The organism is Arthrobacter sp. LjRoot14 (genome assembly GCF_964253905.1).
Classification (GTDB): Bacteria; Actinomycetota; Actinomycetes; order Actinomycetales; family Micrococcaceae; genus Arthrobacter.
The window spans coordinates 2,730,019-2,787,689 of sequence record NZ_CAXURL020000001.1 but is presented as its reverse complement, the minus strand read 5'-3'; the positions used below and the strand labels follow the sequence as shown (position 1 = coordinate 2,787,689).

The following is a 57,671-nucleotide window of genomic DNA, read 5'->3' as shown; positions in this document are numbered from 1 at the left end:
CGACGGCGAACTCAAGTTCCACGCTGAAGTTGACGTCCGTCCCGAGATCGAACTGCCGGACTACTCCGGCATCAAGGTCGAGGTCGCCGCTGCCGAGTCTTCCGAGGCAGACGTTGACAAGGCGCTCGACGAACTCCGCGGCCGCTTCGGCACGCTGAAGTCCGTGGACCGTCCGGCCGCCGACGGCGACTTCCTGACGATCGACATCACCGCCTCGATCGACGGCGCCGAAGTTGATTCGGCTTCCGGCCTGTCCTACCAGGTTGGTGCCGGCACCATGCTCGAAGGCCTGGACGAGGCTGTCACCGGCCTCAGCGCCGACGAGGACGCCATCTTCGACACCACGCTCGTTGGCGGCGACCACGCCGGCGAAGCTGCCCAGGTCAAGGTAGTGGTCAAGTCCGTCAAGGAGCGCGAGCTTCCCGAGGCCGACGACGACTTCGCCCAGCTGGCATCCGAGTTCGACACGCTGGCTGAACTGCGCGAGGACCTCGCCAAGCAGGCTGCCGAATCCAAGGTTGTTGAGCAGGGTGTCGAGGCACGCGACAAGGTCCTGGACAAGCTCGTTGAGCTCGTTGAGGTTCCCGTTCCCGCGTCGGTCGTTGAAGAGCAGCTGGAGCAGCACTTCAAGGCTGAGAACTCCCACGGCGACGGCGAGCACGACACCGAAGAGCACCGCGCCGAGGTCAAGGCCAACACTGAGCGTGCCTTCCAGAACGAGATCATCCTCGACGCCATCGCGGACAAGGAAGAAGTCGGCGTCAGCCAGAACGAGCTGATCGACTACATCGTCACCACTGCCAGCCAGTACGGCATGGACCCGAACCAGTTCGCCCAGATCATCGATCAGTCCGGCCAGGTTCCCATGATGGTTTCCGAGGTTCGCCGCCGCAAGGCGCTGGCTGTCGTGCTGGGCCAGGCCGAGGTTACTGACTCCGAAGGCAACAAGGTTGACCTGAGCGACTTCGTCCGCCCCGGCGGCGAAGAGGAGCCGGCCGCTGAGGCTGAAGCAGCCCCCGCCGTCGACAGCGACGCCGTTGAAGGCGAAGCTGCCACCGAAGAAGCTGCGCCGAGCGACGATCCGGCAGCAGTGAAGTTCTAGCACGCGTTGCACGGAAGCCCCCGGATCCCTGATCCGGGGGCTTCCGCCGTTTAACCCCGGAAATGCGGCTGTGTCGTGCTCTGCGGTGCCGTTGCGGGCAATCGTGCGCCGTCAGCGAACAGCGCGATCCGTGAGAACAAAACGGCCGCCAAACCGGTTAGTGTCCAAGTAGTGATTTTCAGTGACGTCGTCCCGTGACGTCACCGTCGCCAGCGAGAGGTAAGTACATATGTCACAGCAAGCAGGGGCCCCCCGGATGGCTACTGTCGATCCGGCAGCCCAGGACAACTACATCTACAACCGCCTGCTGAAAGAGCGAATCATCTGGCTCGGCTCCGAGGTCCGCGATGAAAACGCCAACGCGATCTGCTCGCAGTTGCTGCTGCTGTCCGCGGAGAACCCCGAGAAGGACATCTACCTTTACATCAACTCGCCGGGCGGCTCCGTAACGGCAGGCATGGCCATCTACGACACGATGCAGTTCATCCCGAACGACGTCGTCACCGTCGCCACCGGCCTCGCTGCGTCCATGGGCCAGTTCCTGCTGTCCTCGGGCACCAAGGGGAAGCGTTACGCCACCCCCAACGCCCGTATCCTGATGCACCAGCCGTCCGGCGGCATCGGCGGCACCGCCTCGGACATCAAGATCCAGGCTGAGCTCATCCTGCACATGAAGAAGGTCATGGCGGAACTCACCGCGGACCAGACCGGCCAGACCGTGGAAACCATCCTCAAGGACAACGACCGCGACAAGTGGTTCACGGCCCCCGAAGCCCTTGAGTACGGCTTCTTCGACAAGATCGCCGCGCACGCGGGATCTGTGGCCGGCGGCGGCGGAACCCAAAACGCCAGCGGCGCGGAAAAGTAACCGGGGTAGACAGAAATGATTCCAGGAGAAATGAACATGAACTACAATTTCGGATCGTCTGCCGGGAACCTGCCCACCAGCCGCTACGTGCTGCCGCAGTTCGAGGAGCGCACCCCTTACGGCTTCAAGCGCCAGGACCCGTACACCAAGCTTTTTGAGGACCGGATCATCTTCCTTGGCGTGCAGGTGGACGACGCCTCCGCCGACGACGTCATGGCGCAGCTGCTGGTGCTTGAGTCCACGGACCCGGACCGCGACATCACGCTGTACATCAACTCCCCGGGCGGTTCCTTCACCGCCATGACTGCGATCTACGACACCATGCAGTACATCCGTCCCGAGATCCAGACGGTGTGCCTGGGCCAGGCAGCAAGCGCCGCGGCCGTCCTGCTGGCGGCCGGTACGCCGGGCAAGCGCCTGGCACTGCCCAACGCCCGCGTGCTGATCCACCAGCCGGCACTGTCCGGCGGCCAGGGCGGCCAGGCCTCGGACCTCGAGATCCAGGCTGCGGAAGTCATGCGGATGCGCTCCTGGCTTGAAGACACGCTGGCCAAGCACTCGGGCCGGACGTCCGAGCAGGTCAACAACGACATCGAGCGGGACAAGATCCTGACGGCCGCAGAGGCACAGTCCTACGGGCTCATCGACCAGGTGCTTGATTCCCGCAAGATCAAGCCGCAGGCGATCACCAGGTAGTCAGCAGGACACGCGGAGCCGGTGCGGTTCATGAAAAATGGACCGCACCGGCTTTCGTTTTCAACGCGTAAGGTTCCACCTCTCAGGCCGAATGTGACCTAGAGTGGAAGATGTCACGGCCGGACCTTCCGGACCCACCGTGATTCCAGCAACCGGTGCAGTGCTGCGGTAGCAGCAGGATACTAAGGGGTTCACATATGGCTCGGATTGGCGAGAGCACGGATCTGCTGAAGTGCTCTTTCTGCGGAAAGAGCCAGAAGCAGGTGCGAAAGCTCATTGCCGGGCCCGGCGTATACATCTGCGACGAGTGCATTGAGCTCTGCAACGAGATCATTGAAGAGGAGCTCGCGGAAGTAGCGGACCTTGGCAGCTTCGAACTGCCCAAGCCGCGCGAGATCTTCGATTTCCTGCAGGAATACGTCATCGGCCAGGAACCGGCCAAGCGTTCCCTCGCCGTCGCGGTGTACAACCACTACAAGCGGATCCAGGCCGGCCACGCCCCGAAGAGCGGCAGCCTGGCTGAAGGCGTCCATCACGACGACGTCGAGATCGCCAAATCGAACATCCTCCTGATCGGCCCCACCGGTTGCGGCAAGACCTACCTGGCCCAGACCCTGGCCCGGCGCCTCAACGTACCGTTCGCCGTCGCGGACGCCACGGCACTGACCGAGGCCGGTTACGTGGGCGAGGACGTGGAGAACATCCTCCTGAAGCTCATCCAGGCCGCTGACTACGATGTCAAGAAGGCCGAACAAGGCATCATCTACATCGACGAGATCGACAAGATCTCCCGAAAGAGCGAAAACCCGTCCATCACCCGGGATGTCTCCGGCGAGGGCGTGCAGCAGGCCCTCCTGAAGATCCTGGAAGGCACGGTGGCCTCGGTGCCCCCGCAGGGCGGCCGGAAACACCCGCACCAGGAATTCATCCAGATCGACACCACCAACGTGCTGTTCATTGTTGCGGGAGCCTTCGCCGGACTCGAGGACATCATCGGCTCCCGTTCCGGCCGCAAGGGCATCGGCTTCGGTGCTCCGCTGAACGAAGTCAAGAACAATTCCGACTCCTACGGCGAGGTCATGCCGGAGGACCTGCTCAAGTTCGGGCTGATCCCGGAATTCATCGGCCGTCTTCCCGTCATCACCACGGTCTCCAACCTGGACCGGCCGGCCCTGATCCAAATTCTGTCCACGCCCAAGAATGCACTGGTGAAGCAGTACCAGAAGATGTTCCAGCTGGATGGCGTGGAGTTGCTCTTTGACGACGACGCGCTGGACATGATCGCCGACCAGGCCCTGGAACGGGGCACCGGTGCCCGCGGACTTCGCGCCATCATGGAGGAAGTGCTCCTCCCCGTGATGTTTGATCTTCCCAGCAGGGACGACATCGCCAGCGTTGTGATCACCGCGGATGTCGTGGCAAAAAAGGCCCCGCCCACCATGATCGCCCACGACGTGGTGGCGAAGCGGCGGAATAAATCCGCTTAGTTCGTCGCTCTAGGTAGACGTGCGCCTGAAGTGCGCCGCCCCCTGATGACTTTACGAGGAGATTTCCGTGCCTGAAACCGCCGTGAGCAAAGCCGACTTCTGGTTCGACCCCCTGTGCCCCTTCGCCTGGATCACGTCCCACTGGGTGGGCGAGGTGGAGGAAGTCCGCGATATCCAAACCGAATGGCACGTGATGAGCCTTGCCGTCCTCAATGAGGGCCGCGAGCTGGACCCGGGATACCAAGAGGCAATGGACAAGGCATGGGGTCCGGTCCGCGTCATCATCGCCGCCCGTGAGCAGCACGGTGACCAGGTCATCAAGCCCCTCTACGACGCAATGGGCAGCCTCATCCACGACGGGGGCGAAAAGGATTTCGGCATCGTGATCAGCAAAGCGCTGGCGGAGTGCGGCCTCCCGGCAGGCCTCGCGGCCGAAGCATCCTCAGACGCCTTCGACCCGCAGCTCCGCGCCAGCCACGAAGAGGGCATCTCCCTCGTGGGACAGGATGTGGGAACGCCCGTAGTGGCCTTCAACGGCACGGCATTCTTTGGCCCGGTGCTGACCCGCATTCCCCGCGGCGAGGAAGCGGGCCGCCTGTGGGACGCCGCGGTGACCCTGGCTTCGTACCCGCATTTCTTCGAGATCAAGCGCAGCCGCACAGAGCGCCCCGAATTCAACTGACGGTCCCCCTGGCGGCCTCCCTGCGGGCCGTGGGAATTACTGCCTTGTAGTTCTTTCGGCACCCTTGCTAATCCCCCTGGGTGGGACAACAATAGTTCTTACCCACTTCGAAAGAAGGGGGACACGGAAACCAAAGATTCAGTGACACGCATCCGACGCAGCCTTCGGCAAAGTCAGAAGCTGGCTACCAGTGACGAGGTAGGAAGACCTGAAATTCCGAGGATTCCGCCAGATTGTCACAGACGTCACGAGACAATCGAAAAAGTCGAAGCCCCACCAACGGCAAAACGCTGATGGGGCTTCCCCTTTGCCCAAAAACAGGGTGAACTGCCCGAAAACAGGGTGAACCGACTTAAAGCAACGGACTCCGCCAAAGACAGAAGCCCCACCAGCGTTGAACGCTGATGGGGCTTCACGTGTGTCCGGTAGCCGTTGAACGGCTAAGCGCCCGGCGCGTCTTCCGGCTGGGCCAGCACAACGTCGCTGACGGTGAGTTCTCCCTCGCCTGCCACAAGGGTCAGTTCGCGCGCATTGGAGGCTGCCTTCAGGTCTGCAAGGCCGGCCTTCAGCTGCGTGGTGAGCGACTCAGTGGCGGTGATCGTCGCGGAGAGCACCTCAGTGCGCTGCTTGACCTTCGCCTCTGACTTGGCCTTGCGGATACCGCTCAGCGCAATTCCCACAGTCGCGAGCATGGTCGTGTCGCCGTCGGACACCTCCAGGGCGGACGGCCACTCGGCACGGTGCACCGAGCCGCTGCGCCACCAGCCCCAGACCTCTTCGGTGGCGAAGGGCAGGAACGGTGCGAACAGCCGCAGCAGGGTATCGAGGGTGGTGGCCAGGGCTGCCAGCACTGACGCCTGCTCGGCCTCGCCTGCGGCGCCGTAGGCCCGGTCTTTGATGAGTTCCACGTAGTCGTCCGTGAACTGCCAGAAAAAGCTCTCGGTGATCTGCAGGGCACGGGCGTAGTCGTAGTTCCCGAAGGCCTTGGTGGCCTGTGCCACGACGTCCGAGAGCTGCGCCAGCACGGCGCGGTCCAGCGGGTTCGTGAGCACCGACAGGTCCGTGGAGACCACCGAGTTTTCCGTGGCACCGAGGTTCAGGACGAACTTCGAGGCGTTGAGGAGCTTGATGGCCAGGCGGCGGCCGATCTTCATCTGGGCGATCTCGTAGGCGGTGTCCGCCCCGAGCTTGGCCGAGGCCGCCCAGTAGCGTACGGCGTCCGATCCGTACTCGTTGAGGACGTCGGTCGGGACGATCACGTTGCCCTTGGACTTGGACATCTTCTTGCGGTCCGGGTCGAGGATCCAGCCCGAGATGGCCGCGTGCTTCCACGGTGCGGTGTTCTGCAGGGCATCGGCGCGCACGGCAGTGGAGAACAGCCACGTCCGGATGATGTCGTGGGCCTGCGGGCGCACGTCAAACGGGTAGACCTTGGCGAAGAGGTCCTCATCCGTGCTCCAGCCGCCTACGATCTGCGGCGTCAGCGAGGACGTGGCCCAGGTGTCGAGGACGTCGGCGTCGCCGGTGAAGCCGCCGGGCTGATCGCGCTGGGCTTCTTCGTACCCGGGGGCGGCGTCAGCGGCAGGGTCGACCGGGAGCTGTTCGTCGGTCGGCAGGACCGGGGCGTCATAGTCGGGGTTTCCGTCGGCGTCGAGCGGGTACCAGACCGGCACGGGCACGCCAAAGAAGCGCTGGCGGGACACGAGCCAGTCGCCGTTCAGTCCGGAGATCCAGTTCTCGTAGCGCGAACGCATGAAGGCGGGGTGGAACTCAATCTCATTGCCGCGGCCGATCAGGCGTTCGCGGCGGTCCTCGTCACGTCCGCCGTTGCGGATGTACCACTGGCGCGACGTCACCACTTCGAGGGGCTTGTCGCCCTTTTCAAAGAAGTTGACCGGGTGCATGATTTTCTTCGGCTCGCCGTCGAGGAGCCCGGCAGCGGTGAGTTGCTCGACGACTGCTTCCTTGGCGCTGAAGACCGTCTTGCCGGCGATAGCCGCGAAGGCTGCCTGGCCTTCCCCGGTGGTGATCCAGTCCGGGGTCTCACCGACGATGCGGCCGTCGCGGCCCACAATCGCACGGGTGGGAAGCTGGAGTTCGCGCCACCATGTCACGTCGGTGAGGTCGCCGAAGGTGCAGACCATGGCGATGCCCGAGCCCTTGTCCGCCTTGGCAAGGTGGTGGGCCTTAACTTCCACCTCGACACCGAACAGGGGAGAGGTGACCTTCTTGCCGAACAGCGGCTGGTACCGCTCGTCGTCGGGGTTTGCCACCAGGGCGGCGCAGGCTGCCAGCAGTTCCGGACGGGTGGTCTCAATGTAGAGCTTCTCGCCGTTTTCGGTGAAGAACGGGTAGCGGTAGTAGGCGCCTGCGACCTCGCGGTCCTCAAGTTCAGCCTGGGCCACGGCCGTGCGGAAGGTGACGTCCCACAACGTGGGGGCCTCGGCCATGTAGGCGTCGCCGGCGGCGAGGTTCGCAAGGAACGCACGCTGGGAGATGGCCCGTGACTTGTCATCGATGGTCCGGTAGGTCAGGTCCCAGTCAACGGACAGGCCAAGGGTCTGGAACAGGTTCTCGAAGACCTTCTCGTCCTCGACCGCGAGTTCCTCGCACAGCTCGATGAAGTTCCGGCGCGAGATGACATCGAAGTCGCGCTGGTTCTTGGCGGGCTCAGCCGGCGGGCGGTAGCCGGCGTCGTAGTGGATGGCCGGATCGCAGCGCACACCGTAGTAGTTCTGGACGCGGCGCTCGGTGGGCAGGCCGTTGTCGTCCCAGCCCATCGGATAAAAGACATTCTTGCCGGTCATGCGCTGGTAGCGCGCCAGGACGTCGGTCTGGGTGTAGGAGAACATGTGCCCCACGTGCAGGGATCCCGACGCGGTCGGCGGGGGAGTGTCGATCGAGTAGACCTGCTCCCTGGTGGTCTCCCGGTTGAACTTATAGGTCCCTTCGTCAAGCCAGCGCTGCGTCAGGGCAGCTTCCAACCCCTCCAGGGCGGGCTTATCCGGAACGTTGATAGGGGCGGTGGTGGGCGTGTCTGTACCCTGATTGTCTTCAGCCATGGAGCAATTGTTTCATGATCCCCGGCCCCGCCTTGCAGCAGTATCCCGTTAACCCGTGCGCTGCTCGGCTTCCTCCGGCGCTAGGGTGGTGCCATGACTGAGGAAATGCGCACGAAAGCAGCAGTAGTTACAGGAGCAAGCACAGGCATCGGCGAGGCCACTGTCCGCGCGTTGCGGGCCGAAGGGTGGACTGTTTTTGCCGTCGCGCGCCGGGCTGACCGGCTCGCCGCACTCGCCGAAGCCACCGGGGCCACAGCGATTCCGGCGAACATCGTCGACGACGCTGACGTGGAACGCCTCCTCGCCGAGGTGACGCAGGCCGGCGGGATTGACACCCTCATCAACATCGCCGGCGGTGCGCGGGGCGCGGACCGGATCGCGGATGCCAAAACCGAGGACTGGGAATGGATGTTTGACGTGAACGTCCTGGGCACCATGAAACTGACCCGTGCCTTCCTTCCGATGCTCCGGGCCTGCGGGTCAGGAACAGTCCTGAACCTGACTTCGACGGCGGGACTCTCCGCCTACGAGGGCGGCGCCGGCTACAACGCTGCCAAGTTCGCCCAGCACGCCATGACCGGAGCACTGCGGCTGGAAGAAGTGGAAAACAACCTCCGTGTCATCGAAGTGGCTCCCGGCCTGGTGCAGACAGAGGAGTTCGCCCTCAACAGGCTGGGCGACGAGGAGGCTGCCGGGAAGGTGTACCAGGGCGTCGAGAAGCCGCTCACGGCCGGGGATGTGGCCGATGTGGTCCGCTACGCTGTCACGGCGCCGCACCACGTCAACCTTGACCAGATCGTGATCCGGCCCGTGGCGCAGGCTGCCAACTACAAGCTCATCCGCAAGCAGGGCTGAGCCGGGGACTATCCGCCCGCCGGCAGGCTCAGCGTCGCCAGCACACCGGCGTGATCGGTTCCGGGTACGCGGTGGACCGCGTAGCCGGAAGCGGCGATGCCGGGGCTGGTCACCAGGTGGTCGATGGCAATGCCGGGCAGCCGGTGACCCTCCATCGGCCAGGTGGGCACCAGCCGCATGCCGGCGGCTGTTCCCACATCGACCATCTTCCGGCCGTCCGGCCCGGCGTCAAGCAGCGCGCGGAACTCGGCGTGATCGTACGTGGCGTTGAAATCACCGATCAGCAGCCGGTTGCCCGGCCGCGCGGACAGGCGGGCGAGGGCAGCCAGGTCGCTGCGCCACTGGTCCACACGCACGTCCACCGGCGGAAGCGCGTGGACGTTCGTCACCTCCAGGACCGCTGGCGCACCCGCGCCTTCCACCGTGAGCCTGACGATCGGCATATGGAACGGGGTGTCAGGCAGGACGCCAACCGCTTCCAGGCGGTGGGCCGAGTAGATGGCGCTGCCGGCGCCGTCGTCCGTTGGAGAGCTGATCCTGTTGGGCAGCAGGCCGGACAGCCCGGCAGCGGCCAGCCCGTCCTCAAGCGCCTGCGAATGCTCCTGCACCGTCAGCAGCCCCACGCCGTTCTCCCGGACCAGCCGCACAATGCCGGCCGCCTCCGCCTGGCCAAACTCCGAATTGATGCTCATCGCCGTCAGCTTCGCCGCGGGCGCTCCGGCCTCCGTGATGCTCCGGCCGTGGTCCAGCGGGAACAGCCAGAAGAGCTGGACGGCCGCCAGGGCTGCCGTCATCCAGACGAGGAAACGGCGCCGCCCCGGGATTGCGAGGAGCACTGCGGCGCCGGCCGGGACCACCAGCCATGGAGTGAAGGACTGGAGCTGGACGGCCAGGGTGGGCCATTCCGCCGGGACGGCGCGGACCACAGAGAGGACCGCAACCGGCAGGGTCAACAGCACGGCGGGCACCGCCCACACGGCGGACCAGCGGCTACGTGGCCGGACTCCGGCAGCGGCCGGGGCAGTGAAAGTCATACGCCTGAGTCTAGGCACGCCCCCGGTTACGGAAGAACACTGCAACTCCGGGTAGAATCGAGTATCAGCTTCGACCCGGCCATCACCGGTGAGCTTCCGGAAGAACCTTCGGACCCCTGCCAGCGCAGGAACCCGGAGCAGTAGAACCGGACGGGTAAGCCCGTCACAGCAGCAATGAGCGGCCGACGCCGGTGCTCTCCCTCAACGGGGGTCCGGCGACGGTAAGTGAGGTGGTACCGCGGTGCCGGTGCTGTTGCAGAACAGCGTACGGGCCGTCCTCGCATCCTGAATGATCCACTTGTTCACTAGCTCAACCCAGGATGTCGAGATGACCTATTACCCCAAGGCCTCAGCCGCACCGTCAGGCACCAGCAGCGTTTCCGCCTCTGTGAAGTTCCCGGAGATCGAAGAGCGCATCCTCAAGTACTGGGACCAGGACGGCACCTTCCAGGCGAGCATCGACCAGCGCGAAGCGGGCAAAGACGGGTCCAACGAATTCGTCTTCTACGACGGCCCGCCCTTCGCCAACGGCCTGCCGCACTACGGCCACCTGCTGACCGGCTATGCAAAGGACCTGGTGGGCCGTTACCAGACCCAGCGGGGCCGCCGCGTCGAGCGCCGCTTCGGCTGGGACACCCACGGGCTCCCCGCCGAACTGGAAGCAATGAAGCAGCTGGGCATGACGGACAAGACCCAGATCGAGGCCATGGGCATTGACAAGTTCAACGACGCCTGCCGCGCTTCCGTGATGAAGTACGCGGACGAGTGGAAGAGCTACGTCACCCGCCAGGCCCGGTGGGTGGACTTCGACAACGACTACAAGACGCTCAATGTCGAGTACATGGAGTCAGTGCTCTGGGCCTTCAAGCAGCTGCACGAAAAGGGCCTGACCTACAACGGCTACCGCGTCCTGCCGTACTGCTGGAAGGACGAGACCCCGCTGTCCAACCATGAACTGCGCATGGATGACGACGTCTACAAGAACCGCCAGGACCAGACCGTCACGGTCACCTTCCCCATCACGGCGGGGGAGTCGGAACTGTCCCGGCAGCTTGCCGGAGTCCAGGCGCTCGCCTGGACCACCACGCCGTGGACACTGCCCACCAACCTGGCGCTCGCCGTCGGGCCGTCCATCACCTATGCGGTGCTTCCGGCCGGACCCAACGGCATCAAAGCGGCGTCCCCGGATGCCCCGGTCGGAGGCAGCTTCCTGCTCGCCGCAGACCTGCTGGGCGCTTACGCGAAGGACCTTGGCTATGGCGACGGCACCGCCGGCGTTGAGGAGGCGGAAGCCGCGGTCACCGCCACGTACACGGGCGCCGAACTCGCCGGCCTGGCATACCAGCCGCTCTGGAACGACTTCAGCGATACCGAAAAGTACGGCACCGAGAACGCCTGGCGCTTCCTGGTGGCGGACTACGTCACCACCACCGACGGCACCGGCATCGTCCACCAGGCACCCGCCTACGGTGAGGACGACCAGAAGGTCTGTGAAGAGGCCGGCATTCCCGTGGTGCTGTCCGTGGACGAGGGCGCCAAGTTCCTGCCGCTCTTCTCACACGGCGACCTGCACGACATCGTTGGCCTGCAGGTGTTCGAGGCCAACAAGCCCATCACCCAGGTGCTGCGTGCCCAGGGCCGCCTGGTCCGCCAGGCCAGCTACGAGCACAGCTACCCGCACTGCTGGCGCTGCCGCAACCCGCTGATCTACCGGGCTGTGTCTTCCTGGTACGTCGAGGTCACCAAGTTCAAGGACCGCATGTCCGAACTGAACCAGGAGATCAACTGGATCCCCGGCAACGTCAAGGACGGCCAGTTCGGCAAGTGGCTGGCCAACGCCCGCGACTGGTCCATCAGCCGCAACCGCTACTGGGGCAGCCCCATCCCGGTGTGGCAGTCCAGCGACCCCGAATACCCGCGCACCGACGTCTACGGCTCGCTCGCCGAGATCGAAGCAGACTTCGGCCGGCTGCCGCTGAACAAGGACGGGCAGGTTGACCTGCACCGGCCGTTCATCGACGAACTGACACGCCCGAACCCGGATGATCCCCGCACGCCGGAAGAAGGCCAGTCCGTCATGCGCCGCGTCGAGGACGTCCTGGATGTCTGGTTCGACTCCGGCTCCATGCCCTACGGCCAGGTCCACTACCCGTTCCAGAACGAGGAATGGTTCGACACCCACAACCCGGCTGATTTCATCGTCGAGTACATCGGCCAGACCCGCGGCTGGTTCTACATGCTGCACATCCTGTCCACCGCGCTGTTCGACCGGCCTGCCTTCCGCAACGTCATCAGCCACGGCATCGTGCTGGGCTCGGACGGGCAGAAGATGTCCAAGAGCCTGCGCAACTACCCGGACGTCTCCGAGGTCCTGGACCGCGACGGCTCCGACGCCATGCGCTGGTTCCTGATGTCCAGCCCCATCCTGCGCGGCGGCAACCTGGTGGTCACCGAGCAGGGTATCCGCGACGGCGTCCGCCAGGTCATCCTGCCGCTGTGGAACGTGTACAGCTTCTTCACGCTGTACACGAACGCGGCAGCCGGCGGTGCCGGCTATGACGCCAAGCTGCGCTATGACGGCTACGCCGACACCCTGGACCAGTACCTGATGGCCAACACCGGGGACCTGGTCCGGAACATGACCGCGCAGCTGGACAGCTACGACATCTCCGGCGCCTGCGACGAACTGCGCAGCTACCTGGACATGCTCACCAACTGGTACGTCCGCCGCAGCCGCCAGCGCTTCTTCGACGAGAGCGTTGACGCCTTCGATGCGCTATACACCGCGCTGGAAACCGTCTCCCGCGTGGCGGCATCCCTGTTGCCGCTGGTTTCCGAAGAGATCTGGCGCGGCCTCACCGGCGGGCGCTCCGTGCACCTGGCCGACTGGCCGGACGCCGGGCTGTTCCCTGCCAACGCTTCCCTGGTGGAAGCAATGGATCGCGTCCAGCAGATCTGCTCCACCGGATCTTCGCTGCGCAAGGCCGCCAACCTGCGCGTGCGGCTGCCGCTGCAGGAGCTCACCGTCGTGGCACCCGGCGCGGACGCGTTGGAAGGCTTCGCCGCCGTCGTCGCCGATGAACTGAACCTGCGTTCCGTCCGCCTGCTCGACGCCGACAGCGCCTCCCCGGAGGAGTTCGGCATCGAACAGAAGCTCGTGGTCAACGCCCGGGCAGCGGGCCCGCGCCTGGGGAAGAACGTCCAGCAGGCCATCAAGGGCTCCAAATCCGGCGACTGGTCTGTTTCGGAAGCTGGCGTGGTGACGGCCGGCGGGCTTGAGCTGGAGCCGCAGGAGTACACACTGGAGACGGTTGTGGCGGAAGCCGCGGAAGGAGAAGGATCCCGCGCGGCGGCGGTCCTGCCCGGCGGCGGTTTCGTGGTCCTCAACACCGAGGTCACCCCGGAACTGGAAGCCGAGGGTGCCGCCCGCGACATGGTCCGCGCCATCCAGCAGGCCCGCAAGGACGCCGGACTCAACGTAAGCGACCGGATCCACACCACTGTTACCGCGAAGCAGGACGTCGTCGATGCTTTGCTGGCGAACGCGGAGCTCGTCAAGACCGAAACACTGACGGTAAAGCTGGACACCGTCCCGGCCGATGTCAATGAACCGCAGGTCAGTGTTGTCAAGACCGCGGCAGAAAAAGTAGAGGCCTAAGCAATGACTGACGAATTTTCCGTAGAGAGCGTCTACGCCGAGCTGCTGGGCCGGGCGCCGGAAAACAAAATGGAGCCGCGCCTTGCGCCGCTCTTCCGGGCCATGGACGTGCTGGGGGAGCCCAACAAGGCGTTCCCGATCATCCACATCACCGGCACCAACGGCAAAACGTCCACGGCCCGCATGATCGAAGCGGGGCTCCGCGCCCACGGGCTAAGCACCGGACGGTACACCAGCCCCCACCTGTCGAAAGTGACCGAGCGGATCAGCATCGACGGCGCCCCCGTGCCGGATGAGACCTTCGTCCGGATCTGGGACGAAATCCGCCCTTACCTCCAGATTGTGGACAGCGAGCTTGAGGCAGAGGGCCAGCCCCGGCTGACCTACTTTGAGTGCCTGACCATCCTGGCCTTCGCCATCTTCGCGGACCAGCCGGTCAATGTGGCCGTCATGGAGGTGGGACTGGGCGGTATCACCGACGCCACGAACGTCGGTGACGGCCAGGTGTCGGTGGTGACTCCCATTTCACTGGACCACACGGACCTCCTTGGCGACACCACGGAAGACATCGCTTACGAGAAGGCCGGCATCATCAAGCCGGGAGGCTTCCTGGTCAGCGCCGCGCAGCCCGTGGGCGCCGCCCAGGTGCTCCTCGAGAAGGCCCGCGAAGTCCAGGTTCCTTACCGTTTCGAAGGCGTGGAATTCGGCGTCGAATCCCGGACGGTTGCCGTAGGCGGCCAGATGGTGACCGTCCAGGGCCTGGCCGGACGGTACGAGGAACTGCTGGTGCCTTTGCACGGAGCGCACCAGGCGGAGAATGCCGCCGTCGCGATTGCCGCGCTCGAGGCGTTCTTTGGCGGCGAGAAGCCGCTCGACTCCGAGGTCCTCCAGGAGGCCTTCGCCTCGGTCACGTCACCGGGCCGGCTCGAAGTGCTCCGGACTGCCCCGACCATCATCGTGGATGCCGCCCACAACCCGGAGGGCATCCGGGTTTCAGCCGAGGCCATCCACGAAGCCTTCAGCTTCACCCGACTGGTGGTAGTGGTGGGCGTCCTGAAGGAGAAGGACGCCGAGGAGATCCTTCGGCAGCTCAAGGAGTCCCTGGGCGACCTCGCCGCCGAATACTGCTTCACCCAGTCCAACTCGCCCCGTGCAGTGCCTGCCGAGGACCTGGCGGAAATTGCGCTCGATCTCGGCTTCGGTGAGGACAACATCCATGTTGCCGAAAAACTCGACGATGCCCTGGAGTGGGCAGTGGAGCACGCCGAAGCCAACGAGGACCTCGCCGGCGGCGTCCTGGTGACCGGTTCCATCACCCTCGTGGCGGAAGCACGGATCCTGCTCGGAAAGGCGGATGCCTGACCATGGCCCGACTCACAAAGGCGCAGCGGGAGTGGCGGCCCGGCATGCCCAAGAAGAGGCGCTCCACCAAAGTCATGTTCGCCTCCACGGTCCTGGTTCTCGAGGGGTTCGTCGCATTTTTCGCGACGCTGGCGGTCTTTGGACTCCGCCGCGACGAGTTCCCGCCGGCAGTAATCCTCTCGGTGGGCATCGTCCTGAGCCTGGTGCTGGTGTTCACTTGCGCGGTGCTGTCCAGGCCGTGGGGTGTGGCACTGGGGTGGATCCTGCAGCTCGTCCTGATCTTCACCGGATTCATTGAACCCATGATGTTCGTGGTGGGAATCCTCTTTGCCGTGGCTTGGTGGTACGGCATCAGGACCGGCATCCGGATTGACCGCGAGTCCGCCCAGCGCGAACGCGAACAGGCCGAATGGGACGCCGCCCACCCTGACGGCGAAACCAACTAGACTTATTCCGAACCCCACACCAACCACATTGGAGCAGCTGTGAGCATTGAGCGCACCCTCGTCCTGATCAAGCCCGACGGCGTGACCCGCAACCTGACCGGCGCCATCCTCGGCCGGATCGAAGCCAAAGGCTACACCCTCACCGAGCTCAAGAAGGTCGACGCCAGCCGCGAATTGCTGGAGCAGCACTACGAGGAGCACGTAGGCAAGCCGTTCTACGAGCCGCTCGTCGAGTTCATGCTCAGCGGGCCGGTTGTCGCTGCAATCTTCGAGGGCCACCGCGTGATCGAGGGCTTCCGCTCGCTCGCCGGTACAACGGATCCGACGACGGCGGCGCCCGGCACCATCCGCGGCGACTTCGGCCGCGACTGGGGCCTGAAGGTCCAGCAGAACCTGGTCCACGGTTCAGACTCCGTCGAGTCCGCCGAACGCGAGATCAAGATCTGGTTCCAGGACTAACAGCCACCAGCGCGAACGTACAGTTGAGGCCCCCGTTTCCGAAGAAACGGGGGCCTCAACTGTACGTTCGCGCTTTCTTTGGCTTTAGTAGCCGGACGTCCCGATGAACACCTGGATGAAGGCAAAGAAGATGGTGGCGATGACGGCCACGTACAGCAGGGCGACGGCTATCCAGCCGGAGTCTCCGGCGATCTTCGCGGCGCCGGCCGGAACCTTGATCACTCCGTGCGTGATGTTCCGGACCGTAACCCACACAAAGAGCGGAATCATCGCTGCCCACACCACCATGCAGAACGGGCACAGGATGTGGATCGAGTACAGCGCCTGCGACCACAGCCACACCACGAAGGCAAAACCGAGCGTGACACCCGCCTGGAGGCCAAGCCAGTACCAGCGGGCAAACTTGGCGCCGGCAAGCACAGCCATGCCGGTGGTGATCACCACGGCGAAAGCCACGATGCCGATGAACATGTTGGGGAAGCCGAAGAGGGAACTCTGCCAGGTCTGCATGACGGCGCCGCAGGAGACCCACGGATTGACGTCGCAGGCCGTGACGTGGTTCGGATCCTTAAGGACTGCCAGCTTTTCCAGGACCAGGGCGCCGGAGGCGAGCCAGCCGATAACGCCTGTAATGACCAGAAGCCAGCCAAACGGTTTGTCCCGGGTCATGGGAGGCAGGCCTTCCTGGGCCGCTGCACGCTCGCGGAGGTCGCCGTCCACCACGTTGTTCTGCATGGAATTGGAGATGCTGGGCATGGGATGTTGCGTCCTTTTTCTCGAGGGCTCCTCGCCCTGATTGTAACGCCGGAGACTGGGCGGGCCGCACAGACTCCTCGCGGCCCTGCCCTGATTATCCGGCTGCCTGCCCCGCTTCCCCCTCGTTTGAGTGAGCGTATGAGAGAATGAAGCTGGCTGGAATACGATCCACATTCGGATTCCGGTCCGGTGGCTTGTTTGTAAGACCGCCAATGATGAGCAGGGCACGCTCCGGATCCACGATAGATCCCGGCCTCCCCGCAATGCCATTGGACGGCACCTGGTTGTGGCTTTGAGGAACAACGGGTTTCAGAACAACGTCGCCGGCCCTCCAGGGCTGCCGCACCCCACTGCCGGTGCGAACCTGAGGGTATCCAATTGACTTCTGTCAACGCCTGCGGGTTTTGACAATATGTGCCCCAATGGGTGCCGGATGTGGCGGTGCGTCAGGGGCAGGAGCGTCGCCACATATGGATAATGACCAGGTTCTAGCCGTTAATGAAGAAGCCGCTGCCGGCGAAGAGGCTGCAGCGCCCCAACCGCCCAAGAGGGCAGTCCGCACCAGGCGCAAGGCCGCCCCGAAAGTAGAAGCCGCAGAAGCCGGCGAAGCGGAAGCAGCTCCCGCGGAGGCTCCCGCAGCTGATGCCGCTGCGGAGGAAAAGCCCCCGGCGCGCCGCAGCCGTTCGCGCAAGAAGGTGGAGCCCGCCGAGCCGCTTCCGGTTTTTGCCGATGATTCCGCCGCCCCCGTTGAGGCAGCGCAGGCTGACACTGCACCCGCAGGGGAGGCAGCAGAGCCAGCAGAAGTCGTCGAAAAGCCCGTCCGTCGCCGCGCCTCGCGCGCCAAAGCCCCCGCAAAAGCTGCCGAAGCCCCCCAGGCCGCCGAGCCTGCCGAGGCCCAGGGTGCCGACGTCCGGGACGCCGCGGCCGTTGCCGAGCCGGCAGCCGAAGAAGAAGTGGCCGCCGCGGGCCAGGCAACTGAAGTCCTGGAATCCGCCGCTCCCGTGACTGCCACTGAGCAGCCGGCGGCAGCCGAAGCAGCCAGTCCTGTTGGCGCGCTCTTCCTCGAGCCCGGTTCGGTGACGTCCATGATTTTCCAGGCACCGGACCTGAGCACCGTGGTCCGCCCGGCAGCCGCTCCTGCCGTGGCCAAGGAAGACGTCGAGGAAGACACGGAAGAGGACTCCGAAGATGTAGACGCCGGCGGCTCCCGCCGCCGCCGCAGCCGCGGACGCCGTGGCCGCAGCCGCGTGACCGACCGGGACACTGCCGGTGAGACGGAATCCGCCGAAGGCGCCGCGGGCGACGAGGATTCTGATGAGGAGTCCACCCGGACCACCGACGACGGCGTTACCTCCCGCCGTCGTCGCCGCCGCCGCCGCGGTGACCAGGACCTCGAACTGACGGGCGGGGGAGACGATGACCCGCCCAACACGGTGACCCGGGTCCGTGCACCCCGGGCCATCAGCGAGGCGCCGGTCAACAACCGCGTCACGTCCGTCAAGGGCTCCACCCGGCTTGAGGCGAAGAAGCAGCGCCGCCGCGAATCCCGCGACACCGGCCGCCGCCGCACCGTCATCACCGAGGCTGAGTTCCTGGCCCGCCGGGAGTCGGTGGACCGCCAGATGATCGTCCGCCAGCGCGACGACAGAATCCAGATCGGCGTCCTGGAGGACGGCGTCCTGGCTGAGCACTTCGTCTCCAAGACCCAGCAGGACTCCCTGATCGGCAACGTCTACCTGGGCAAGGTCCAGAACGTGCTGCCCTCCATGGAAGCCGCTTTCGTGGACATCGGACGCGGACGCAACGCCGTCCTCTACGCCGGTGAAGTCAACTGGGACGCCGTCAACCTCGAGGGTAAGCAGCGCCGGATCGAGAACGCGCTGAAGTCCGGCGACTCCGTGCTGGTCCAGGTCACCAAGGACCCGGTCGGCCACAAGGGTGCCCGCCTGACCAGCCAGATCTCGCTGCCCGGCCGCTACCTCGTATACGTTCCCGGCGGTTCCATGACCGGCATCTCCCGGAAGCTGCCCGACGTCGAACGCAACCGCCTGAAGCGGATCCTCAAGGACCGCCTGCCGGAAGACGCCGGCGTGATCGTGCGCACCGCGGCCGAGGGCGCGTCCGAGGAAGAGCTGACGCACGACATCAACCGCCTGCGTGCCCAGTGGGAAGGCATCGAAAGCCAGGCCACGTCCACCAAGATCCTTGCCCCGGAGCTCCTCTACGGCGAACCGGACCTCACGATCAAGGTGGTCCGCGACGTCTTCAACGAGGACTTCTCCAAGCTGATCGTTTCGGGCGAGGAAGCCTGGGACACCATTGAGGCGTACGTAACGTACGTGGCTCCGGACCTGGTGGGCCGGCTCGAAAAGTGGACCAAGGACACGGACATCTTCTCGGCCTGGCGGATCGACGAGCAGATCCACAAGGCCCTGGACCGCAAGGTCTTCCTGCCCTCCGGCGGCTCCCTCGTGATCGACCGCACCGAAGCCATGACCGTGGTGGACGTCAACACCGGCAAGTTCACCGGCAGCGGCGGCAACCTGGAGGAAACCGTCACCAAGAACAACCTGGAAGCGGCGGAGGAAGTGGTGCGCCAGCTGCGGCTGCGCGACATCGGCGGCATCATCGTCATCGACTTCATCGACATGGTGCTCGAATCCAACCGCGACCTCGTGCTGCGCCGCATGGTGGAGTGCCTCGGACGCGACCGGACCAAGCACCAGGTCGCGGAGGTGACCTCGCTGGGCCTCGTGCAGATGACCCGCAAGCGCATGGGCACCGGACTGCTGGAAGTCTTCGGCGAACAGTGCGAGGCCTGCGCCGGCCGCGGCATCGTCACGCACGACGAACCTGTGGAACACCGTCGGGCCAACACCGTCGCCGCCGAGCACCACGTGCCGCGGACGGAAACCCAGCAGCCTCCCCGGACGGAGCGCAAGAGCCGCCGCCGCGGCAAGGGCGGCCAACCTGTTTCCGAGGCTGCTGCGCCGTCGCCGGCTCCGGTGCATCACGAACCCACCGACGCCGAACGCCATGCCAAGGCTGAAGCGACCCGCGTTGCCCTGGCCAACATCGCTGCGGCAGCACATGCCGCCCATCTGCACGACGCCGAGACCGGCCATGCAACACCCGCCGCCGCAGCACAGGCAAGTGCCGCACAGGCAGTGGGCCAGGCACTCGCCGCCCAGGCTCCTTCCGGGCAAACCGGAGCGCCGGCCGGGGGAGGGGCGGCCCAGCCGTCCGCCGCCCAGCCCGCCACGGCGCGGCCGGCCAAGGTGTCGGAAACTGAAGCAGCAGCCGCAGGACGGCCCGCGGCCGTTCTGACCTTCGGCGGCGAAAAGGTGGCACTGCCGTTTGTTGAGCATGCCGGCGAAGCACCTGCGTCGGGAGCGGCCCTGACACTCGACCGGCTCGCGGAGGCCTTCGCGCACCTGGGTGAGCCTGCAGCCGCTGAGGCTCCGGCGTCGCCGGCTGAACAGCAGGCTCCGCCCGCACAGTCGCCGGCCGAGGCACCCGCCCGTGTTCCGTCGGCCCAAGCCCCAGCCCGGGCACAGGCCCCGGCAGCACCCGCTGCTGAAGCCGACTACACCGACCACACCGCGGTGCAGGGCAGGGCGCGCCGTCCCCGCCGGCACCGGAGTGCCAGCCGCGCCCAGGGCGCAGCCAACGAGACGTCCGTGGAACACCACGAAACTGCTCCTGTGGCCGCGTCAGGGCACACCCACGAAGCAAAGGCGCCCGAGCCGGCAAAGAAGGACGTGCCCGCCAAGGCACCGGCCAACGAGCCGATCATCCTCGGTGTGGGAGTACCGGCCTCCGAGCTCTGAATCCCACGGCACTACGGTCCCACACGCTGACATCGCGGGTGCGGCCCGGAACTGGCGTAGCAATACGCCGGTTTCGGACCGTACCCGCGAGTTCGTTGCGGGGAAACAGCTAGGCTAGGGGACTGACACGGGGTGCCGCGCACAGGGCCGGCTGAGATCCACACCCGTTGAACCTGTCCGGTTAGCACCGGCGAAGGGATGTCTCCTTTGGCCTCATCATTCTTGCCCACCCCGGCCGCCGAAGCCGCCCACGAAACATCACCGGGCGGCGTCGTCCTGCGCAGGACGCCCCGGGTCCTGGCCATCGCCGGCTCCGATCCGTCCGGCGGGGCGGGGATCCAGGCCGACCTCAAAAGCATTGCCGCAAACGGCGGATACGGCATGGCCGCCATCACCGCCCTGACGGCGCAGAACACCCGGGGCGTTCGTGCCGTTCACGTGCCTCCGGCGGATTTCCTGACGGCCCAGCTTGAGGCCATCAGCGACGACATCAGCATTGACGCCGTCAAGATCGGCATGCTGGGTGACTCTTCCGTGATTGCCGCCGTCCGCAACTGGCTCGGGAAGGCCCGTCCCGCCGTCGTGGTTCTCGACCCCGTGATGGTCGCCACCAGCGGGGACAGACTCCTGCAGGAAGCGGCCGAGGCGGCACTGCGCGAACTCCTGCACCTTGCCGACCTTGTCACTCCCAACCTGGCGGAACTGGCGATGCTCCTCGATGAACCGCTCGCGGGTGACTGGGAGGCGGCACTCGCCCAGGGGAAGCGCCTCGCCGCCCAGGCCGGCACCACGGTGCTCGTCAAGGGCGGACACCTCGACGGCGGGGAGTGCCCTGACGCGCTGGTCAACACGGCAGGACTGCTCGCCCAGGACGTTGTGGTTGTGCCCGGCGAGCGGATTGACACCAGGAACAGCCACGGCACCGGGTGTTCCCTGTCCTCGGCAATGGCCACCGCGCAGGCGAGGCTGGGGGACTGGGAGGCATCCTTGCGGACAGTGAAGCCGTGGCTGCAGGGGGCGCTCCGGGAAGCCGGCGCCTTGGACGTGGGAACAGGCAACGGCCCGGTACACCATTTCCACCATCTGGCCCCCACAGGCAATGAAGCGCCGGCCGAAGGCCGGTTCGCAGCGGTCCTCTGGCAGGATGCCGGGCCGGACCTGGACGCCGTTTACGGGCTCGACTTCATCCGCGGCCTGGCCGACGGCTCCCTCACCGAGCACCACTTCGCGTACTACCTTGCCCAGGATGCCATCTACCTGAACGGCTATTCCCGGGTGCTGTCCCGCGCCGCCGCGATTGCCCCCACCGAGGCGGAGCAGCTGTTCTGGGCGCGGTCGGCGCAGCAATGCCTCGAAGTCGAGTCCGAACTGCACCGGACCTGGCTCAGCACCCGGAGTGTGGACAGCGGACTGGGGCCGGTCACCAAGTCCTATGTGGACCACCTGCTGGCCTCATCCGTTTCCGGCAGCTACGGAGTGCTCGTGGCGGCCGTTCTCCCGTGCTTCTGGCTGTACGCCGAAGTGGGTGCCGCCCTGCACGGGCAGTTCCTGGCGGCTGGCTCGCCGTCGGACCATCCCTATGCCGACTGGCTCCGCACTTACGCGGACGAAGGATTCGCCGCGGCCACCCGGCAGGCGGTGCGCATTACCGACGACGCTGCCCGTTCCGCCTCTGACAAGGAACGGCAAGCCATGCGGGTGGCCTTCCGGCAGTCGTGCCGCTACGAGGTGGAATTCTTCGACGCGCCGAGGCTTCACGCTGCACCGCAAAGCATTCCCGAGCCGGTACGATAGTGGGGCACGGTTCCGGAAGTCGTTGCGGTAACAGTCTGTTTTCAGCAGAGTGGCGCCTATCACGTACTACCACCGGAGCCAGCCTCATTTGCGGCCGAAGGCAAAATTAGCGTATTCTAGATCTTCGGTGCTTACGCCAACACTTGGGTTATAACCTCAGAACAGTCCGTTTGGAATTCCAAATGGCATTGTTCCTTGGATAACTCATGGGTTCCCCCGGGGAACCCACCGGCGTTGAGGCACAGCGTGAACCAGGCCAAACAATTGGACCCAGGTTCCGCACGCAAATCTAGTAATAAACGTCGAGAGAAGTGAGTTCCCCAGTGGTGTACGCGATTGTCCGCGCAGGCGGCCGCCAAGAGAAGGTTTCCGTTGGAGACTTCGTTACCCTGAACCGCGTCCCCGGTGGAGCCGGCAGCACCATTGAGTTGCCCGCACTGCTCCTGGTAGACGGTGACAAAGTCACGTCTGCCGCTGCGGACCTGGCCAAGGTAACGGTTACGGCTGAGATCCTTCAGGACCTTCGTGGTCCGAAGATCGTCATCCAGAAGTTCAAGAACAAGACCGGGTACAAGAAGCGCCAGGGTCACCGTCAGGAACTGACCAAGGTCAAGATCACCGGTATCAAGTAACCTTCCGTTACTTTTCAGGTTTTCAGCAGATTCCCCAGAATTTTTAAGGCAGGCATTTCAAATGGCACATAAAAAAGGCGCGAGCTCCACTCGCAACGGTCGTGACTCCAACGCCCAGTACCTCGGCGTCAAGCGCTTCGGCGGCCAGGTAGTTTCCGCTGGCGAGATCATCGTCCGCCAGCGTGGCACCCACTTCCACCCGGGTGCCGGCGTTGGCCGCGGCGGCGACGACACCCTGTTCGCACTGACCCCCGGCGCCGTTGAATTCGGTACCCGCCGCGGACGTCGAGTCGTGAACATCGTTGCTGCTGCAGCTGCAGAGTAACAACTAGATCCAAACCGGTGGAGCGGGCCATGATGGCCCGCTCCACTGTTCTTTTAACCGCATTACAATCAATTTGGGCGTCCAAGACGGTCAGGTTAAGCAATAGAGGAGATTCACGTGGCGAGCTTTGTAGACCGGGTAGTACTGCACGTATCCGGCGGTAGCGGCGGTCACGGCTGTGTCTCCGTCCACCGCGAGAAGTTCAAGCCCTTGGGCGGTCCCGACGGCGGCAATGGCGGTGATGGCGGCGACGTCATCCTGCGCGTCGACCCGCAGACCACCACGCTGCTGGACTATCACCACGCACCCCACCGCCACGCCACCAATGGCGGACCCGGCATGGGTGACTGGCGCGGCGGCAAAAACGGCGAAACGCTGATCCTGCCCGTTCCGGAAGGCACCGTCGTCAAGACCAAGGACGGCCGCGTCCTGGCCGACCTCGTCGGCGAAGGCACCGAGTTCATCGCGGCCGCAGGCGGACCGGGCGGCTTGGGCAACGCCGCGCTCTCCTCGCAGAAGCGCCGGGCCCCCGGCTTCGCCCTGCTCGGCATTGAAGGCGAGTCCAGCGACATCGTCCTGGAACTGAAGTCCATCGCGGACATCGCCCTCGTGGGATTCCCGTCCGCCGGCAAGTCCAGCCTGATCGCGGCCATGTCCGCTGCACGCCCCAAGATCGCCGATTACCCCTTCACTACGCTGATCCCCAACCTTGGTGTCGTCCAGGCGGGCGACGTGCGCTTCACCATCGCAGACGTGCCCGGCCTCATCGAAGGAGCCAGCGAAGGCAAGGGCCTGGGCCACCACTTCCTCCGGCACGTGGAGCGCTGCGCAGCTTTGGTTCACGTTTTGGACTGCGGTACGCTCGAAGCTGACCGTGATCCGCTCTCCGACCTGGCGATCATCGAAGCCGAACTCGAAAAATACGCCGTTGACATGAGCTACGCCGGCACCGACGGCGAAGTCGTCCCGCTGAACCACAGGCCCCGGCTGGTTGCCTTGAACAAGGTCGACCTGCCTGACGGCAAGGACATGGCCGAATTCGTCCGGCCCGAGCTTGAGTCCCGCGGCTACCGGGTGTTTGAGATCTCCGCGACGAGCCACGAGGGCCTGCGCCAGCTTGGCTTCGCCATGGCAGAGATCGTCAAGGCGGCCCGCGACGCCGTGGCCGCCACCCCGCCGAAGGTGCACGCGCCCGTACTGCGCCCCCGTGCGGTCAACGAAGCCGGCTTCAAGATCCGCCGCGAGGAAAAGAACCTCGAGCCGCTGTTCCGCGTCCTGGGCGACAAGCCCGTGCGCTGGGTCAAGCAGACCGACTTCACCAACGAGGAAGCCATCGGCTACCTCGCCGACCGCCTGGCCAAACTGGGCGTGGAAAACGAACTGTTCAAGCAGGGTGCCAAGCCGGGCGACACCGTAGTGATCGGTGAGGACGACGGCGTGGTCTTCGACTGGGAGCCCACCATGATGGCCGGCGCCGAACTGCTCGCTTCGCCCCGTGGCACCGACGTGCGTTTCGCCGACATCGGCGACCGCCCCACCCGCGGCCAGAAGCGCGACGAGCAGCAGGAGCGCCGCGACGCCAAGGCAGCGGCCCGGGCCGAGCTGGAAGCCGAGCGCAAGGCCGGGATCTGGACAGAATCAGTCAGCGGGCGCCGTGCCGCACGGCCGCTCCAGGAGAGCGGACTGACCACCGAAAATGAGGAGTGAACCCCCACACGTGACCGATAATTCCGCAATTGTCATCGAGGAACCCAGGACCGACGACCGCAGCATGCTCGCCAGGGCACGCCGCATCGTTGTCAAGGTCGGGTCGTCGTCGCTCACCAGCCTCAAGGGTGGAATCTCCGAAGAGGCGCTGATCGAACTCTCCGACGCGCTGGCTGCGAAGCACAACGGCGGAACCGAGATCATCCTCGTTTCCTCCGGCGCGATCTCGGCAGGCCTTGCCCCCCTTGGCCTGGTGAAGCGTCCCCGGGACCTCGCCACCCAGCAGGCAGCCGCCAGCGTCGGCCAGGGCCTCCTGATGGCCCGTTACACGCACGCTTTCGCAGCGCACGGCGTGACCGTGAGCCAGGTCCTGCTGACCGCAGACGACCTCATGCGGCGCAGCCACCACATGAACGCCTTCCGCGCCCTGAACCGGCTCCTGAACCTGGGCGTCGTGCCCGTGGTCAACGAGAACGACACAGTGGCAACGCACAAGATCCGCTTCGGTGACAACGACCGGCTCTCCGCCCTGGTGGCGCACCTGGTCCGCGCCGATGCCCTGGTGCTGCTCTCCGACGTCGACTCGCTCTATGACGGGCCTCCCTCGAAGGGGGCCAAGCGCATTCCCCAGGTTGACGGACCCCAGGACCTTGAGGGCGTCAACATCGGCAAGCCGGGTCAGGCCGGCGTCGGAACCGGCGGCATGCAGACGAAAGTGGAGGCCGCCACGATGGCCGCCGATTCGGGCATCCCCGCACTGGTCACCTCTACCGCGAACGCCGCCGCAGCCCTGAACGGCGAAGACGTCGGAACCTGGTTCTCCGTCAACAGCGGCCGCAAGTCGGTGCGCATGATGTGGCTCGCGCACCTTGCACACGTGCAGGGCCGGCTACTCCTTGACGACGGCGCCGTCACGGCTGTCCGTGACCAGCACTTTTCGCTGCTCCCGGCCGGTATCACGTCAGTCGAAGGCACCTTTGAATCGGGCGACGCCGTCGAAATGGTTTCGCCGGACGGCACCGTGATCGCCCGCGGGCTGGTCAATTATTCCTCGGACGAACTGCCGCAGATGCTGGGGCGTTCCACCGTGGAACTGGGGGAGTCCCTCGGACGCGGCTTTGACCGTGAGGTTGTTCACGTTGATGACCTGGTTCTGGTCTAGCGGACTGATTCGCCTAGACTTGAATGATGACTGAGGCACTGATTCACCAAGCGGCCGAGAAATCCAACGACTCCACGGAGGCATCTCCCACGCCGGAAAATGCCCAGCTGTCCCCGGCTGACGTCGAGGCTGCCGTGTACGCGATCGCTGACCGATCGCGTCACGCTGCCCGCAGCATGGCACGCGCCAACCGCGCCTGGAAGGACAAAGGCCTCCGCGCGATCGGCGCCGCCCTGCTCGACAGCAGGGCGCAGATCCTGGCCGCCAACGCCAAGGATGTGGACGCCGGCCGCGCCAACGGCACGTCGGCGGCGCTGCTTGACCGACTGACGCTGAACGACGCACGGATCGAGGCGCTTGCCGCCGCCCTGGAAAACCTCGCCGGCCTGCCGGATCCCGTGGGAAACGTGGTCCGCGGCCAGACGCTTCCCAACGGCCTGCGGTTGCGGCAGGTCAACGTTCCCATGGGCGTCGTTGCCGCCATCTACGAGGCCCGTCCCAACGTGACGGTGGACATTGCCGGGCTGGCGCTGAAAAGCGGCAACGCGGTGATCCTGCGCGGCGGCACCGCCGCCGCGGCCACCAACGAAGCCCTCATCAGGGTCCTCCGGGATGCCCTCGCTTCCGTTGGACTGCCCGCCGACGCCGTTCAGACGGTCGACCAGTTCGGCCGTGAAGGAGCCAATGTGCTGATGCGGGCCCGCGGCCGGGTGGATGTCCTCATTCCCCGCGGCGGCAGGGACCTGATCCAGACGGTCGTCACCAATTCCTCCGTCCCGGTCATCGAGACCGGCGAGGGCAACGTCCATATCTTCATCGACGAATCCGCCAGTGAAGACATGGCCGTGGACATCCTGCTCAACGCCAAGACCCAGCGGCCCAGCGTCTGCAACACCGTGGAGACCCTCCTGGTGCATTCCGGGTCCACCGTCCTGCCCGCCGTCGCCGCGGCGCTCCGGAAAGCCGGAGTCACCCTCCACGCCGACGAGAGGGTCCGCGCCGCGTTGCCCGCATCCGTGGAATCCGTCCCCGCCACTGACGAGGACTGGGCCACGGAGTACATGGACCTGGACCTCGCGGTGGGCATGGTGGACAGCCTTGACGAAGCGGTGCAGCACATCCGCAAGTGGTCGACCGGACACACCGAGGCCATCATCACCAACGACCTCGCCAATGCCGAACGCTTCATTTCCGAAATCGACTCGGCAGCGGTCATCGTCAACGCCTCCACAAGGTTCACGGACGGCGGGGAACTGGGCCTGGGCGCCGAGGTGGGCATTTCCACCCAAAAGCTCCACGCACGAGGCCCCATGGGCCTCACCGAGCTCACGACCACGAAGTGGATCGTCCAGGGCGAGGGCCAGATTCGCAGCTAGCAACGCTGTAACATGGAACAGAAGTCCGGAACGGCGGGAATGACCGCCGTCGTCATTGTGTGAACTCTTTAGGGGAGAAAATGCTGTTGCAGCAGGTGGGCGCGTCCGTCGCCGAACATGAAGAACTGGCGCCGCTGTGGGCCGAACCGTGGGTCTTTGGTGTATCGATCTTTGCGATCATGCTGGTCCTGATGTTCGTGACTCTGTCCTACAGCAACCTGGGCAACCGGCACGAGGCCGTCGAGGAGCACTCCGACCCCCACCGCCAGCACCCGAACAAGCACGATCACGGCCAAGGCCACTAACATCACTGCGGTCCTGAAGCGGCGCGGCGCCAAGCGCCGCCTGCGTTTAGGTGTGATGGGTGGGACATTTGATCCCATCCATCACGGCCACCTTGTTGCGGCCAGCGAAGTTGCGGCGAAGTTCGGCCTCGACGAAGTGGTATTTGTACCGACCGGCCAGCCGTGGCAGAAAATGAGCAAGAAGGTCAGCGAACCGGAGCACCGGTACCTGATGACTGTCATTGCCACGGCGTCCAACCCCAGGTTCACCGTCAGCAGGGTCGATGTGGACCGTCCCGGCCCCACGTACACCATCGACACCCTGCGGGACCTGCGCACGCAACGGCCGGATGCGGATCTTTTCTTCATCACCGGCGCGGACGCCATGGCACAAATCCTGTCCTGGAAGAACATCGATGAATTGTGGTCGCTGGCGCATTTCGTCGGTGTGACCCGGCCGGGGCACGTCCTCGACGGTATGGGCAGGAAAGACGTCAGCCTCCTGGAGGTGCCTGCGATGGCGATTTCCTCCACTGACTGCAGGACGCGGGTGGCGGCCGGGAACCCGGTCTGGTACCTCGTACCCGACGGGGTGGTCCAATATATTGCGAAATACGGCCTGTACGCCGGGCAGTCCGACCCCGACCCCAGTGCCGCACTTACCGAGTTACACGAACCAGCCAGTACCGAGTGAGTTGTTAGATGAGCCAGGAACAGCCTCCCCTCCGTAGCCGTCGCGAATTGCGGCAGGCCAGAGATGAGCGCGCGGAATCACGCCAGGACACGGGGACCTCTGCCCCGGGTCCGGTTCCCCCTGCCTCAAACGCGCCCGGCAACGGCACACCGGCGCCTGCCCGGGAGGACGGCACCGGCCGCATCCGCCGTGTGGCTCCCGGTCCCGTCGACTCCGTCCGTACACCGTCGGGATCCGAGCGGTCCTCGCAGAGCCGGGCGCGCGACCGCGCCGCCCTGCGCACCATCAAGGAACTTGCGGAGAAGGAGGAGCGGCTCTCCGGCGGTGGCCCGCCCACGCGCCGCCAGCTCCGGCTCCAGCAGCTCCAGGCCGAGGCTGCGCCCGCTACGGCCGCGAACGTGATCGTCCCGCCGGCCCGCACTTCCGCACAGCGCACCGTGCCGCAGGCCCGGACGGGACAGTCAGCGCCCCAGGCGCGGCCGGGGCAGGCCTCGCCGCCTAAGGGGCCCTCGCCGCAGGCAGCAGCTCCGCGGGAGGACTCGCCGGAGGCAATCACGGACAGCAAGCTTCCCGAGGGCATGACTGTCGAACAGGCCCTCGCAGCGCGGTCACTCATCGCCGAACAGGCCCGGAACCAGATCGCCAAGATGGAGCACATCGCGGCGAACGACCCCGAAGCGGTGGATCCGGAAATCCTCGCGGAGCAGATCGCCCTGGCCGAGCGCGCCGCCGTCCTGAACAAGCGGGCCATGGCCAAGCAGAAGCTGGCCGAGCAGGCCAGCCAGCCGGCCCACCCAAAGACCGAACCATCAGCCGTCAGCAACCTTGCGATGGTCACGCCTCTGGAGTTCGAGAAGGTTCCAGGGATCGACCGGCCGGTGATGAAGAAGCCTGCCACCTCCTACGTGCCGGTGGTCACCAATCCCGGCCCGAGGCTGCAGCCGGCCGGCACCAAGGGTGCGCGCAAGCCTGGCCCCGCGAAGCGGACCGCGAGGCCTGCGACAGGCCGGGCCGGGGTGCTTGCCCGCGCTGAGGCAGCCGCCCAGGCGGCAGCCGATCCAGCGGCGGTAGTCCAGGCATCCGCCCCCGGTGAGCCGTGGGCTGCTGAAGCCGGCGAGAATTTCGTCGACAAGCCGCGCGTCGCCGCCAACACCGCCTACGGTCTGGAACCGCTCGACGCCGTAACAGCCGGCCTGGGCAGGGCACACCGTATCCGGCTGCTGCAGCTCGCCGTCCTCGCACTGGGGATCGTCGCGCTGATTGCGGGCGTCACCATGATCATCAGCGGCCTGACGCCCTGACCCACCGCACCGGCGCATCAGGGCGCCGCCATCCTCACGCATGACGGCGCCGACATCAACGGCGCCGGACCTACATAGCTTTAAACCACTACAAGGAGTCCCGTGACTGCAACCGATTCATCCATCGCCATAGCCCGCGTCGCCGCGCGCGCTGCAGCGGACAAGATAGCCCAGGACATCGTTGGCCTGGACGTCAGCGAGCGGCTGGCCCTGGCCGACGTCTTCCTGATTGCCTCCGCGCCCAGTGAGCGCCAGGTCAACGCCATCGTCGACGGCATCGAAGAGGAACTGGGCAAGCAGGATCTCCGTCCTGTCCGCCGCGAGGGCCGTTCCGGCGGACGCTGGGTCCTGCTGGATTACTCGGACGTGGTGATCCACGTCCAGCATGAGGAAGACCGTGTGTTCTATGCCCTGGAGCGCCTGTGGAAGGACTGCCCGGTGGTTGACCTCCAGCTCGGGGAAGACTCGTCCGCCAAAGCGGCCGTTTCCTCGGACAGCGAGTAATCCCGGGCCGGCCGCCGAATATGCCCGATTTGGAATTTTCGGAACGGCTGTTCTAAGATATTTGAGTTGCTTCGGAGAGATCCGGACGCAGAACCGGGCCCGACAGTGAAGACTGAAGGTGCCGGAGCAATGAAAATTCGGGGCTGTGGCGCAGCTGGTAGCGCACCTGCATGGCATGCAGGGGGTCAGGGGTTCGAGTCCCCTCAGCTCCACCGAATGGTCCGTCGGAATCGTGAGATTCCGGCGGACTTTTTTGTTTATTACCCTGGTTCCTTGCTGAGGTTCGCTGGTTCCACCACCTACGGCCGACCAACTGCAGGGTTCCGGACCCGAATTGGCGTCTTACACAATTGTGGTTTAAGATAATCAAGTTGCTTACGGAGATCGATCCGAAAGAAACAAGAGTTTGGGGCTGTGGCGCAGCTGGTAGCGCACCTGCATGGCATGCAGGGGGTCAGGGGTTCGAGTCCCCTCAGCTCCACCCTGGATTGAACAGCAGAAGCCGCCCGGTCGGGCGGCTTCTGCCGTTTAACGCTCGACTAATATGGGAGCGTGAACGAATCCCTTCCGCCCTGCCCGAAATGCTCCAGTGAATACACCTATGAAATGGGAGCGCTGCTGGTGTGCCCCGAGTGCGCACACGAGTGGTCCGCAGAGGCCCCGGAGACGCCAGGAGCCGCGGACGCGGTTATCAAGGACGCGGTGGGCAATGTCCTCGCCGACGGTGACACTGTGACCGTAATCAAGGACCTTAAGATCAAGGGAAGCTCCACAGTCATCAAGGTGGGGACCAAAGTACGCGGCATCCGGCTCATGGACGGCGTGGGTGACCACGACATCGACTGCAAAGTGGACGGCGTCGGCCCTATGCAGCTGAAGTCCAGCGTCGTCAAAAAGGTCTAGGCGGGTCCCGACATCCCCGATGCCCAGGCGGCGGAACTGCACGCCGCAGATGTTGTGGTGGTCGGTGCGGGCCAGGCCGGTCTGTCCGCCGCTTACCACTTGCAGCGGCGCGGCTTCCTGCCCGCGGGACAGACCGCGGGTCCCGCTGCCGTGCAGGACGTCCCGGGAACCTACGTGGTGCTGGACGCCGAAGCCGGACCCGGCGGGGCCTGGCGCCACCGCTGGCAAAGCCTCAGGATGGCCACCGTCAACGGCATCAGCGATCTGCCGGGCATTCCCCAGCCCGAAGTAGACCCGGCTGAGCCAAGTTCAAAGTTCCTTTCACGCTACTTCGGGGATTACGAGGAGGAACTCGGGCTGAACATCGTCCGCCCCGTTAGAGTCCGCTCGGTATCCCGGGAAGGTGGCGCCCCGTCCGGGAGGCTAAGAATCGAAACCTCTGCGGGCACCTGGTCCGCGCAGGCGGTCATCAATGCCACAGGCACCTGGACCCGGCCGTTTTGGCCCATCTACCCGGGCCAGTCCTCCTTCCGGGGCAGACAGCTGCACGTGGCCGACTACGTGGCGGCAGAGGAATTCCGAGGGAAGCATGTCATTGTGGTGGGCGGCGGCATCTCGGCCGTCGGCCTGCTCGACGAAATATCCCGGGTGACCACCACGAGCTGGTTCACCCGCCGGGAACCGGTGTGGCGCGATGCCGGCTTCGACCGGAAGGCGGGGCACGACGCCGTCGCGCTCGTTGAAGAACGGGTCCGGCAGGGACTTCCTCCGCAGAGCGTGGTGTCAGCCACGGGACTGATCTGGACGCCTTCGTTGCGTGCGGCCGCCGCGCGCGGCGCCCTGGACCGGCACGCGATGTTCACATCAATAGAGCCCCACGGGGTCCGGCTGGACGACGGAACCTTCCTGGCAGCCGATGTGATCCTGTGGGCCACCGGGTTCCGGGCCGAGCTGGAACACCTTGCCCCGCTGCACCTTCGCGGCAGCGGCGGGGGGATCGTTATGGACGGCACGCAGGTGGCAGCGGACGAACGGATCCATCTGGTGGGTTACGGGCCGTCGTCGTCCACCATCGGCGCCAACCGGGCCGGCCGCGCGGCAGTGGCCGGCATCATGAAGATGCTCGGCCGGCGACGCCCGGACGGGGTGCCTGCGGCGTCAGCCGGGGCCGTTTCACGGTAGGTTTACCGGGTAGCTTTTCGCCGGGGGATCCCTCCCCGACGGCGGAGCAATGGTCGGCAGGATGATTGCCGGCCGAAGGCGATGAACAGAGAAGAAGGCAGCTTGGACGTGGCGGAAAACACCCTGGACTCAGTCCTCTCCGGTCTGCGCCGGTTCCCGGATGTCGAAGCCCCCAACCTGCAGGCCTGGGATGCCACGGACAAGCTGCTCCTCGAAACAGCGGCCGGACTCCTGGCCCCGGACAGCCGCGTCGCGGTGGTGGGTGACCGCTACGGCGCCCTCACGCTCGGGGCACTGGCTGCCTGCGGGGTCCGGCACGTGCGAGTCCACCAGGACCTGATTACGGGGGAGCGGGCCCTCCGCAATAACGCTGCGGCGCTCGGCGCCGACGCGTGTTTTGAGCAGCTGCCGCTCGGTCCGGCCCTTTTCGACGGCGCCGACGTGGTGCTGCTCCAGCTGCCCAAAACGCTCGCGGAACTGGAAGAAGTGGCCGACGCCGTGGCCCGCTACGCAGGGCCGCACACTGTCCTGCTTGCAGGCGGCCGGATCAAGCACATGAGCCTGGGCATGAACGCCGTCCTGCAACGCCACTTCAGCGACGTCCAGCCACAGTTGGCGCGGCAGAAATCCAGGGTCCTGATAGCCAGGGACCCCCGGCCCGTTACGGGACCGCCGCCGTTTCCCGTCGCCGACCGCAACAGCGAACTGGAGCTCACTGTCTGCGCGCGGGGAGCGGTGTTCGCCGGCACGAAGCTCGACATCGGGACACGGTTCCTGTTGAGGTACCTGCCTGACATGCCGTCGGCAGGGAACATGGTGGACCTCGGCTGCGGTACCGGCATCTTGGCCGCCATGTATGCCAGGCGCCACCCGGAATCGAAGGTTACGGCGACAGACCAGTCGGCGGCCGCCGTCGACTCCGCCCGGGCCACAGCGGAAGCCAATGGCCTCGCAGGCCGGATCACCGTTCTCCAGGACGACGCCATGAGCTCGCTGCCGGACGGCAGCGCCGGCCTCATCCTGCTGAATCCGCCCTTCCACCTGGGTGCCAGCGTCCATGCCGGGGCAGGAATCAAGATGTTCGGGGCCGCCGGAAGGGTGTTGGAGCCGGGCGGGGAACTCTGGACCGTATACAACAGCCACCTGCAGTATCTGCCCGCCCTGGAACGGTACGTCGGTCCCACCCGCCTGGCCGGCAGGAACGCGAAGTTTACGGTGGCTGTCAGCACCGGACGCGCCCTGCACCATTAGCAGCGCGAACGCCGGGCAGGTCGGCCCGCGGCGCGACCCGGCCCTGCAAGTGACACCACGGTCCCGGAACTCCGCGTGGGAGCGTACCGCCGCGCGCGCAGGTAACGTACGATTCAAGCATCAGTAGTGCATAACCGAAGACGTTTAGGGGAATCCGTGACTGAGATCCGCACGCCAACGCCGAGGCGCGGAACCAATTTGCCCCGCATGGGGGACTTCAATCTCACGGTGATATTGGATGCCATCCGCCGGTCCTCGGGAGGCCTCAGCCGGGTGGAACTCGCCCAGATCGTAGGGCTCTCCCCGCAAACCATCTCCAACATCTCCCGGCGGCTGCTTGACCAGAACCTCATCGTCGAAGCCGGGAAGGAAGGAAGCGGGCCGGGTAAGCCGCGCACCATCCTCCGGTTGAACCCCGCCGGAATGTATGCCGTGGGGGTCCACTTGGATCCCGCCGTGACCACTTTCGTGGTGCTGGACCTCGTGGGCTCCGTTGTCAGGCACTCACGGATCAACACCCCGGGCGCCAGCGACCCCGACGGCATCATCGCCACCATTGCCGCCGAGATCAAGGACCTGGTGGCAGCCTCCGGCGTCGACCCGGACAAGATCGCAGGGCTCGGCGTCGCAGCCCCCGGTCCCATCAACCTGGATGAGGGAACCGTCGTTGACCCGCCGCTGTTGCTGGGCTGGGACCGTGTGCCCCTGCGCGATGCCCTCGCGGAGGCGACCGGACTGTCCACCCTGGTGGACAAGGACGTCACCAGCGCGGCCGTCGCCGAAACCTGGGCCGGCGGCCCCAGCGGCTCCGGCAGTTTCGTTTTTATGTACATGGGCACCGGCATCGGCTGCGGCATCGTCCTGAACGATGAAGTGGTGCGCGGGACGTCGGGGAATGCCGGCGAAATCGGGCACATCATTGTTGACCCGGACGGTCCGCCCTGCGACTGCGGTCTTCGGGGCTGCGTGAAGTCAAGCAGCATCCCGCAGGTCCTCGTTGCGCAGGCCGAAGCCGCCGGCGTGCTGGAGGTTGTGCGCCAACCCTCCGGTGCTCTGGACATCCAAGAGAGCTTCGCCAAACTGTGCGACGAAGCCGACGCCGGCAACAGCAAGGCGGGAGAGATCATCGACCACTCCGCCGTCCTGGTCGCCCGTGCGGTGGCGGTGGTCACGAACACCCTCGACGTCGAAAGGGTTGTCTTCGGCGGCCCCTTCTGGACGCGCCTCTCACGGAGGTACCTGGACCGGGTTCCCCAACTGCTGGCAGACAACAGCGCAGCCCGCCAGATCCACGGGATAGAAGTTGTTGGAACCGGAGTGGGAGAGGACGTAGGAGCTATCGGTGCTGCCTGCCTGGTGCTGGAGCATACGCTGGCACCGCGCGCACAGCGGCTGCTGCTGGAAGGCTGACGCCGGCCTTCCGCTGCTCTGTCAGTGGGGAGCACTAACCTGAAATTGCATATCGGCTAAAGGCTGGGGCCAGCTGGAGGATATTGGGGGCTGCAGCCGCTCGAAGATTGGAGCGTCATGCACCGCCCTGCCAAATTCCTTGCGGCGATGATGTCGGCGGCAGCGCTGCTGGCCACATCAGCCTGCTCCGCCGAACAACCGGCGGCCGAGAACCGGACCCTGAAGATCGTTTACCAGAAGACCGACTCGTTTACCGCCCTCGACACCTTGTTCAAGGACGCCAAGAAGGACTTCGAAGCTGCCAACCAGGGCACCACCGTGGAGCTGCAGCCCATCGAAGCCAACGATGACGACTACGGCACCAAGCTGGCGCTGGCCCTGCGGTCTTCTGAGACCGCCCCCGACGTCTTTTACGAGGACACGTTCAAGGTGAGGTCCGACGTCGACGCCGGATACCTCCTGAAACTGGACGGATACCTCGAAAAATGGGCCGACTGGAAGTTGTACAACGAGGCCGCCAAAGCTGCCGGCACCGGGGACGACGGCGGGATCTACGCCGTGCCCCTCGGAACTGACACCCGCGCCATCTGGTACAACAAGAAGGTCCTTCAAAAGGCAGGCATTTCGGTTCCCTGGCAGCCCCGAAGCTGGGAGGAGATCCTTGACGCCGCCCGCAAGATGAAAGCCGCGGACCCGTCCCTGGTCCCGTTCAACATGTATGCCGGCAAGGCCACGGGTGAAGGCACAGTCATGCAGAGTTTTTACGAACTGCTGTACGGCACGGACAGCGAACTCTATGACCAGCAGGAGAAAAAATGGGTGATCGGTTCCCGGGGGTTCACCGATTCCCTGTCTTTCCTGAAGACCCTCTACGACGAAGGACTTGCCGTCACGCCTGCCGAGGCGCTTGACGCAAACGTGTGGAAGAAGGTCTTCGGCGATTGGCTGCCGCAGGGCAAGATGGGGGCAACTGTGGAAGGTTCGTACACGCCGTCGTTCTGGCAGAAGGGCGGCAACTACGAATGGGCCGGCTATGCGGAGGACATGGGAGTGGCAAAGTTCCCCACCCAGCGTGGCCAGGAGCCCGGCGGCGTCAGCATGTCCGGTGGCTGGACCCTGGCCGTCGGAGCGGACTCGAAGAACCCGGACCTGGCGTTCAAGTTCCTTTCCGAGGCCCTGAGCAAGAAGAACTCACTGGCGTTCACCGTGTCCGGCTCCCAGATCGCGGTCCGGACAGACGTCGCCGCCGAACCGGAGTACCTGGCGGCGAATCCGTTCGTCAAGGACGTCTCCGAACTCGTATCCGTCACGCACTACCGGCCCGCCACGGCGGACTATCCGCGGATCTCCGCCGCGGTCCAGGAGGCCACCGAAGCCGTGATCACCGGTGCCCTTTCGCCGCAGGAGGCCGCCGCGCAGTACGACAAGTCAGTCAGGGACCAGGTGGGTGACGCCAAGGTCGTGCAGAAATAACGCATGGCTGAACGACGAACTGTCCGGCGGCAGCTCCGGCTGCTGCCGGTGGTGCCCTCTGTCCTGCTGCTTCTCCTCTTCCTGGCGGCGCCCGTCCTGTGGTCCTTCCACGCTTCCTTCACCAATGCCGCCCTCACCGGCCGCAACGCCAGGAACCCGGCCTGGACCGGCGTCGAAAATTATGTGCGGCTGTTCAGTGACTCTGCGTTCCCGGCCGCGGTCCTCCTGACCATCGTCTTTGTTGTTGCGTCAGCGGTGGTGGGCCAGAACCTGCTGGGACTCCTGATTGCGGGCCTGATGACGCGCGCCCGGAAGCCGGTGTCCGCAGTCGTGGGTACTGCGGTGGTCGCCGCCTGGGTGCTTCCCGAGATTGTGGCGGCCTTTGCCGCTTATGCCTATTTCAGCAAGGACGGGACGCTGAACCAGCTGCTCGGCAATGCCGGCGCTGCCGGGCCGGACTGGCTCTATGCCTATCCCATGGTGGCCGTGGTGCTGGCCAACATCTGGCGCGGCACCGCGTTCTCCATGCTGGTGTACCGGGCGGCCCTGGCCGACGTTCCCCGGGACATCTCCGAGGCAGCCCTGATGGACGGCGCTTCCGGCTGGCAGCGCCTGGTGTTCATCACGCTGCCGCTGATCAGGTCCAGCATCGCCACCAATTTGATGCTCGTGACGCTCCAGACCCTGGCCGTGTTCACCCTGATTTGGGTGATGACGGCCGGCGGGCCGTCCAATGCCAGCACCACCTTGCCGGTCCTCGCCTACCAGGAGGCCTTCAAATTCGGCGACATCGGCTACGGCACGGCCATCGCCTCGGTGCTCATCGTCCTGGGCCTGGTGTTCGGGATTGCCTACGTCCGGCTGCTCAAGGGGGACAAACGATGACGACGACAGGCCGGCGGCCCCTTGAAGTGGCTTCACGGCGGCCCACCCGCCGGGGAGTTGCCTCGCCAGGATTCCGCCGGGCCCGGACGCCGGCAGACGCCGCCCTGTTGCTGATCGGCGCCTGCTTCGTGTTGCCGCTGCTCTGGCTGGTATTCGCCTCCCTGGACACAACGGCGGGTTACCGGACCCAGTTGCCGGCCAGTGCTTCGCTCGACAACTTTGCGGCTGTCCTCACTCCCGAACTACTGCTCGGACCGCTCTGGAACAGCCTTTTGCTCTCCGCCGGGACGGCAACAGTTACCCTGGGCGCAGCCGTTCTGGCCGCGTACCCGCTGTCCCGGTTCCAGTCCAGGTTCAACCGGCCGTTCCTGTATTCGATCCTGTGCGGCACCTGCCTGCCGATTACGGCCATCATGGTGCCCGTTTATGGCCTGTTCGTCCAGCTGCGCCTGCTGGATTCGCTGCCGGCCACAGTGCTCTTCCTTGCGGCAACTTCCCTGCCCATGGCCATCTGGATGACCAAGAACTTCATGGACGCGGTGCCCGTTTCGCTGGAGGAGGCCGCCTGGGTGGACGGCGCCTCCGGGCTGACTGCCCTGCGTTCCGTGGTGCTGCCGCTCATGCGCCAGGGGCTGGGAGTGGTGTTTATTTTCGTCTTCATCCAGACCTGGGGGAACTTCTTCGTACCGTTCATCCTGTTGCTGTCGCCGTCAAAGCAGCCCGCGTCGGTTTCGATCTTCAGCTTTTTCGGACAGCACGGCGCAGTCGCTTACGGCCAGCTGGCCGCATTCTCCATTTTGTATTCGGTTCCGGTCCTGGTCCTCTATGTGCTGGTGGCGCGGGGAGCCGGCGGATCGTTTGCGCTGTCCGGAGCGATGAAAGGCTGAGCCGCCTTCAGTCGATGTCCTCGACTACTGTCCCGAACGGAATCGTGTTGTCCAGATGCGCCTGATGGCCGTGGGGCAGGTTGAGCACCCGGACTCCGTGTACTTTTTCCGCCGCCGACTGCATGAGGATCGGACGGACAGTGTTGATGAAACTCTCGCTCTTACCGGCGAGGTACTCCTGGTAACTGGCTGGAAGCTGAATCATGCCATCAGGATAGTCCTGCGCGGCCCGCATGGGGAGTGGTCCCCATTGTGGAATCTGCCGCCCGGGTCTTGGATAGTATGGCCCGTGGCGGGCGCCTAGTGACCGCCGGACATCCGGCAGCAGCAGCGGCCGTTCATGAACAGCAACCAGGGGGAATTCCAGTGCTTCAGACTACGGCCGCCGTCCGGATCGAAGCGGCGGAACTGGCCCGGGCGCAGCAGGTCATGGGCAGCATCTCCCGCAGCTTCGACGCAAAGGTTGTGGGGCAGGCCAGGCTCCGTGAATCGCTGCTGGTAGGGCTCATGACCGGCGGCCACATCCTGCTCGAAAGCGTCCCCGGACTGGCGAAGACCACGGCCGCGCAGACGGTCGCGGAGGCCGTCAGCGCAGAGTTCCGGCGGATTCAGTGCACGCCGGACCTGCTCCCCAGCGACATCGTGGGCACGCAGATCTATGATGCCGCCAAGGGCACGTTCGTCACCCAGCTTGGCCCGGTCCACGCCAACATCGTGCTCCTGGACGAGATCAACCGCTCCAGCGCAAAAACCCAGAGCGCCATGCTCGAAGCGATGCAGGAGCGGCAGACGTCCATCGGGGGAGTGGTGCACCGGCTGCCTTCCCCCTTCCTTGTCCTGGCGACGCAGAACCCCATCGAGCAGGAGGGCACCTACCTGCTGCCCGAGGCCCAGATGGACCGCTTTATGCTCAAAGACGTCCTGGACTACCCCACGCCTGCGGAAGAGGCCGAGATCATCCGCAGGATCGATTCCGGCGTCTTCACCGACGAACAGCGCCCCGCCGCGGCTGCGTCCCTGGCCGCGGTCTCGGAAGTGCAGGAGCTGGTCAAACGGGTCTACATCGATCCCGCAATAGTGCGGTACATCGTGGGGCTGGTGTTTGTCACCCGGAACGCGGCCCAGTACATCGACTCCCGCCTGGCGGGTTTTATCGAATTCGGAGCCAGCCCGCGCGCCAGCATCGCCTTCAGCCAGGCCGCCCGCGCCGTCGCCCTCCTGAACGGCCGGGACCACGTGATTCCCGAGGACGTGAAGGCACTGGCCCACCGCGTGCTCCGGCACAGGATTATCCTCGGCTTCGAAGCGGTGGCGGAGCAGGTTCCCGTCGAAACCGTCATTGATGCCATCGTGGCGTCCGTCCAGACTCCGTGAGCGCGCCCGCATGTCCAGCCTCCTGACCCGGGTGAAATCGAAGATGTCGATCTTCGCCCACCGCAAGGCACGCGGAATGCTCGACGGCGAATACGGTTCCGTTTTCAAGGGCCGCAGCCTGGACTTTGACGACCTCCGGGCCTACATTCCCGGAGACGAAGTCCGCGACATCGACTGGAAAGCCTCTGCCCGGCACGGATCCCCGCTCATCAAGCGCTATGTTGCAGTGCGGCGGCAGACCGTGCTGCTGGTCACGGATACCGGACGCAACATGGCTGCCTCTGCGCTCGGCGGCGAGGAGAAGAAGGACATTGCCGTGATGGCCTTGGGCGTGGTGGGCTACCTTGCCCACCGTCACGGCGACGTGGTGGGGCTCGTCTGCGGCGACGGGACGTCGACCCGGTCCCTGCCCGCGAAAGCCGGCGAGGCCCACCTGGAAAGGCTTCTTCGCGAAGTCAACGATGCCACGGCGCTGACCTCGCCCCGCAGCGACATCAGCGAGCAGCTCTCCTATGTGGCACGCAACTTCGGCCAGCGCATGCTGCTCTTCGTTGTGGCCGATGAGGTGGTGCCCGACGCCGGAATGGAGCGGCTGCTTCGCCGCCTGCGCGCCCAGCACGAAGTCCTCTGGCTGACCGTCCGCGACGCGCAGCTGGCCGGCCCCGACTCCGCCGTACCAAACTCCACCGGGACACAGGCAGCCGCCGCCGGACCCGCCGACCGGTACGACGTTGCGGACGCCGGCTTCCTTCCCGGCCGCCTGGCGGCGTCCGAGGCCATCATCCGTGCCTATGCCGCGGCGCAGGAGCAGCGCGATGCAGCGCGGGAAGCTGTGCTGCGGCGGATGGGCATAGCCCACGTCCACGCGGGCAGCAGCCATGATGTAATGCCTGCGGTGTTCACCCTGCTGGAACGGCACCGCCGTGGGAAATGACTCCGGGTTCTATGGCCCCTTGGAATACAGTGCCTGGCTGCCGTGGGCCGGCCTCGGCGTGCTGGTGCTCGTGGCTGCGTGGCTGGCCTACGTGCTCCTGAGCACCCGGCGGCGGCCCGACGTATTCGCCGTACCTCCCCCCGCGCCGCCATCGGATCCGTCCGGCCTGAAACGGGACTACCTGAGCCGGATCGATAGTGTGGCGGCTGATGCCACGGCCGGCCGGCTGTCCGCCCGCGCCGCGCACCAGGAGCTGAGCCTGCTTATCCGGAGTTTTGTCCGCGACGTCACCGGGATCAATGCTCCACGGATGACCCTGGCTGAGCTCAACGAGCAGAACATTCCGGCGGCCGCCCTGGCTGTCAGCAGCTTCTACCCGGCGGAATTCAGCCCCGAACCCCGGGACGCTGAACCCCGGTCCACTGAATCTCCCGCCACTGAACCCCGCGACGCTGTGGCGATGGCGGCGGAAACGGCCCGGGAGGTGGTCAGGACATGGAGCTGATCTTCTGGTGGATGATTCCGGCGGCCCTGCTTCTTGGCGCAGGGGCGTACTGGATGGCGCGCAGGCAGCGGGGCGACCAAGCGACCCGGCGGCCCGTGGCCCACGGCAGCCGGCTCACCGAGCTGCCGGAGTACCGGGCCGCTGTGCGGCGGCACCGGCGCCTGCTCACAGTTGCCGCCGTCGCCGGCGGGGTGCTGATGGCGGCAGCCGTGGTGGCAGCAGCACGTCCCGCCGAACGAACCACAGTCAGCCCCGAACAGCGCAACCGCGACATCATCCTGTGCCTTGACGCCTCGGGATCCATGAGCAGCGCCGACGCGGCGGTGGTGGAAGTCTTTGCCCGGCTCGCAGAGGGATTCGACGGCGAGCGGCTGGGCCTGACCGTCTTCGACAGCAGCGCGGTGCAGGTCTTCCCCCTTACCGATGATTACGACGTCGTGCAGGAGCAGCTTGAGGCAGCCCGGAAAGCTTTTGACGGTGCACCCGGCAGCGCCGCGTTCCTGGACGGCACATGGAACGGCGCAGGTTCCTCGCTGATCGGCGACGGGCTGGCCTCCTGCGTGCAGGGCTTCCCGGCAAACGGCGGCAGTACCGGCATGGGCGGGAAGGCAACCGACGGCACGGAGGAACGATCCCGCTCCGTAGTACTGGCCACCGATAACTTCATTTCCGGTGAGCCCATCTTCACCCTGCAGGAAGCGGCGGCACTGGCCAAAAAGAAGGACGTCCGGGTCTACGCCCTCAACCCCGGAGACTTCGACTACGGCACGGACCCCGACCAGCCAGGCGTTCAGCTACGCACCGCTGCGGAAGGCACCGGCGGTGCTTACTACGCGCTGGACAGCCCGGAAGCCGTCGCGGAGATCATCCGCAGGGTCCAGTCCACAGAGGCCAGCGTCTTCAAAGCCGCCCCGCAAGCCGCCGTTTCGGACCGTGCCGAGATTCCCCTGAGCATCGCTTTGCTGTCCGGACTGGTGCTGGCCGGCGCTACGTGGAGGCTGCGGTCGTGACGTTCCAGCCCATCTGGCCGTGGTGGATCATGCTGCCGGTTGTTGTCGCCGTCGTCGTCTTCCTTACGTGGACGGCCGTCGGAAGCCGGCTCCGCGGCGCCGGCCTTCGCGGGTTGCTGCTGCCTTCCGGACTTGTGGTCCTGCTGCTGCTGGCGGCCCTCCGCCCGGGTGTGCCCGGCGGGAGCGTCCGGGCCGCGGCAACCGACGTGAACGTTTTCTTCGTGGTGGATACCACCAGCAGCATCTCCGCCGAAGACTACGGCAAGGGAAGTCCAAGACTGGACGGCGTCCGGAAGGACATCATGGCCATAGCCGGGGAGCTGGCCGGGGCCCGGTTCTCCATGATCACGTTCGATTCACAGGCGGTGGTCCGGATGCCCCTGACGACGGACACATCAGCCCTTGATACGTTGACCGGCGTGCTGGAACCCCAGATCACCATGTACTCGACAGGCAGCAGCGTCACTGCCGCCCGGACCGTCCTTAACGAACGGCTGGGGGCAGCGCGGGAGAGCCACCCGGAGCGGGCGCGGATCGTCTACTACTTCGGCGACGGCGAGCAGACCAGCGGAAGGGCACCGGAGCCCATGAACGTGGATGCTTCGCTGGTCAACGGCGGCGCGGTGCTCGGCTACGGCACAGACCAGGGCGGGCGAATGAAGGAGAAGAGCAGCTATTCAGCCGACGAAGCCACCGGCTACATCCAGGACCGCAGCGGGGAAAACGCAGGGGACGCCGTGTCCCGAATCGACGAGGACACGCTTCGGGGGATCGCAGCGCAGCTCGGCGTTCCCTATGTCCACCGGGCAGCTGGGGATGCAGTGGCCCCGATGATGCAGGCGGCCCGGCCCGGCGCCCTCAAGGAAGCAACGGAGTCAGTCGAGGGCAGGGTGGAACTGTACTGGGCCCCGGCACTGGCCGCGTTCTTCCTCGCGCTGTGGGAGAGCCTCACGGTGCTCCGCCAGCTGAGGCAGCTCAGGCCCGGAAGACAGGAGGCCCGCGCATGACCCGGGCCGCGGGCCTGCAACCGGTGCAGGACCAGCGCAAGCGTCGACGGCGCCGTTTGCTGCTGGGATCCGCAGTGCCTGTGTCAATTGCCGTGGCGCTCGCCGTCAAGCTCTTGAGCGTCGGCTACCTGGGCGGCGAGGCGGCAGGATCGTTCGGCCGCGGCGACCAGGCTGCCCTTGCCTCCGCGGCATCCGGACTGGGCATCGCCAATATCGTGGAACGGCACAAAGCGCCTTTTGCGGCCGCCGATGCACTGGTGCTGGGCGGGGACTACGACGGTGCCCGGGTCCTCTTCGAGGCAGCCCTCGCTGACGCCCCGCCGGCTGACGAATGCAAGGTGCGCGTCAACCTGGTCCTGAGCATCGAACGGCTGGCAGACAAGGCCGTCGAGTCGGGTGGCTCCGGCGCCGAAGCAGGCCACCTTTACGGCGACGGACTGGCGGCGGTCAAGGCCGCTCCGCCCGGGTGCTTCAATCCCCAGGGCAGCGAGGCCGCCGCCAACGGGGCGGACGGCGAAGGCGACCGCCTCCGGGAAGCGGAACAACGGTTGCAAGGCAAGGCGGACAAACTCGGAGGCGCCGCGTCCGGCACCGAACCCGGGTCCGGCGACAAGCAGCCGCAGCCCGATCCGGAACCGCAGCAGAGCCAGCTGGACAAACTGGGGGAGCAGGCCAGGTCCGCGCAGCGGGAACGCAACGGCGGCATGCAGCGGGACGAGTACCTCAGGAAGGCCGACACCGGATCCGGCACAGACAAACCCTGGTGATCCGCGGAGGTTGCGACCAATTCCCCTAGCGCCGGGAGTTATCCTCCACCACGCTGATAAGGGGGGAAGCCGAACAACAGAGCGGCGGCAGCTGATGAAAATCGCAAGGTATGTCAACGGCCCTCAATGGATGTGGGCTTCGTGGCTGGTTGCGGCGATGCTCTCGCTGGCGTTCCTGGACCTGACTCTGTACGGTTTGGTGATCCCGGCTTCAGCACTTGTGCTCGCTCTCCTCGCAGGTCCCGGACTCCGGAGGTCCGGGAACGCACGGCCACGAGTCGACAAGCTGGACCTGGCCGTGGTCGCGGCACTGTACCTCGCCGTCGTCGCGCTCTTCCGACTGGCATTCACGGTCTTCACCACTGCCAACGTCCTGGGCCTCTTCCTGTGCTTCGGCACCGGGCTTGTCCTGGGAGTCGCGGGGCCGGTGTTCTACACGGTGCGGCGGCGGCGGCCTTTGTCCGACCTGGGCCTGTGGCTGGGAAACTGGAAAGAGGCTGTCATCCTGGGCCTTGTCCTGTCCGCAATCCAGTTCGCCATCACCCTCCGGGGTTATACGCTGCCGGCGCCCGTGGACTGGATTCCGCTGCTGGTGATGTCGCTGACCGTCGGGGCCTTTGAGACGGTCTTCTTTAGAGGATTCGTCCAGACGCGCCTGAGTGCAAGTCTGGGCCCGGCCCCCGGGATCGCGCTGGCGGCGGCCCTGTACGCGGTGTACCACGTCGGCTACGGGATGAGCGGGCAAGGGATGGTCTTCCTGTTCGGTCTCGGCGTCGTCTACGCCGTGGCCTTTGCGCTGGTCCGGAACGTTCTTGTCCTGTGGCCGCTGCTCACCCCGCTGGGTTCGTTCTTCAACAACCTCAACAGCGGGGATATCGAGCTGCCCTGGGAAGCGATCCTTGGATTCGCCGATGTCCTGGGCCTGATGGCCGCCGCGGTGTGGTTGGGGCACCGGAGGTTACGGAAGGCAGCCGGCCGCCAGCCCTGAATCCGCAGGCAGCCGCGCACATCATTCCGGGTGCTGGTCAATTGCGGGCGTTTCGGCGAACAATGTTCTGCGCGGCGACGCAACAGAGCGTAAAGGTGCGTCTTAATTCGGGAGCCAGCTTGAACGCCGCGGAGCAGGGCCCTAGAGTCTTATACAAGTTACCGAGGTAACGTGTCAGCGATCCTCCGGCAGGAGGGTGTGGGTGCCCCCATGTGGGCCTGACATTTGCTCACGGACAACTTCCTGTCAGGCGTAACAGTCGCGGCTGCGCCCTGCCGAAGTTTTCTCCGTGTTCCCAAACTCAAATTCATTGACGGTTCAGCGTTTCCGAGGTCCCATGGACTGAGGCTCGGCTGCCGGCAATGGCTCAAAGCCAAGGACGCAAATGTCTCCACCTAGCCTTATTGACACACATCCGAATCTCTCCGACGCCGCCCCGGTGGCGCTTTCGTACGAGCTGTTCCCGCCGCGTTCTCCGGCGGCCGCCGAGTCGCTCTGGACCACTATTGGCGAGCTGGAAGCCACGGACCCGGACTACGTTTCCGTGACGTACGGCGCCAGCGGATCAAACCGGGACACCGCCGTCGAACTCATCAACCGGCTTCTGCTCGAGACGACGCTGCGCCCGCTGGCCCACCTGACCTGCGTAGGCAACACGCCGGAGGAACTCTCCGAGATCATCGGTGAGCTCCTCGACGTGGGCGTCCGCGGGATTCTGGCCCTCCGCGGTGACAGGCCCAAGGACGGAGCGGCACCGGTTACCGGTTCCCTTCGGTACGCCCAGGACCTGATCGAACTGATCCGCCGCGTGGAGCAGCGCCGTTCGGCCCTGCTGTGTGCCGGCAGAGTGGCGGTCGGCGTGGCCGCGTACCCGACGCGGCACCCGGAATCACCCACCGAAGCCCACGACGTCGAGGTGCTGCTCGCCAAGCAGCGCTCCGGGGCCGACTTCGCCATCACACAGGTGTTCTTCCATACGGAGCAGTTCGCCGACCTCATCACGAGGGCGCGCCGGGCCGGGGTCACCATCCCCATCATCCCGGGCGTTATGCCCCTAACCAGCGTGCGGCGGCTCAACCGGCTGGCTGAGCTGACCGGCGTCGAACCCGCACCGGAACTGATGGCGCGCCTGGCAGCCGCGGACACCGACGCCGAGCGCCGGCTGATCGGAGTCCGGGCAACGGTGGACCTGGCCAACGCAGCCCTGGATGCCGGAGCACCGGGCATCCACCTGTACACCTTCAACGAACACGCGTGTGCTCTGGAGGTCCTGGACAAGCTGGCCCTGCCGCGCCCGGCCCGTCCGGCGAGCAGGCTCAATGCCATTGCCCGCCGCCACCAGGAAATGGCCAGCTGAGCCGGCTCCGCCCGACAGCACCGCCCGCCCGTCAATACCGCCCGCCCGCGGCACGCACCGCACGTTCGGCAGCACCGCCCGCCCGTGGCTCCGGCGCGCCCTCCGGCATTGACACTCTCATCCAACACCCCTGACTTTCACCAACACCCAAGGAATTCCACATGACTGAGCAGAACACCCCGGCCGTGACCACTCCCTTCCCGTCCGCTTCGATCCTGGGCTATCCGCGCATCGGCCGCCGCCGCGAACTGAAGAAGGCCGTCGAAGCCTACTGGGCCGGCAAGATCGACGCCGCCGCCCTCGATGCCGCCGCGAAGGAGATCCAGCTGGGCACCGCCAAGCGCCTGCAGGGACTCGGCCTGACCGAAGCCGCCGCTGTTCCGGGCACCTTCTCCTTCTACGACCAGGTGCTCGACGCCGCCGCCCACCTCGGCGCCGTGCCGGCCCGTTTCGGCAACCTCCTCAACGCCGAGGGACAGCTGGACATCGACGGCTACTTCACCCTGGCCCGCGGCAACAAGGAAGAGCAGCCGCTGGAAATGACCAAGTGGTTCGACACCAACTACCACTACCTCGTGCCGGAAATCGGCCCCGAGACCAAGTTCGCGCTGACCTCCAACCGCATCGTAGAGGAGTTTGAGTACGCCCTCGCCAACGGCGTGGAGACCCGCCCGTACATCGTGGGTCCGGTCACCTTCCTGCTCCTGAGCAAGGCTTCCGACGACGCCCCGGCCGGTTTCAGCCCGCTGTCCCGCCTCGAGGACGTCCTGCCGGTCTACACTGCACTGCTGGAGAAGCTGGCCGCCGCCGGAGCAAGCTGGATCCAGCTGGACGAGCCCGCCCTCGTGGTTGACCAGGACACCTCCGCCGAAGAGATCCAGGCCGCCGTTGCCCGCTCCTACGAGGTCCTGTCCGCTGCAGCCCGCCGCCCGCAGCTGTTCGTTTCCACCCCGTACGGCGCACTCAATGGCCAGCTTGGCACCCTCGCGGCCACCAATATCGACGCCCTGCACATCGACGTCTTCAAGGGCGCTGTTCCCTCCGCAGCGGCACTCGCGGCACTGGGCAGCAAGACCCTGGTTGCCGGCGTCGTGGACGGCCACAACATCTGGCGCAATGATCTCGCCGCCTCTGCGGAGAAGATCGCCGAACTGAAGAAGTCCGTGGCCACGCTCGCCGTCAGCACCTCCACCTCCACCCAGCACGTCCCGCACGACGTCGAGGAAGAGACCCAGCTGTCCGAGCAGCTCCGCAGCTGGCTGGCATTCGCCGACCAGAAGGCCGTTGAAGTGGCAACCCTCGCCGGCCTGCTGACCGATGCCGCCGGTGTTGAAACAAACACGGTGCAGCAGGCCATCGACGAAGCCACCCGCATCATCGCGTCCCGCGCCGCCGCCGATGGTGTGCAGCGCGCCGATGTCCGGGCCCGCACCGCCGCCCTGACCCCGGCCGACTTCAACCGCTCCGAGTACTCGGTCCGCGAAGCAGCCCAGGAAGAGGCCCTGCACCTGCCGCCGCTGCCCACCACCACCATCGGCTCCTTCCCGCAGACCTCCGAAATCCGTTCCGCCCGCGCCCGTAACAACAAGGGCGACCTCACCGACGAGGAGTACGAGCAGCTCATGAAGGACGAGATCAAGCGCGTTGTGGAGCTCCAGGAAGAGCTCGGCTACGACGTCCTGGTCCACGGCGAGCCCGAGCGCAACGACATGGTCCAGTACTTCGCCGAGAACCTGGAAGGCTTCGACGTCACGGTCCACGGCTGGGTCCAGTCCTACGGCTCACGCTGCACCCGTCCGTCCATCCTGTGGGGCGACGTCACCCGCAGCGCCCCCATCACGGTGAAGTGGGCCGAGTACGCCCAGTCGCTGACCAGCAAACCGATGAAGGGCATGCTCACCGGTCCGGTCACCATCCTGGCCTGGTCCTTCGTCCGCGACGACCAGCCGCTGGGCGAGACCGCCAACCAGGTCGGCCTGGCCCTGCGCGACGAAATCGCCGACCTCGAAGCAGCCGGCATCAAGGTCATCCAGGTGGACGAGCCCGCACTGCGCGAACTCCTTCCCCTGCGCAAAGCCGACCAGGCCGCGTACCTGGACTGGTCCGTCAACTCGTTCCGCCTGGCCACGGCCGGTGCTGCCGATTCCACGCAGATCCACACCCACCTGTGCTACTCGGAGTTCGGCGCCATCATCGACGCGATCGACGGACTGGATGCTGACGTCACCTCGATCGAGGCCGCACGCTCCCGAATGGAAGTTGTCCACGACCTCGAGTCCCACAGCTTCGGCCGCGGCGTTGGCCCGGGCGTCTACGACATCCACTCGCCGCGCGTCCCGGGCGAGCAGGAAGTCACCGAGCTGCTCAGCACCGCCGTGAAGCACGTCCCGTCCCGCCAGCTCTGGGTCAACCCGGACTGCGGCCTGAAGACCCGCGGCTACGCCGAGACCGAGGAGTCCCTGCGCAACCTCGTCGCGGCCACCAAGACGGTCCGCGCTGAACTGCTCGAAGCAGCCAGGTAACAACCACTGACTAAAGCACGACGGCGCCCGGTCACTTTTTCGGTGACCGGGCGCCGTCGTCGTTAATCACGCATCGACTGCTGAGCAACTGCCCTTTTGACCGCCCAAAAGGGCGCCCACGGAGGAGTCGATTTAGGACTCCCAGACGATTTCGTCGTCGACGACGCCGTCTTCATCCGCGGAGGCCACCAGGACTTCGTCAGTGAAATGCTCGCCCAGGGTGAAGTCGAGGACAAAGTAGCGTTCAGGCTGGCCGGGGTAGATTCCCACGTGGCCGAGTTTCAGGGCCTTCAGGAACACCGCATTCGTCAGCTGGCTTTTGTCTTCCACGCCGAAGACCTTCTTGAGGTGCTCATCCTTGATGGCGTTGCAGTGGAAGTGCCGGTACTCCTGGGGGCTGGTGCCCTCCTGTTCCAGCTCCTCGGCGATCATGTCCCGCACCTGGTCCACGAGCTCGGGCAGGTACCGCAGCCGGTAGTCCACCTTGTGCATGGCCGCCTCGTCGAAGTGGTCGTGCGCATTGATGTTGAGGTCCAGCTCAACCGGCTGCCCGCCCAGTTCATGCTTCGCTGCAATGTTGTGGTCCCGGCCGTGGTTAAGCTCGATCTCACCAAAGAGCCGGCTCGCTACCTTGTTCATATGTTCAACATAGTCCTCTCGGGCAGTCCATTCCAGCATCAGGGATTTTTATCTGGCGCCGGACCCCCGGTCCATAACCCTCGCTGCGTCCTTGCCCGGGTACATTGATCGGATGCTTACTGCCGCTGCCGCCGTCGCCCGATCCCGAGAACTGTTCGACAGCGGGGTGAGCCGCCCGCTGGCCTGGCGGCTCGAACAGCTGGGCAATCTGCGCAGGATGCTGACCGAACACCGGGAGGATTTTGCCGCTGCGCTGCTCAGCGATCTGGGCAAGCACCGCAGCGAGTCCCAGCTGACCGAGATCGGTTTTGTGACCGCGGAAGTGGCCCACCTGGAGCGGCATCTTGCGGGCTGGCTTCGGCGCCGCCGGGTGGACGTTCCGCTTGCCATGCAGCCGGCCCGGGCCTGGACCGAGCTGACTCCGCTCGGAGTGGTGCTGGTGATCGGTACCTGGAACTACCCGGTCCAGCTGACGCTGGCGCCGATGGCCGGGGCCCTGGCGGCCGGCAACACCGTGGTGGTCAAGCCGAGCGAGCACGCCCCTGCCACATCGGCCGCCCTGGTCCGCTGGGTGCCGGAGTATCTGGACGGTGCCGCCGAGGTGGTGCCAGGAGGCATCCCGGAAACCAAGGCACTGCTGGCAGAGCGCTTCGACCACATCTTCTTCACCGGCGGCCAGGACGCGGCCCGGGTGGTCATGCGGGCTGCGGCCGAACACCTGACGCCGGTGACCCTGGAGCTGGGTGGCAGGTGCCCGGCTTTCGTGGACGGGACCGCCGACCTCGCGACCACCGCCGGACGCCTTGCCTGGGGCAGGTTCATGAATGCCGGGCAAACGTGCGTCGCACCGGATTATGTGCTGGCCGCCCCCGAGGTTCTGGACGCGCTGGAACCGCTGCTTGTGGACGCCATCACCGCCATGTTCGGCAAGGACCCGGCGTCCAGCGCTTCCTACGGCCGGATCGTGGATGGCCGGCACTTTGAAAGAATCGCTGAACTGGCGGACGGCAGCACCGTGGTGCACGGCGGCCAGCGGGACCCGGGCAGCAGGTATTTTGCACCGACCCTGCTGCGCCCCGCCCCCGGCGATGCAGTCCTGGGCGAGGAAATCTTCGGTCCGCTGCTGCCGCTGGTGCCGGTATCCGGGCGTGATGAAGCCATCCGCATGATCAATTCCGGTTCCAAGCCGCTGGCAGTGTATGTCTTCAGCGAAGAGGAGGCCGTGCGCAGCGCCTTCGCAGCGGAAACGTCGTCGGGCGCGCTGGCCTACGGAGCACCGGCGGCACACCTCTCGGTTCCGGGCCTCCCGTTCGGCGGGGTGGGCGGCAGCGGCATGGGGGCATACCACGGTGAACATTCCGTGCGGACGTTCTCGCACGAACGGGCAGGCATGGACAAGCCGATGTGGCCGGACACCCTCCGGCTGGCCTATCCGCCTTACGGAGGGGCGAAAGACAAGGTGGTGACCGCCCTGCTGTCATTGGCCGGGCGGGTTCCGGGCCGTCCGAGAGCGGGCCGTCCGAAAGTCGGCCGTCCCGGTGCCCCTCAGGCCTAGCGGGCGGTTCCCATGCTGTGCAGGGTGTCAGCCAGGAGTTCGACGAAGAGCTGCACCCGCGCCGTCCGCTTGTCATTGATCAGCAGGGCGAAGACGTTCCGTGCCAGCCGGATCTCCGGAACGTCTAGGACCACCACCCCGGCAGGCCGGTGACGCAGGGCAAGCTCAGGGACCAGCGCGGCGCCCAGCCCCGCGGCGGCCATTTCGAGGCTGGCATGGAAATCGTCGCTGTAGGCCACTACGCGGGGGTGCAGGTTGCAGCTGGCGAACAGCCGTTCAATGACCGTGGCGTCGCTGGTGCCCGGGTGGTGGACGATCCATGGCATATCGGACAGATGGTCCGCCGCCACTTTGGCCTCGGCACGGAAACCCCAGGCTGCCGGCAGCACCACACGGAATTCGTCGTCGCCGATCCATTGCCGGTTCACGGTGTGGGGCCATGCCAGGCCGGACTGGCCCACCTGGTAGACCAGGGCCACATCTAGTTCGCCGCCAGTGCGCAGCCCCTGGATGGTCTGGGACGGCTCAGCCACGGACACCCTGAGGTCGATGCCCAGGTCCTTCCACTTCGGGTTCTGCAGGATCTGCGGCAGGACGTACGTTGCCAGGCTCGGGAAGATGCCCAGCCTGAGCTCCTGATGGGTGGCGTCGTGCGTCCGGGAGGCGGCCGCCATGAGGGCCTCAATGTCGGTGAGGACCTTGGCGGCGTGCCGCGTCATCACCAGGGCGGCCTCGGTGGGCTGGATGCTCCTGGCCGAACGCTGGAAGAGGTCCACGCCCGTGTCCCGTTCCAGGGCAGACATCTGCTGGGAAACCGCGGAAGCCGTGTAGCCCAGCCGGTTGGCGGCTGCCGCGAATGAGCCAAGGCGGGTGACCTCCACGAGGGTCCGCAGATGAACGGGGTTGATCAATGGTTGCCCTTCGCCTTGGAAATCCCGCTTCATTGTGGCATATCGCCCCTCAGCCCCGGAATGTCGCGTCAGGCGGGCCGCGTTCATGGGGCAGAATCGCGTCAAGGCGCCCGGCTGGAATTCGTAGTCATCCGGGAACCCCTCGGTGACGAATTGCCCATAAGACGATTCATCAGGACGATTCAGGCGAAGCCAACAGGAGCAGATCAGTGTCGCAAGCAGCAAGCATTCCGGACGGCCGGCGGGTAGCCGTCATTGGCAGCGGCGTGGCAGGACTGACCGCGGCATATGTCCTGAACCAGCGGGACAACGTGACGTTATTCGAGGCGGACTCCCGGTTGGGCGGGCATGCCCACACCCACGATGTAGGGCAGGAGGGCGGCCCTGACCTTGGCGTGGACACGGGTTTCATCGTCCACAACGAACGCACCTACCCCACACTCCTGCGGCTCTTCGCGGAGCTCGGCGTGGAGACGCAGGACTCCGAGATGAGCATGTCGGTGCGCTGCGACGGCTGCGGCCTGGAATATGCCGGCGCCCGCGCCAAGGGGCGCGGCATCATTCCCCGGCCGTCCACCCTCCTGCGCGGCCGGTACCTGCTGATGCTGCTGGAGGTGACACGCTTCCACCGCCGTGCCCGGGCTTTGCTTGCCGGGGCGTCCCGGAATGCGGCCGCCGGCGGGGAACCGGAACTGACGCTGGGGGACTTCCTCGCCCGGGAGAAGTTCAGCAACTACTTCATCTCGCACTTTATGACCCCCGTGGTGAGCGCCGTCTGGTCCTGCGACCCCGCCACGGCGCTGGCGTACCCGGCCCGCTACCTGTTCACCTTCCTTGCCCACCACGGGCTGCTCGGAGTGTCAGGCTCACCCCAGTGGCGGACGGTCAAGGGGGGCTCCCGCACGTACGTGGATAAGCTGGCCGCGACGCTGACGGACATCCGGCTGTCCAGCCCGGTCACCTCGGTGCACCGCCGCGGTGACGGCGTTGAGCTGACCACCGCGCAGGGCACGGAATCTTTCGACGCCGTCGTCATTGCCACCCACCCGGCCCAGGCCCTGAGCATGCTCGCCGATGCCTCCTCAGCCGAGCGCGAGGCGCTCGCCGGCATGCCCTACTCGGTAAACCAGACACTGTTTCACCGCGACGAAGCCGTCCTGCCGCGCAGCGCAAACGCCCAGGCGTCCTGGAACTACCGTCTGCCGTCCTGCGACGCACGTCCGGACAAGGTGCTGGTCAGCTACGACATGACGCGCCTGCAGCGACTCGAACCTGCCGACGGCGGACGCTACATCGTGAGCCTCGGGGAATCCGAACTCATCGCCGACGGGACGGTACTGGACCGGATGGTCTACGAGCACCCGCAGTACACGCCGGATTCGCTCCGGGCACAGCAGCAGATCCTGGCCCTGGGGGACGAACACCTGGCCTTCGCCGGCGCCTACCACGGCTGGGGCTTCCACGAGGACGGTGCCCTCTCCGGCGTGAAAGCGGCTGCCCGGCTTGGCCGGAACTGGGAGGAGCAGCCGGTCTCCGGTCCAGGCTTGCAGAGCGTTGCCGCGGAGGTCGGCTGATGCAAGGGGCAGCCATCTACCGTACGTCCATAGCCCATGTGCGGCGCACACCCCTGCAGAATGCCTTTACCTACCGCAGCTACAGCTGGTACGTCGACGTCGACACGCTTCCGTCACTGCCGTGGCTGCTCCGGCCGCTGGCCGGTTTCCGCGTCTCGGATCATCTCGGCGACCCGGTTGGCTCGCTCCGGGGCAATGTCGAACGGTTCCTGCGGACCCGGGGAATAGAGCTCGACGGCGGCAGGATCACCATGCTGGCCAGCGCCCGGGTTTTCGGCCACGTGTTCAACCCGCTCAGCCTGTTCTGGTGCCATGACGCCGCCGGCGGCCTGCGCTGCGTGGTTGCGGAGGTCCACAACACCTATGGTGAACGGCACTGTTACCTGCTCGAAACGGACCATTCCGGCAGGGCCAGCGTTCCCAAAGCGTTCTACGTTTCCCCGTTCAACGACGTCGAAGGCCAGTACCGGATGAAACTTCCGGAACCGGGGGAGCGGCTCGCAGTGTCCATCGTGCTGGAGCGCGAAGGCCAGAAGCCCTTCGTGGCAACGGTTGACGGCGAACGCCGCGAGGCATCGGTGCCGAACATCCTGTCCGCCGCGCTCGCGGTTCCGCTGGCGCCGCTCCGGGTGTCTGCGCAGATCCGCTGGCAGGGCATCAAACTTTGGGCGCGTCGGCTGCCCATCATCAAACGACCACAACACCCTTCACAGGAGGCAGTACAGTGACCATCACCGAAGCTACCGGATCCGCAGCGGGGCGCGGACAGGGCGAAGGCCACGCAGGCCGGGTTCCGTACTCGGTTCCACAGCCGCCCGTCACTATCGACGCCGCCATCTGGCCCAGCATCGCCACCACGCCTGACAGCCTCAAGGCACGGGTGGCCGGGCGGATTGCGGACGCCATCTTCAGGGCCGCCGTCCGTACCCTGCCGCTGGAAGTCCGGTACCCGGACGGCACCGTCCTCGGCAAAGCGGCGTCCGATCCGGCACCCGGCAATCCGTACCCGGTCATGACCATGAACCGGCCGGAGGCTTTCGCTGCCCGGCTGGGCGACGGCGGGCTGATCGGACTCGGAGAGTCCTACATGGCCGGCGACTGGGACGCCGACGATCTCACCGCCGTCATGGAAGTCTTCGCGGCCCGCGTCGGGACCCTCGTGCCCGAGCCCTTGCAGAAACTGCGAGCACTCTACCTGCCGCGCCAGCCGCGCAGGGAACGGAACACCGAACAGAACACACGCTCCAACATCTCCCGGCACTACGACCTCTCCAACGAACTGTTTTCCTCGTTCCTGGACAGCACCATGACCTACTCCAGTGCACTGTTCCCGGAACGGGGCGACTCCCTGCGGACGGTGGCCTGGGACGGTTTCGCCGCCGCGCAGCAGGCGAAGATCGACCGGCTGCTGGACAAAGCCGGCGTCGGCGAGGGGACGCGCGTGCTGGAAATCGGCACGGGCTGGGGCGAACTCGCGCTGCGTGCTGCTGCCCGCGGCGCCACGGTGTATTCGGTCACGCTCTCCAGCGAACAGCAGGAACTCGCCCGCCAGCGCGTGGCCGAGGCCGGCTACGCCGATGCCGTCACCATTGAGCTCAAGGACTACCGGGCGGTGGAAGGCGAGTACGACGCCGTTGTCTCGGTGGAAATGATCGAGGCCGTCGGCTACGAATACTGGGCCACCTACTTCCAGACGATCGAGCGCGTCCTGGCCCCCGGCGGGAAGGTGGCCATCCAGGCGATCACCATCGCGCACGACCGGCTGATCGCCACCCGGACAAGCTACACCTGGGTGCACAAGTACATCTTCCCCGGCGGCGTCATTCCGTCTGTCCGGGCCATCGAGGAAATCACCGAGAAGCAGACCGGGCTCCGGGTCCGCGAACGCCTCGCCATGGGCGAGCACTATGCGCAGACCCTGCGGCTCTGGGAGGAACGCTTCATGTCCCGCGCCGACGAGGTAGCGGCCATGGGGTTCGATTCGATCTTCCAGCGGATGTGGCTGTTCTACCTCTGCTATTCCAGGGCAGGCTTTGAGACGGGCTACCTCGACGTCCAGCAAATTGTCCTGGACCACGCAGCATCCAGGCGTGCGGCCGGCGGAGCCGCAGTATGACGGCGCCGCTCGCGGACACCATCGCCGAGGTCCTGCGGCCGGTGGTCGGCGGGGAACTTCCCGTCCGGCTCAAGGTGTGGGACGGCAGCGAGGCGGGCCCGGCCGACGCTCCGGTAGTGCGGCTGAAGGATCCCGACGCCATCCGCCGGCTGCTGTGGGCGCCGGGGGAGCTCGGGGTAGCCCAGGCGTACGTCACCGGCGAACTGGACGTCGACGGCGACCTGAACTCAGCCCTGGAACACCTCTGGAAGGTGGTCCGGGAACGAGGACTCTCCGGGATCCGGCCCACGCCGGCCGTCCTGGCAGGCGTGGGCAGGATCGCAAAGGCGGCAGGTGCCATCGGCACTCCGCCGCAGCCGCCCGCCAGCCAGGCCCGGGTGAAGGGAAAGCTCCACAGCCTCCTCCGGGACCGGGCGGCCATCAGCCACCACTACGACCTCAGCAACGAGTTCTACGGACTCATCCTGGATCCCCAGATGGCCTACTCGAGCGCGTACTGGACGGACTCCTCCGAGAACTACGGGCTGGAGGACGCCCAGCGGGACAAGCTGGACCTCGTCTGCCGGAAGATCGGGCTCAAGCCCGGCATGCGCCTGCTTGACGTCGGCTGCGGCTGGGGTTCGCTGAGCCTGCACGCAGCACAGCACTACGGTGCCGACGTCGTGGGTGTCACGCTTTCCACGGAACAGAAGGCCTTCATCGACGCCCGGATCGGCGAACGCGGACTGGAAGGCCGTGTGGACATCCGGGTCCAGGACTACCGCGAGATCCCGGACGGGCCGTTCGACGCCGTCGCCTCCCTGGAAATGGGCGAACACGTGGGCCAGCGCAACTACCCCGTGTATGCAGCTGCGTTGTTCAATAACGTCGTTCCCGGCGGGCGCGTGCTGGTCCAGCAGATGTCCCGGCGCGGAAAGCACCCCGGGGGAGGGCCGTTCATCGAATCCTTCATCGCACCGGACATGCACATGCGCCCGGTTGGCGAGACCCTCGGTTTCCTGGAGGATGCCGGCTTTGAGGTCCAGGCCGTGGAGGCAATGCGGACGGACTATGTGCGCACCCTTGAGGCCTGGTACGCCAATTTCGAGGCGAACCAGGAAGCCGCCGTCGACATGATGGGGGAGGAGATAGCGCGCGTCTGGCGGCTCTACCTCGTCGGTGCCCTGCGCAGCTTCGCCGAAGGCAGGATGGGCGTCGAACAGATTCTCTGCAGCCGGCCGGCTCCGCACGGCTGAGCCCGACACCGTCTGGCAGGTCGGCTCTGGCCGCCACGCCGTTCCTTTCATCACATCGGGGGTCCTGAAAAAGGTTTCAGGACCCCTTTTGTGTGCCCTCCGACACGCCTGCCCCGCAGCGGCGACACGCCGTCTACGGCGCGACACGCTGGGGGATTAATTGTGGCTAACTCCTCCACAGGGTGTGGATTTCGTCCATTAAAACAGCTGAAACACGGACATTTTTCAGCCCCTGGCCTGTGGATTAACGGTGCATTAAATGACATACTTGTAATACATCATGTTGGGGTCCACATCGGGGCCGTGCACTACATGTAGTATCGACATACAGATTGAGCGGGACGCAGGACCGGCATCGAGCAGGGGTTTCAGATCCGGGCAGTGTCTACCGCAACGATGATCCAGAGACTTCAAAAAGCAGTGACTTCAACAAAGGGGACAGGAACCATGACCGTTACGGTTTACACGAAGCCGGCCTGTGTTCAGTGCAACGCAACATATCGCGCGCTGGACAAGAAGGGCATCACCTACCAGAGCGTCGACATCTCCCAGGACGCGGATGCCCTCGAGCGGCTGAAGGCCCTCGGCTACATGCAGGCTCCCGTCGTGGTCACGGACCAGGATCACTGGTCAGGCTTCCGCCCGGACAAGATCGAGGAGCTGGCGCTGAGCGCAGCCGCCTCAGTGGCCTAGGCTCCGCCCGCCGCTTCCGGCAAAGAACTTTACGTAGATGAGGTGACTCCCATGGCAGCGCCGGCACTTGCCGATGCGCCGCTCGCAGCAGATGCTGTGAATACGACGCCCATGAACCGGACCTCCAGTCACCTCATCTACTTTTCCTCGGCTTCCGAGAACACCCGGCGCTTCATTGAGAAGCTCGGCCGGGATGCAGCCCGGATTCCCCTGCATCAGCGTGAAACTGAACTCGTAGCTACCGAGCCCTTCGTCCTGGTGGTTCCCACCTACGGAGGAACGGGCGGCGAGGGTTCAGTGCCGAAACAGGTGATCCGGTTCCTCAACAACCCGCAGAACAGGGCTCTGATCCGCGGGGTGATCGGCGCAGGAAACACGAATTTCGGGGACAACTACTGCATGGCGGGCGACATCATC

At 65.7% G+C, this 57,671-nt stretch carries 50 protein-coding genes, 2 tRNA genes and 1 riboswitch (2 of these 53 only partly in view); of the genes, 46 read left to right on the top strand and 6 right to left on the bottom strand.

Going from position 1 to position 57,671, the window contains the following annotated elements; all coding sequences use genetic code 11:
• From tig to ACSQ12_RS12470, 5 genes are all read left to right on the top strand, one after another.
• Positions 1-1,102, top strand: partial view of a trigger factor gene (gene tig / locus ACSQ12_RS12490; protein WP_209744130.1) — the 3' portion only. 311 nt of this gene lie to the left of the window's left edge; only the last 1,102 of its 1,413 coding nucleotides appear in the window; its start codon lies off the left edge, out of view; the stop codon is at positions 1,100-1,102.
• 256 nt (positions 1,103-1,358) lie between these two features.
• Positions 1,359-1,970 (top strand): ATP-dependent Clp protease proteolytic subunit, encoded by a 612-nt coding sequence (locus ACSQ12_RS12485; RefSeq protein WP_209744133.1) that lies wholly within the window; start codon positions 1,359-1,361, stop codon positions 1,968-1,970.
• 36 nt (positions 1,971-2,006) lie between these two features.
• The gene (locus ACSQ12_RS12480; RefSeq protein ID WP_043482275.1) at positions 2,007-2,666 is read left to right on the top strand and encodes an ATP-dependent Clp protease proteolytic subunit; all 660 of its coding nucleotides are present in this window, start codon (positions 2,007-2,009) and stop codon (positions 2,664-2,666) included.
• 197 nt (positions 2,667-2,863) lie between these two features.
• Complete coding sequence (clpX, locus tag ACSQ12_RS12475; RefSeq protein WP_209744138.1) at positions 2,864-4,153, top strand: ATP-dependent Clp protease ATP-binding subunit ClpX; 1,290 nt, start codon at positions 2,864-2,866, stop codon at positions 4,151-4,153.
• Between the two features lie 67 nt (positions 4,154-4,220).
• Complete coding sequence (locus ACSQ12_RS12470; RefSeq protein ID WP_436065605.1) at positions 4,221-4,835, top strand: mycothiol-dependent nitroreductase Rv2466c family protein; 615 nt, start codon at positions 4,221-4,223, stop codon at positions 4,833-4,835.
• 440 nt (positions 4,836-5,275) lie between these two features.
• Here the strand turns inward: ACSQ12_RS12470 and valS are convergent, their stop codons facing one another.
• Entirely contained in the window at positions 5,276-7,897 is a 2,622-nt protein-coding gene (valS, locus tag ACSQ12_RS12465) for a valine--tRNA ligase (protein WP_436065604.1), read from the bottom strand.
• A 93-nt stretch (positions 7,898-7,990) separates the two neighbouring features.
• Here valS and ACSQ12_RS12460 point away from each other — a divergent pair, with 93 nt between their 5' ends.
• A complete protein-coding gene (locus ACSQ12_RS12460; RefSeq protein WP_436065603.1) occupies positions 7,991-8,752 on the top strand; it encodes an SDR family oxidoreductase in 762 nt (253 codons plus the stop codon).
• Positions 8,753-8,760: 8 nt separating this feature from the next.
• Here the strand turns inward: ACSQ12_RS12460 and ACSQ12_RS12455 are convergent, their stop codons facing one another.
• Positions 8,761-9,786: an endonuclease/exonuclease/phosphatase family protein gene (locus tag ACSQ12_RS12455; protein WP_436065602.1), complete on the bottom strand. Its 1,026-nt coding sequence runs from the start codon at positions 9,784-9,786 to the stop codon at positions 8,761-8,763.
• Positions 9,787-10,114: 328 nt separating this feature from the next.
• Between ACSQ12_RS12455 and ileS the strand changes: the two genes are divergently transcribed.
• Genes ileS through ndk form a run of 4 tightly spaced genes read left to right on the top strand, consistent with a single transcriptional unit; the run spans position 10,115 to position 15,711 of the window.
• Entirely contained in the window at positions 10,115-13,444 is a 3,330-nt protein-coding gene (ileS, locus tag ACSQ12_RS12450; protein ID WP_436065601.1) for an isoleucine--tRNA ligase, read from the top strand.
• Between the two features lie 3 nt (positions 13,445-13,447).
• On the top strand, positions 13,448-14,806 hold the full coding sequence (locus tag ACSQ12_RS12445) for a bifunctional folylpolyglutamate synthase/dihydrofolate synthase (RefSeq protein WP_436065600.1): 1,359 nt from the start codon (positions 13,448-13,450) through the stop codon (positions 14,804-14,806).
• 2 nt (positions 14,807-14,808) lie between these two features.
• Positions 14,809-15,252 carry a DUF4233 domain-containing protein gene (locus ACSQ12_RS12440; protein ID WP_436065599.1) on the top strand — a complete coding sequence of 148 codons (444 nt, stop codon included), beginning with the start codon at positions 14,809-14,811 and terminating at the stop codon, positions 15,250-15,252.
• A 39-nt stretch (positions 15,253-15,291) separates the two neighbouring features.
• Positions 15,292-15,711 carry a nucleoside-diphosphate kinase gene (gene ndk, locus ACSQ12_RS12435; protein WP_043482064.1) on the top strand — a complete coding sequence of 140 codons (420 nt, stop codon included), beginning with the start codon at positions 15,292-15,294 and terminating at the stop codon, positions 15,709-15,711.
• An 84-nt stretch (positions 15,712-15,795) separates the two neighbouring features.
• On the opposite strand, the gene ACSQ12_RS12430 is transcribed toward ndk, so the two are convergent.
• A complete protein-coding gene (locus ACSQ12_RS12430; protein ID WP_436065598.1) occupies positions 15,796-16,467 on the bottom strand; it encodes a vitamin K epoxide reductase family protein in 672 nt (223 codons plus the stop codon).
• A 470-nt stretch (positions 16,468-16,937) separates the two neighbouring features.
• Here ACSQ12_RS12430 and ACSQ12_RS12425 point away from each other — a divergent pair, with 470 nt between their 5' ends.
• The 20 genes from ACSQ12_RS12425 to ACSQ12_RS12330 all read left to right on the top strand — a co-directional run bounded on the left by ACSQ12_RS12425 (position 16,938) and on the right by ACSQ12_RS12330 (position 38,067).
• Positions 16,938-20,297: an Rne/Rng family ribonuclease gene (locus ACSQ12_RS12425; RefSeq protein ID WP_436065597.1), complete on the top strand. Its 3,360-nt coding sequence runs from the start codon at positions 16,938-16,940 to the stop codon at positions 20,295-20,297.
• Positions 20,298-20,415: 118 nt separating this feature from the next.
• Positions 20,416-20,513: riboswitch (TPP riboswitch) on the top strand.
• Complete coding sequence (locus ACSQ12_RS12420; RefSeq protein ID WP_436065596.1) at positions 20,496-22,091, top strand: bifunctional hydroxymethylpyrimidine kinase/phosphomethylpyrimidine kinase; 1,596 nt, start codon at positions 20,496-20,498, stop codon at positions 22,089-22,091. It overlaps the preceding riboswitch by 18 nt.
• 323 nt (positions 22,092-22,414) lie before the next feature.
• Complete coding sequence (gene rplU / locus ACSQ12_RS12415; protein WP_011692233.1) at positions 22,415-22,723, top strand: 50S ribosomal protein L21; 309 nt, start codon at positions 22,415-22,417, stop codon at positions 22,721-22,723.
• 61 nt (positions 22,724-22,784) lie between these two features.
• Complete coding sequence (gene rpmA / locus ACSQ12_RS12410; RefSeq protein WP_009372867.1) at positions 22,785-23,048, top strand: 50S ribosomal protein L27; 264 nt, start codon at positions 22,785-22,787, stop codon at positions 23,046-23,048.
• A gap of 117 nt (positions 23,049-23,165) precedes the next feature.
• Positions 23,166-24,755, top strand: coding sequence for a GTPase ObgE (obgE, locus tag ACSQ12_RS12405; RefSeq protein ID WP_209744176.1), 1,590 nt, complete (start codon positions 23,166-23,168; stop codon positions 24,753-24,755).
• 64 nt (positions 24,756-24,819) lie between these two features.
• Positions 24,820-25,917: a glutamate 5-kinase gene (gene proB, locus ACSQ12_RS12400; RefSeq protein WP_209748336.1), complete on the top strand. Its 1,098-nt coding sequence runs from the start codon at positions 24,820-24,822 to the stop codon at positions 25,915-25,917.
• A 26-nt stretch (positions 25,918-25,943) separates the two neighbouring features.
• Positions 25,944-27,293, top strand: coding sequence for a glutamate-5-semialdehyde dehydrogenase (locus ACSQ12_RS12395; protein WP_436065595.1), 1,350 nt, complete (start codon positions 25,944-25,946; stop codon positions 27,291-27,293).
• A gap of 80 nt (positions 27,294-27,373) precedes the next feature.
• The gene (locus tag ACSQ12_RS12390; protein WP_011692229.1) at positions 27,374-27,598 is read left to right on the top strand and encodes a hypothetical protein; all 225 of its coding nucleotides are present in this window, start codon (positions 27,374-27,376) and stop codon (positions 27,596-27,598) included.
• Between the two features lie 55 nt (positions 27,599-27,653).
• Positions 27,654-28,271 (top strand): nicotinate-nucleotide adenylyltransferase, encoded by a 618-nt coding sequence (gene nadD, locus ACSQ12_RS12385; RefSeq protein ID WP_245199116.1) that lies wholly within the window; start codon positions 27,654-27,656, stop codon positions 28,269-28,271.
• 8 nt (positions 28,272-28,279) lie between these two features.
• Positions 28,280-29,572: a hypothetical protein gene (locus ACSQ12_RS12380; protein ID WP_436065594.1), complete on the top strand. Its 1,293-nt coding sequence runs from the start codon at positions 28,280-28,282 to the stop codon at positions 29,570-29,572.
• Between the two features lie 102 nt (positions 29,573-29,674).
• The gene (rsfS, locus tag ACSQ12_RS12375) at positions 29,675-30,076 is read left to right on the top strand and encodes a ribosome silencing factor (protein WP_209744185.1); all 402 of its coding nucleotides are present in this window, start codon (positions 29,675-29,677) and stop codon (positions 30,074-30,076) included.
• Positions 30,077-30,215: 139 nt separating this feature from the next.
• A tRNA-Ala gene (locus ACSQ12_RS12370) sits at positions 30,216-30,288 on the top strand.
• A 196-nt stretch (positions 30,289-30,484) separates the two neighbouring features.
• Positions 30,485-30,557 (top strand) — tRNA-Ala (locus tag ACSQ12_RS12365).
• 71 nt (positions 30,558-30,628) lie between these two features.
• Positions 30,629-30,979, top strand: a complete 351-nt coding sequence (locus tag ACSQ12_RS12360; protein WP_436065593.1) for a zinc ribbon domain-containing protein YjdM — start codon at positions 30,629-30,631, stop codon at positions 30,977-30,979.
• Positions 30,980-31,033: 54 nt separating this feature from the next.
• Entirely contained in the window at positions 31,034-32,161 is a 1,128-nt protein-coding gene (locus tag ACSQ12_RS12355) for an NAD(P)-binding domain-containing protein (RefSeq protein WP_436065592.1), read from the top strand.
• 108 nt (positions 32,162-32,269) lie between these two features.
• Entirely contained in the window at positions 32,270-33,412 is a 1,143-nt protein-coding gene (locus ACSQ12_RS12350) for a class I SAM-dependent methyltransferase (RefSeq protein WP_436065591.1), read from the top strand.
• 156 nt (positions 33,413-33,568) lie between these two features.
• On the top strand, positions 33,569-34,822 hold the full coding sequence (locus ACSQ12_RS12345; protein WP_436065590.1) for an ROK family transcriptional regulator: 1,254 nt from the start codon (positions 33,569-33,571) through the stop codon (positions 34,820-34,822).
• A gap of 117 nt (positions 34,823-34,939) precedes the next feature.
• Entirely contained in the window at positions 34,940-36,295 is a 1,356-nt protein-coding gene (locus ACSQ12_RS12340) for an extracellular solute-binding protein (RefSeq protein WP_436065589.1), read from the top strand.
• Between the two features lie 3 nt (positions 36,296-36,298).
• On the top strand, positions 36,299-37,180 hold the full coding sequence (locus ACSQ12_RS12335) for a carbohydrate ABC transporter permease (RefSeq protein WP_209744202.1): 882 nt from the start codon (positions 36,299-36,301) through the stop codon (positions 37,178-37,180).
• On the top strand, positions 37,177-38,067 hold the full coding sequence (locus ACSQ12_RS12330; protein WP_436065588.1) for a carbohydrate ABC transporter permease: 891 nt from the start codon (positions 37,177-37,179) through the stop codon (positions 38,065-38,067). The genes ACSQ12_RS12335 and ACSQ12_RS12330 overlap by 4 nt, the downstream gene beginning before the upstream one ends.
• 7 nt (positions 38,068-38,074) lie before the next feature.
• On the opposite strand, the gene ACSQ12_RS12325 is transcribed toward ACSQ12_RS12330, so the two are convergent.
• The gene (locus tag ACSQ12_RS12325; protein ID WP_245199119.1) at positions 38,075-38,272 is read right to left on the bottom strand and encodes a hypothetical protein; all 198 of its coding nucleotides are present in this window, start codon (positions 38,270-38,272) and stop codon (positions 38,075-38,077) included.
• Positions 38,273-38,433: 161 nt separating this feature from the next.
• Between ACSQ12_RS12325 and ACSQ12_RS12320 the strand changes: the two genes are divergently transcribed.
• The 9 genes from ACSQ12_RS12320 to metE all read left to right on the top strand — a co-directional run bounded on the left by ACSQ12_RS12320 (position 38,434) and on the right by metE (position 48,531).
• Complete coding sequence (locus ACSQ12_RS12320) at positions 38,434-39,441, top strand: AAA family ATPase (RefSeq protein WP_209744209.1); 1,008 nt, start codon at positions 38,434-38,436, stop codon at positions 39,439-39,441.
• Between the two features lie 10 nt (positions 39,442-39,451).
• A complete protein-coding gene (locus tag ACSQ12_RS12315) occupies positions 39,452-40,375 on the top strand; it encodes a DUF58 domain-containing protein (RefSeq protein ID WP_436065587.1) in 924 nt (307 codons plus the stop codon).
• Complete coding sequence (locus ACSQ12_RS12310; RefSeq protein ID WP_436065586.1) at positions 40,365-40,880, top strand: hypothetical protein; 516 nt, start codon at positions 40,365-40,367, stop codon at positions 40,878-40,880. Before ACSQ12_RS12315 ends, ACSQ12_RS12310 begins: the two co-directional genes overlap by 11 nt.
• Positions 40,871-41,890 carry a vWA domain-containing protein gene (locus tag ACSQ12_RS12305; RefSeq protein WP_436065585.1) on the top strand — a complete coding sequence of 340 codons (1,020 nt, stop codon included), beginning with the start codon at positions 40,871-40,873 and terminating at the stop codon, positions 41,888-41,890. The genes ACSQ12_RS12310 and ACSQ12_RS12305 overlap by 10 nt, the downstream gene beginning before the upstream one ends.
• Positions 41,887-42,897: a vWA domain-containing protein gene (locus ACSQ12_RS12300; RefSeq protein ID WP_436065584.1), complete on the top strand. Its 1,011-nt coding sequence runs from the start codon at positions 41,887-41,889 to the stop codon at positions 42,895-42,897. Before ACSQ12_RS12305 ends, ACSQ12_RS12300 begins: the two co-directional genes overlap by 4 nt.
• Positions 42,894-43,664 carry a hypothetical protein gene (locus ACSQ12_RS12295; RefSeq protein WP_436065583.1) on the top strand — a complete coding sequence of 257 codons (771 nt, stop codon included), beginning with the start codon at positions 42,894-42,896 and terminating at the stop codon, positions 43,662-43,664. Before ACSQ12_RS12300 ends, ACSQ12_RS12295 begins: the two co-directional genes overlap by 4 nt.
• Positions 43,665-43,758: 94 nt before the next feature.
• Positions 43,759-44,652 (top strand): CPBP family intramembrane glutamic endopeptidase, encoded by an 894-nt coding sequence (locus tag ACSQ12_RS12290; RefSeq protein ID WP_436065582.1) that lies wholly within the window; start codon positions 43,759-43,761, stop codon positions 44,650-44,652.
• Positions 44,653-45,037: 385 nt separating this feature from the next.
• Positions 45,038-46,009: a methylenetetrahydrofolate reductase gene (locus ACSQ12_RS12285; RefSeq protein WP_436065581.1), complete on the top strand. Its 972-nt coding sequence runs from the start codon at positions 45,038-45,040 to the stop codon at positions 46,007-46,009.
• Positions 46,010-46,170: 161 nt separating this feature from the next.
• Complete coding sequence (metE, locus tag ACSQ12_RS12280) at positions 46,171-48,531, top strand: 5-methyltetrahydropteroyltriglutamate--homocysteine S-methyltransferase (protein WP_436065580.1); 2,361 nt, start codon at positions 46,171-46,173, stop codon at positions 48,529-48,531.
• A gap of 132 nt (positions 48,532-48,663) precedes the next feature.
• Here the strand turns inward: metE and ACSQ12_RS12275 are convergent, their stop codons facing one another.
• On the bottom strand, positions 48,664-49,170 hold the full coding sequence (locus ACSQ12_RS12275; RefSeq protein WP_209744237.1) for a DUF2004 domain-containing protein: 507 nt from the start codon (positions 49,168-49,170) through the stop codon (positions 48,664-48,666).
• 112 nt (positions 49,171-49,282) lie between these two features.
• Between ACSQ12_RS12275 and ACSQ12_RS12270 the strand changes: the two genes are divergently transcribed.
• On the top strand, positions 49,283-50,725 hold the full coding sequence (locus ACSQ12_RS12270; RefSeq protein WP_436065579.1) for an aldehyde dehydrogenase family protein: 1,443 nt from the start codon (positions 49,283-49,285) through the stop codon (positions 50,723-50,725).
• On the opposite strand, the gene ACSQ12_RS12265 is transcribed toward ACSQ12_RS12270, so the two are convergent.
• Positions 50,722-51,636, bottom strand: a complete 915-nt coding sequence (locus ACSQ12_RS12265) for a LysR family transcriptional regulator (protein ID WP_436065578.1) — start codon at positions 51,634-51,636, stop codon at positions 50,722-50,724. The two genes, ACSQ12_RS12270 and ACSQ12_RS12265, sit on opposite strands and share 4 nt — an antisense overlap.
• A gap of 209 nt (positions 51,637-51,845) precedes the next feature.
• Here ACSQ12_RS12265 and ACSQ12_RS12260 point away from each other — a divergent pair, with 209 nt between their 5' ends.
• From ACSQ12_RS12260 to nrdI, 6 genes are all read left to right on the top strand, one after another.
• Positions 51,846-53,210, top strand: coding sequence for an NAD(P)/FAD-dependent oxidoreductase (locus ACSQ12_RS12260; protein WP_436065577.1), 1,365 nt, complete (start codon positions 51,846-51,848; stop codon positions 53,208-53,210).
• On the top strand, positions 53,210-53,938 hold the full coding sequence (locus tag ACSQ12_RS12255) for a DUF1365 domain-containing protein (protein ID WP_436065576.1): 729 nt from the start codon (positions 53,210-53,212) through the stop codon (positions 53,936-53,938). Before ACSQ12_RS12260 ends, ACSQ12_RS12255 begins: the two co-directional genes overlap by 1 nt.
• Positions 53,935-55,326: a class I SAM-dependent methyltransferase gene (locus ACSQ12_RS12250; protein ID WP_209744254.1), complete on the top strand. Its 1,392-nt coding sequence runs from the start codon at positions 53,935-53,937 to the stop codon at positions 55,324-55,326. Before ACSQ12_RS12255 ends, ACSQ12_RS12250 begins: the two co-directional genes overlap by 4 nt.
• The gene (locus tag ACSQ12_RS12245) at positions 55,323-56,561 is read left to right on the top strand and encodes a class I SAM-dependent methyltransferase (protein WP_436065575.1); all 1,239 of its coding nucleotides are present in this window, start codon (positions 55,323-55,325) and stop codon (positions 56,559-56,561) included. The genes ACSQ12_RS12250 and ACSQ12_RS12245 overlap by 4 nt, the downstream gene beginning before the upstream one ends.
• Positions 56,562-57,008: 447 nt before the next feature.
• Entirely contained in the window at positions 57,009-57,254 is a 246-nt protein-coding gene (nrdH, locus tag ACSQ12_RS12240; protein WP_011692201.1) for a glutaredoxin-like protein NrdH, read from the top strand.
• Between the two features lie 51 nt (positions 57,255-57,305).
• A protein-coding gene (gene nrdI, locus ACSQ12_RS12235; RefSeq protein WP_209744259.1) for a class Ib ribonucleoside-diphosphate reductase assembly flavoprotein NrdI crosses the window boundary here: on the top strand, positions 57,306-57,671 show its 5' portion. The gene runs 123 nt beyond the window's last position; 366 of the gene's 489 nt are visible here — the first part of the coding sequence; its start codon is at positions 57,306-57,308; its stop codon lies off the right edge, out of view.

What these genes read in the sequence shown, in the direction of transcription:
- ACSQ12_RS12485 (WP_209744133.1), top strand. Translation starts at nt 1,359, where the DNA reads ATGGCTACTGTCGATCCGGCAGCCCAGGACAACTACATCTACAACCGC.
- ACSQ12_RS12480 (WP_043482275.1), top strand. Translation starts at nt 2,007, where the DNA reads ATGAACTACAATTTCGGATCGTCTGCCGGGAACCTGCCCACCAGCCGC.
- clpX (WP_209744138.1), top strand. Translation starts at nt 2,864, where the DNA reads ATGGCTCGGATTGGCGAGAGCACGGATCTGCTGAAGTGCTCTTTCTGC.
- valS (WP_436065604.1), bottom strand. Translation starts at nt 7,897, where the DNA reads ATGGCTGAAGACAATCAGGGTACAGACACGCCCACCACCGCCCCTATC.
- ACSQ12_RS12460 (WP_436065603.1), top strand. Translation starts at nt 7,991, where the DNA reads ATGACTGAGGAAATGCGCACGAAAGCAGCAGTAGTTACAGGAGCAAGC.
- ACSQ12_RS12455 (WP_436065602.1), bottom strand. Translation starts at nt 9,786, where the DNA reads ATGACTTTCACTGCCCCGGCCGCTGCCGGAGTCCGGCCACGTAGCCGC.
- ileS (WP_436065601.1), top strand. Translation starts at nt 10,115, where the DNA reads ATGACCTATTACCCCAAGGCCTCAGCCGCACCGTCAGGCACCAGCAGC.
- ACSQ12_RS12445 (WP_436065600.1), top strand. Translation starts at nt 13,448, where the DNA reads ATGACTGACGAATTTTCCGTAGAGAGCGTCTACGCCGAGCTGCTGGGC.
- ACSQ12_RS12440 (WP_436065599.1), top strand. Translation starts at nt 14,809, where the DNA reads ATGGCCCGACTCACAAAGGCGCAGCGGGAGTGGCGGCCCGGCATGCCC.
- ACSQ12_RS12430 (WP_436065598.1), bottom strand. Translation starts at nt 16,467, where the DNA reads ATGCCCAGCATCTCCAATTCCATGCAGAACAACGTGGTGGACGGCGAC.
- ACSQ12_RS12425 (WP_436065597.1), top strand. Translation starts at nt 16,938, where the DNA reads ATGGATAATGACCAGGTTCTAGCCGTTAATGAAGAAGCCGCTGCCGGC.
- ACSQ12_RS12420 (WP_436065596.1), top strand. Translation starts at nt 20,496, where the DNA reads ATGTCTCCTTTGGCCTCATCATTCTTGCCCACCCCGGCCGCCGAAGCC.
- rpmA (WP_009372867.1), top strand. Translation starts at nt 22,785, where the DNA reads ATGGCACATAAAAAAGGCGCGAGCTCCACTCGCAACGGTCGTGACTCC.
- proB (WP_209748336.1), top strand. Translation starts at nt 24,820, where the DNA reads ATGCTCGCCAGGGCACGCCGCATCGTTGTCAAGGTCGGGTCGTCGTCG.
- ACSQ12_RS12395 (WP_436065595.1), top strand. Translation starts at nt 25,944, where the DNA reads ATGACTGAGGCACTGATTCACCAAGCGGCCGAGAAATCCAACGACTCC.
- ACSQ12_RS12390 (WP_011692229.1), top strand. Translation starts at nt 27,374, where the DNA reads ATGCTGTTGCAGCAGGTGGGCGCGTCCGTCGCCGAACATGAAGAACTG.
- nadD (WP_245199116.1), top strand. Translation starts at nt 27,654, where the DNA reads ATGGGTGGGACATTTGATCCCATCCATCACGGCCACCTTGTTGCGGCC.
- ACSQ12_RS12380 (WP_436065594.1), top strand. Translation starts at nt 28,280, where the DNA reads ATGAGCCAGGAACAGCCTCCCCTCCGTAGCCGTCGCGAATTGCGGCAG.
- ACSQ12_RS12340 (WP_436065589.1), top strand. Translation starts at nt 34,940, where the DNA reads ATGCACCGCCCTGCCAAATTCCTTGCGGCGATGATGTCGGCGGCAGCG.
- ACSQ12_RS12335 (WP_209744202.1), top strand. Translation starts at nt 36,299, where the DNA reads ATGGCTGAACGACGAACTGTCCGGCGGCAGCTCCGGCTGCTGCCGGTG.
- ACSQ12_RS12330 (WP_436065588.1), top strand. Translation starts at nt 37,177, where the DNA reads ATGACGACGACAGGCCGGCGGCCCCTTGAAGTGGCTTCACGGCGGCCC.
- ACSQ12_RS12325 (WP_245199119.1), bottom strand. Translation starts at nt 38,272, where the DNA reads ATGATTCAGCTTCCAGCCAGTTACCAGGAGTACCTCGCCGGTAAGAGC.
- ACSQ12_RS12315 (WP_436065587.1), top strand. Translation starts at nt 39,452, where the DNA reads ATGTCCAGCCTCCTGACCCGGGTGAAATCGAAGATGTCGATCTTCGCC.
- ACSQ12_RS12305 (WP_436065585.1), top strand. Translation starts at nt 40,871, where the DNA reads ATGGAGCTGATCTTCTGGTGGATGATTCCGGCGGCCCTGCTTCTTGGC.
- ACSQ12_RS12295 (WP_436065583.1), top strand. Translation starts at nt 42,894, where the DNA reads ATGACCCGGGCCGCGGGCCTGCAACCGGTGCAGGACCAGCGCAAGCGT.
- ACSQ12_RS12290 (WP_436065582.1), top strand. Translation starts at nt 43,759, where the DNA reads ATGAAAATCGCAAGGTATGTCAACGGCCCTCAATGGATGTGGGCTTCG.
- ACSQ12_RS12285 (WP_436065581.1), top strand. Translation starts at nt 45,038, where the DNA reads ATGTCTCCACCTAGCCTTATTGACACACATCCGAATCTCTCCGACGCC.
- metE (WP_436065580.1), top strand. Translation starts at nt 46,171, where the DNA reads ATGACTGAGCAGAACACCCCGGCCGTGACCACTCCCTTCCCGTCCGCT.
- ACSQ12_RS12275 (WP_209744237.1), bottom strand. Translation starts at nt 49,170, where the DNA reads ATGAACAAGGTAGCGAGCCGGCTCTTTGGTGAGATCGAGCTTAACCAC.
- ACSQ12_RS12270 (WP_436065579.1), top strand. Translation starts at nt 49,283, where the DNA reads ATGCTTACTGCCGCTGCCGCCGTCGCCCGATCCCGAGAACTGTTCGAC.
- ACSQ12_RS12255 (WP_436065576.1), top strand. Translation starts at nt 53,210, where the DNA reads ATGCAAGGGGCAGCCATCTACCGTACGTCCATAGCCCATGTGCGGCGC.
- ACSQ12_RS12245 (WP_436065575.1), top strand. Translation starts at nt 55,323, where the DNA reads ATGACGGCGCCGCTCGCGGACACCATCGCCGAGGTCCTGCGGCCGGTG.
- nrdH (WP_011692201.1), top strand. Translation starts at nt 57,009, where the DNA reads ATGACCGTTACGGTTTACACGAAGCCGGCCTGTGTTCAGTGCAACGCA.